This window comes from Basfia succiniciproducens, assembly GCF_011455875.1.
In the GTDB taxonomy this organism is placed as follows: Bacteria; Pseudomonadota; Gammaproteobacteria; order Enterobacterales; family Pasteurellaceae; genus Basfia; species Basfia succiniciproducens.
Window position 1 is genome coordinate 1,153,429 of record NZ_CP015031.1, and the last position, 57,671, is coordinate 1,211,099.

Consider the following 57,671-nt stretch of genomic DNA (forward strand, 5'->3'; position numbering starts at 1 on the left):
CCCACCGAGTTTGGGCTTTTCCGCATTGTAGGATTTGAATTTCCGGATACTAAAAAAGAACATGTGGCACTGGTAATGGGCGATATTAGCAATAGTGAAGAAAACCCCGTGTTAGCCCGTATTCATTCCGAATGCTTAACCGGCGATGCATTACACAGTTTAAAATGCGATTGCGGTTTTCAACTGAGCACAGCATTACGTCAAATCAGCGAAGCGGGGCGCGGCGTATTGATTTACCATCGCGAAGAAGGGCGAGGAATCGGCTTAATCAACAAAATCCGGGCATATTCATTGCAAGATAACGGAATGGATACTATCGAAGCAAATCTGGCACTGGGCTTTGCCGCCGACGAACGGAATTTCAAAGTTTGCGCGGATATTTTTGAATTATTAGGTATCTGCAAGGTTCGCCTGTTAACAAACAACCCCGCCAAAATCGACACCATGAAAAAAGCGGGCATCAACGTAGTTGAACGAATTCCGCTAAATGTCGGCGAAAACCGCTACAACACCGGATATCTGGACACCAAAGCAAAAAAAATGGGGCATTACATCGTACACGACAATGAAAAACATTATTTAGATTGCCCGTATTGCCAATCTGAAATCCCCAATAAGAAATAAATATAAAGCCCTGATAACGGGGCTTTGTTTTAAGCATAAATAATCACATTCAATATTTAACAATCTTTTCTGTCATTGAGTCAGTTAATTATTAAGTTGAAACTTCTAACTTTACTAACCGCCCATAAATCCGTACAATAACCGCGTTTTTCGAAGGTATTTTGCCATAATCCATTTACACTTGACGAGTGATTAACTCGTCTGATAAATATGAATCATTTAAAATCTTTCTTTACCGCTCTTGTTGCGGGCTTTATTTTAACGGCTTGTTCGTCGCTTGATATTAGCGACACGCGCCCGGCTGATGTTAAAACTATCGATAAATCCGATATACAATGGCAGCAACATCTCAAACAAATCAAACAAATTCAGCATTACAGCAGCCAAGGGCAAATCGGTTATATCAGTAGTAAAGAACGCTTTTCCAGCCGTTTCGAATGGAATTACTCCGCGCCCACCGATTACACACTGAAACTTTATTCAACTATCAGTTCCACCAGTCTGGTAATGCAAATGCATAATACGGGCATGACCATTTCAGACAACAAAGGCAACCGGCGTTCCGAAGCGGATGCGAAAGCCTTAGTACGTGAAATCGTCGGTATGGATGTGCCGCTTGAGCAATTTGCTTACTGGCTGAAAGGTCAGCCCGATGAAAAAGCCGATTATCAGGTAGGCGAAAATCATTATTTGGCGAGTTTTACTTATCCGTTAGACGGTACGGTTTGGTCCGCGGATTATTTAAACTATCACGAAGAAAAACAGCCGGCATTGCCTAAAGATATTTTGCTGAAAAATGCCGACCAAACGCTGAAAATTCGTGTGGATAACTGGACATTCTAACCGGCTATGAAAACTCATCAATTTTCTACCGCACTTTTTTCCGATTATAAGCAAGGGGATAGCTTTAATTTCCCTTGCCCTGCGAAATTAAATCTATTCTTATATATCAACGGGCGGCGCGCCGACGGTTACCATGAACTGCAAACCTTATTCCAGTTTTTAGATTATGGCGATTGGCTCTCAATTAAAGTCCGCAATGACGGTAAAATCCGTCTCACCCCTGAAATTCCCGATTTAAAAACCGAAGATAATTTAATTTATCGGGCGGCAAAATTATTACAACAAAAAACGGCTTGCCGGTTAGGTGCGGATCTGCATTTAGACAAAGTGTTGCCTATGGGCGGCGGCGTTGGCGGCGGTTCATCCAATGCGGCAACGGCATTGGTTGCGTTAAACTATCTCTGGAAAACCGGCTTATCTGTTAACGAGCTTGCCGAATTAGGCTTAAAACTCGGTGCGGACGTACCTATTTTCGTCCACGGTAAAGCCGCTTTTGCCGAAGGTGTCGGTGAAAAAATCACCTATTGTGAGCCTCCTGAAAAATGGTATGCGGTAATTAAACCGAATGTATCTATTTCCACCGCCAAAGTTTTTTCCGAACCTGATTTAACCCGTGACACCAAGAAAAAACCGCTTGAGCAATTACTACAACAAGAATATACAAACGATTGCGAAAAAGTTGTGAGAAAACTTTATCCGGAGGTTGAAGAACTGCTCCGCTGGTTGGTAAAATACGCACCATCAAGATTGACGGGGAGCGGTGCTTGCGTATTTGCTGAATTTGCTGATGAACAATCGGCGCAAACCGTATTTAATTTAAAATCTAAACAGTTTTCCGGTTTTGTTGCGCAAGGATTAAACGTTTCTCCATTACATAAAATGTTGGAACAATTAAACCGACAGAATCACGGTTAATTTTAATTAACTCTAATTTCAAACCCTTAATTACAATCTAAACCTGAGGTTATTAAATAAAATGCCTGACATTAAACTCTTCGCTGGTAATGCTACGCCAGAACTAGCAAAACGAATTTCCGAACGCCTGTATATTTCATTAGGTGATGCTACCGTAGGTCGTTTTAGCGATGGCGAAATTCAAGTTCAGATCAATGAAAACGTGCGTGGTAGCGACGTGTTCATTATCCAATCAACTTGTGCACCAACCAATGACAATTTAATGGAATTGATTGTAATGGTTGATGCCTTACGTCGTGCGTCAGCCGGTCGTATTACAGCGGTTATTCCTTATTTCGGTTATGCGCGCCAAGACCGCCGCGTACGTTCCGCCCGTGTGCCGATTACCGCTAAAGTGGTGGCAGATTTCTTATCAAGCGTAGGTGTTGACCGCGTATTAACCTGCGACCTGCACGCAGAACAAATTCAAGGTTTCTTTGACGTACCGGTAGACAACGTGTTCGGTTCGCCTGTTTTAATTAACGACATTTTGAAAAAAACCGATTTAGAAAACCCAATCGTCGTATCACCGGATATCGGCGGTGTAGTTCGTGCCCGCGCAGTTGCCAAATTATTGAACGATACGGATATGGCGATTATCGACAAACGTCGTCCTAAAGCAAACGTATCGCAAGTTATGCACATTATCGGTGATGTTTCCGACCGTGACTGTATCTTAGTCGATGATATGATCGATACCGGCGGCACCTTAGTAAAAGCGGCAGAAGCCTTAAAAGAACGCGGTGCGAAACGCGTATTTGCTTATGCAACCCATGCCGTATTCTCCGGTTCCGCAGCGCAAAACATTGCCAACCCGGCATTAGACGAAGTGGTTGTAACGGATACTATCCCGCTTTCCGCCGAAATCAAAGCCTTAGGCAAAGTGCGTTCATTAACTCTTTCGGCAATGCTTGCGGAAGCTATTCGCCGCATCAGCAATGAAGAATCAATTTCTGCCATGTTTGACGCTTAATTAAACCGGATTATAAAAAACAAAGGGCGCTATATAGCGCCCTTATTGTTACTTGATTATTTTGTATTTTCAGCAATATCGATTTATTACATAATATTATTCGAAGTTTCCGTAAAGGCGCCATACCAGACATCCTTTTAAAAATCAGGAAAAATCGACCGCACTTTTGCCTTAAATATTAAAGCTGCTCCAGCATGCCGATGATCATAGCGGAAGACTGTTTTGCTGCAATCGGGAGAAATTCTTCAAAAGACATGCCGGCTTGCCCGTCACCCGCATCGGAAATCGCGCGGACGACCACAAAAGGCACCCGGAACACATGACATACCTGCGCAATCGCAGCCGCCTCCATTTCAACGGCGGTCACATTAGGGAAATCCGCTTTAATTTGCGCTAAACGTTCGCCGCCGGCAATAAAACTATCACCTGAACAAATTAACCCGCGTTTTACATTATGCCCTTGCGCCTGCGCCACCTGTTTTGCAAGCGCGGTCAGTTTTTCGTCAGAAATAAAGGTTGCCGGGCAGGCGGGCAACTGTCCTTTTGCATAACCGAAAGCCGTGACATCCGCATCGTGATAAGCGGTTTCGGTAGAAATAACAATATCACCGACTTTTAAGCCGTCCCCTACCCCGCCGGCAGATCCGGTGTTTAACACGACATCCGGTTTGGCTAATTGTAATAATGCCGTTGTGCCGATAGCCGCCGCCACTTTACCGATACCCGATTGCAATAACGCTACTTGTTTGCAGTTGATTAGCCCTTCATAAATAGTGCAACCTGCTACTTGGGTGACAGTTTGGTTTCGCATTAAATTTGCAAGAATTTCAATCTCTTGCTTCATAGCGCCGACAATGCCGATTTTCATAAATTTTCCTTATTTTGAATGTGTTGCGGTGGAAACGGCCGAAAGCTCGTGAACTAAAAAATCAAGCACCGCAAAAGTATAATCATCATTATATAACGTACTGTTTGTCAGCACGTATTTTCCGCCGATTACCACAAAGGGATAGGTAAATACACCGTATTTTTCCGTACGATAAATAGCTTCGCTTACCTGCCGGCGAATTTCTGCCGATTGATAAATATCGGTAAACAGCTTTTCATCCACATTTTGCTGCTTTAAATAAGCAAGCAGATTTTCAAATTTTGTTAACTCGTGATAACGTTCAATATCAGTAGTCTCAAACAGCAATAACTCTGCAATATCCTCGTGATTCATCCGTTTTAAACTGTAATAAACCTGCGCGCTGAAGGTGGTTTCTTTGGTCGCTATAGGGTATTCTTCCACCACCACTTTATTGGGATTAATTTTGCTATAAAGCTCCAGAATATCCAGCGTATTCACACAAACCCTGCAATCATAATCAAAAAACGATTGAATCAGAATTTTGCCGTCCCGGCGGTTTTCCGTGTGTATAGGCGTGCTGTAAGAAAAATAATCCTGCCCGTCCTGAAACTCATTTTTCGCCGCTCTATTTCCCGGACTTGCGATTGTTTGAGCCGCATGAGTACCGGCGGTATTCTTCTGAGCGAATACCGCCGGCGCTAAACAGACTAAAAATAAATAACAGCAGAATTTTATTTTCATACTAAACACAAAATTTAATAAAAAATTACCGCACTTTTCGGCTAACTGCGCGGTTGAATATAATCAACCAGCAGTTGAACGTCTCGATTGCCGCGAAATTCGTTTATCTCCAGTTTATAAGCCAATACTGCTGTGCGAATCGAAAGGTCGGGATAATAACGGGTATCAATGTTAAATGCAATAGCATCGAACAATGGCCCGCCGTTTACCGGCTCAACCAGCATTTTCAAATGTTTCTCACCCACCAATCGTTGCTGTAAAATACGAAACTCGCCGTCAAATATAGGTTCGGGAAACGCCTGTCCCCAAGGTCCCGCCTGTTTTAACAACTCGGCGGTATTCATATTCATCATTGTTTGCGGCAAATCGCCGTCGGTCCAAACTATGCCTTGCAGCATATCTTTGTCCAGCCAATCCGTCACCACCTGATTAAAACTGCGCTGAAAATCCGCAAATAATTCTTCTTTAATTGTTAACCCCGCCGCCATAGCATGACCGCCGAATTTCACAATCATATCGGGGTACAACGTATTTATGCGCTCAAGCGCATCACGCATATGCAAGCCCTCAATAGAACGGGCGGAACCTTTTAACAACCCGTTCTGATCCTGCGCAAACGCCACCACAGGGCGATGAAACTGATCTTTAATGCGGGAAGCCAAAATGCCCAATACGCCCTGGTGCCAGTCCGCCTGATAAAGAGCAATGCCCGTCGGTAATTCGGTTTTAAGTGCGGTCAGATTTCGGCAAATTTCAAGGGCTTCCGCTTTCATACCCTGTTCGATTTCTTTACGGGTTTGGTTTAAGCCGTCCAGTTCTAACGCTAAGGCGCGGGCTTGTTCCATAGAATCCGCCAACAGCAGTTCGACACCTACGGACATATTATCCAACCGCCCCGCCGCGTTTAAGCGCGGTGCAATCGAATAGCCGAGATCACCGGCGGATAATTGCGAAATATCTTTATTTGCCACTTCAATCAATGCCCGAATACCGTAACGGCAGCGTTCGGCTCTAATACGGGCTAAGCCTTGATGAGCCAGAATCCGGTTATTTTGATCCAAGGGCACAACATCCGCAATGGTACCGAGCGCTACCAAATCTAAAAGTTCGGTAAAATTAGGCTGCGTTTTTTCATTAAATTCGCCCGACTCGCGCAATTTTGCACGCAACGCCAGCATTAAATAAAACGCGACCCCCACTCCAGCCAAAGCTTTCGAAGGAAAATGACAATCCGCTAAATTCGGATTCACAATTGCATCCGCAGCAGGCAATATTTCCGGCGGTAAATGATGATCGGTAATCAGCACCCGTACGCCATGCCCTTTCAAAAACGCCACACCGTCGAGAGAAGAAACGCCGTTATCCACTGTAATCAACAGTTCGACGCCTTTTGCTAACGCCATTTCCGCCACAGCAACACTTAGCCCGTAACCCTGCTCAAAACGGTTCGGCACAAGATAATCCACATCGGTAAAGCCCAACTGGCGAAGCGCGCTCACGGTCAACGCCGTACTGGTTGCGCCGTCCGCATCGAAATCCCCGACAATAATCACTTTTTGCTGTTTTTCACGGGCGATTATCAATAGTTGAACAGCTTGGTCAATACCTTGTAACTGATTAGGCGCCAGCATAGAATGCAAAGTGCGGTCTAATTGTTGGGAATTTTTTATATGGCGGGAACGGTACAGGCGATCCAATAAGGGATCGGCGCAAACAGCCGAACCATGTGGAATCGTACGACGTTGGATAAGCTTATTCACAGGATAAATACAATCTAAAATAACGGAAATACATTTAATCAAACCGCAGCTAATCAACCGAATACTACGGAGATTTTCACTAAGCCGGTCCTAAAATAATTGGTGGGCTAATAAGCCCATCCGAATAATATGTCTGGATTATTTTACGCTTTCTAAAGCGGATAATAATTCTTTCGGTGGTAAATAGCCGCCGATTAATTCACCGCTTTGGGTCACAATACTCGGCGTACCGCGAACACCGAATTGAACGCCCAATTCATAATGTTTTTTCGTGATATTCACCGCTTTTAATTCTTTCGGCGGATTGCCTTTTTCCGCTTCGTCTAATGCAAATGCGGGATCTTTAGCGGTAAAAATCGCTTCCATTTCTTTTGCCGTTTTCGTTCCTAAACCGCCGCGCGGAAAAGCTAAATAACGAATGGTAATACCTAAATCGTTATATTCCTTGATTTCACTATGTAATTTTTGACAATAGCCACAAGTAATATCCATAAAAACGGTCACCACGTGTTTTTCATTTTTTGCCGGATAGACAATCATTTCGTTTTTATAGCTTTCTAATGTCGCTAACAAAGCTTTGCCGGTTACATCCACCGGCCCTTTATCCGTTAATTCGAATAATTTACCTTGCAACACATATTTACCGTCTTCGGTGGCATAAAGAACGCCTTCGTTCGTTACTACGGTTTTAATACCTGAAATAGGTGAGTCTTTCACTTCAATATTGGTTGCGCCTAATTTTTTTAATTGAGTTGTAATTTGCGCATTATCAGCCGTAGCTGCCATTGAAATAGCCATTAATGAAAGTGCGGTTACAAATTTCTTCATTTTTCTGTTCCTAAATCAGTAGATAAAGTACAAATTATAAAAAGATTACCAAATTGTGCAAGGAGATAATAAGGATTTGTTGAAAAAATATGCTATATACAATTAGCCTTCGAGAAGACCTACCAAATTAACGCAAAATAACCTATAATTGCAGTTTATTTTGACAACTCAAAAACAAGAAAATGTTTGAAATTAATCCTGTAAAAAATAAAATTGCAGACTTAACCTCCCGCACTGACGTGCTGAGGGGGTATCTTTGACTTTGATGCGAAAGTAGAACGCCTGGAAGAAGTCAATGCCGAATTGGAACAACCTGACGTATGGAACGAACCGGAAAAAGCGCAGGCTTTAGGAAAAGAGCGTTCCGCATTGGAAACCGTTGTGAACACCATTAAAAAGCTCGAGCAGGGGCTGGAAGACGTTGACGGACTATTGGAATTAGCCGTTGAAGGAGAAGATGAAGAAACCTTTAACGAAGCCGTTACCGAATTAGACGAATTGGAACAGCAGTTGGCTAAATTGGAATTCCGCCGGATGTTCAGCGGCGAGCACGATGCCTGCGACTGTTATATCGATCTGCAAGCGGGTTCCGGCGGCACGGAAGCGCAGGACTGGACGGAAATGCTGTTACGTATGTATTTGCGTTGGGCGGAAAGCAAAGGCTTTAAAACCGAATTGATGGAAGTCTCCGACGGCGATGTAGCCGGTTTAAAATCCGCTACGGTGAAAGTATCAGGCGAATATGCGTTCGGCTGGCTACGCACCGAAACGGGCATTCACCGTTTAGTGCGCAAAAGCCCGTTTGACAGCAATAACCGTCGTCACACCTCTTTTGCCGCCGCCTTTATTTATCCTGAAATTGACGATGATATTGATATTGAGATCAATCCGGCAGATTTGCGTATCGACGTATATCGAGCCTCCGGAGCCGGCGGGCAACACGTAAACCGGACGGAAAGTGCGGTACGGATTACCCATATTCCAAGCGGTATTGTAGTGCAATGTCAAAACGATCGTTCTCAGCATAAAAATAAAGATCAATGTATGAAGCAATTGAAAGCGAAACTTTACGAAATGGAATTGCAAAAGAAAAACGCAGATAAACAGGCGTTGGAAGATTCAAAATCGGATATCGGCTGGGGCAGCCAGATTCGTTCCTATGTGCTTGATGATTCCCGCATCAAAGATCTGCGTACAGGCGTAGAAAACCGCAATACCCAAGCGGTATTGGACGGCGATCTAGATCGTTTTATCGAAGCCAGTTTGAAAGCGGGATTGTAATCGTACTACTCCATATTAAATTCAATCAAATATTAAAAAAAATAAAGGGTGGACAAGCATACCCATCCGACGAAATTACAAGGTAACCAAAAATGTCAGAACAACAAAATGCAGAATTAGATTTTCACGGTGAAATGGCGGTACGTCGCGAAAAATTAGCGGCCTTACGTGCAAAAGGTAACGCCTTTCCGAACACATTTCGCCGTGATGCATTAGCTCAGGATTTACATAATCAATACGATGAAACGGACGGCGAACAATTAAAAGAAAAAGATCTGCATGTTGCCGTTGCCGGTCGCATTATGACCCGTCGTACCATGGGAAAAGCGACTTTTATAACCATTCAGGATATGAGCGGTAAAATCCAGCTTTATGTGGCTCGCGATAACCTTCCTGAAGGCGTCTACGGGGAAGATGTAAAAAGCTGGGATTTAGGCGATATTGTCGGGATCAAAGGTACTTTATTTAAAACCAAAACCAACGAATTAACCGTAAAAGCTCATGAAGTGCAATTATTAACCAAAGCGCTTCGTCCGTTGCCGGATAAATTCCACGGTTTGAGCGATCAGGAAACCCGTTATCGCCAACGTTATTTAGATTTAATTTCTAACGAAGAATCCCGTCGTACTTTTGTGATCCGCTCAAAAGTTATCGCCGGTATCCGCGAATACTTCATCGGTAAAGGCTTCATCGAAGTAGAAACACCGATGCTGCAGGTAATTCCGGGCGGCGCGGCGGCGCGTCCGTTCGTAACTCACCACAACGCTCTGGATATCGATATGTACCTGCGTATCGCCCCCGAACTTTACTTAAAACGCTTAGTGGTGGGCGGCTTTGAACGGGTATTCGAATTAAACCGTAACTTCCGCAACGAAGGGGTTTCCGTGCGCCACAACCCGGAATTCACTATGATCGAATACTATCAGGCATACGCGGATTACCACGATTTAATGGATAACACCGAAGAATTGTTACGTAAATTAGCCCTTGATATTTTAGGTACCACCATTGTGCCTTACGGCGAATATGAATTCGATTTCGGCAAACCGTTCGAACGTATCACCATGCATGATGCGGTGATTAAATACGGCGCGGAAAAAGGTATTGTAAAAGAAGATTTATACGATTTAGACCGTGCCAAAGCGGCAGCCGCCAAATTAGGCATTGAAATCCAAAAATCCTGGGGCTTAGGTTCAATCGTCAATGCCATTTTTGAAGAAGTGGCGGAACATCACCTGATTCAACCGACATTCTTAATGGCTCACCCTGCGGAAATTTCGCCGTTGGCGCGCCGTAATGACGAAAACCCGGAAGTAACCGATCGTTTTGAATTATTCATCGGCGGCCGTGAAATCGGTAACGGTTTCTCGGAATTGAACGACGCCGAAGACCAAGCTGAACGTTTCGACGCCCAAGTAGCGGCGAAAGACGCAGGCGACGATGAAGCCATGTTTAAAGATGACGACTTCGTCACCGCACTGGAACACGGCTTACCGCCGACTGCGGGCGAAGGTTTGGGGATCGACCGTTTAGCAATGCTGTTCGCCAACGCTCCGTCAATCCGCGATGTGATTCTATTCCCGGCAATGAAACACAAAGGGTAAAAAATTAACGAAAAATCGACCGCACTTTTTTATGCAAAGTGCGGTTCTTTTTTAAGGAAATTTTATGCACGAAATGTCCCTTACCCAAAACATTATGGAAATTGTGGAAGAACAATGCCACCGCAATAACGTGAATAAAGTTACGGATATTTGGTTGGAAATCGGTCCGCTTTCCTGTGTGGAACCTGATGCCATTGAATTTTGTTTTGAGGTATGCCGCAAAAATACGGTAATGGAAAATTGCAAGCTCCATTTTGTCCCCGTGCTGGCGCTGGCCTATTGCTGGCATTGCGAAAAAACGGTGGAAATCAAAAGCCATCATGACGCCTGTCCCCAATGCGGCGGTATTCACTTACAAAAGCAAGGCGGCGATGATTTGCGAATTAAGGAAATTGCGGTGGAATAATTTCAACGGGCGTTACGCCGCTTCCAAATGCTGTCCATCGCTATTAAAGCTGATTCCTCTCTGACTTCTAAAATCTATTGATAAACGCTTAAATTCCAATATGATTAGGGTCTGCTTATCTTTTATAAACAGACCCCGGCTAAATAATAAATGAAGGCATTTCCACATGAACACCGAAAAACACTCCGTTATCGAACTACGTATTAAAGGCAAAGTACAAGGAGTAGGATTTCGTCCTTTCGTTTGGCTATTGGCAAATCAATACGGGCTAAAAGGTGATGTGAACAATGATGGTCAGGGCGTATTGATCCGCTTTATTGAACCTGATTGTGTCTCTCTGCAACAGTTTTTGCGGGATTTACAGAATAAACTGCCGCCTCTTGCGCAAATTACGGAAATTCAAGAGACAACAAAAATCGGCGAAAATTTACCGCACTTTTCAGACTTTACCATTCGAGAAAGTGAAAATAACGCCGTAGATACGCAAATTGTGCCGGATGCCGCCACTTGCCCCGCTTGTTTGAAAGAGTTATTTGCGCCCCATAACCGCCGTTTTCATTACCCTTTCACAAACTGTACGCATTGCGGCCCCCGTTTCACCATTATTAAATCCATCCCTTATGATCGCCCGAATACCTCAATGGCAAACTTTCCTTTTTGCCCGGAATGCGAGCGGGAATATAAAAACCCGGCGGATCGCCGTTTTCACGCGCAACCGAACGCCTGCCCCGTTTGCGGCCCGCATATTTGGCTGCAGAATCAACATACCAAAATAGCAGATCACGAAGCGGCATTAATACAAACCCTGCATTTGCTGAATGAAGGTAAAATTATTGCCATTAAAGGTATCGGCGGATTCCATCTGGCTTGCGACGCCACCAATCGGCAAACCGTACAATTATTGCGCTCTCGTAAACGCCGCCCCACTAAACCGCTTGCAATTATGGTGCCCGATTTGCGGTTTTTAACGGCACTCAGCCGGGCGGAAACCGAACTTTTAACCTCAAGTGCGGCACCTATTGTATTACTGTCAAAACATAAAGTACCGGCGGTTGATGAACTTATTGCCCCGCATTTAAATGAAATCGGCGTTATGTTGCCAAGCAATCCGTTGCAACATTTATTATTAAAGGCGATAAACAAGCCGCTGGTTATGACATCCGCCAATCCGAGCGGGCAACCGCCGGTGTTGGATAATGAAAGTGCGGTTAAATTTTTGCAAAATTTGGCGGATTTTTATCTTTGCCATAATCGGGATATTTTACAACGCGCGGACGACAGCCTTGTGCGCATTGCCTTTGACGGTTTAGAAACGTTACGTCGCGCCCGCGGTTATGTACCGGACGAAATTTCACTAAATATCTCAAACAACAAAAATATTCTCGCCTTAGGTTCGGATCTAAAAAACACATTCTGCCTGCTTAAAAGAAATAAAGCCGTGGTCAGCCAGCATATCGGCGATACCGCCGACGAAAAAGTGCGGTCTCAATTAGAGGAAAATCTGGCGTTATTTCAGCATATTTATCAATTTAAAGCCGATTTAATCGCGGTTGATTCCCATACCGGCTATTTCAGTTCGGCAACGGGCAGACAAATTGCGCAATGCCAACAGATTCCCGTTATGGAAATTCTTCACCACCACGCCCATATTAGGGCGGTAATGGCAGAACATAATTGCAATGAAAAGGTGATCGGCATTGCCTTAGACGGCATCGGAATGGGTGAAAATCAACAGCTTTGGGGCGGTGAATGTTTACTGATAAACCGGACGGAAGTTAAACATCTCGGCGGGTTGCCGGCTGTAGCTCTTCCCGGCGGCGACCTTGCGGCAACCCAACCTTGGCGCAACTGGCTCGCGCATATTCATCAATTTGTGGAAAACTGGCAAGAACTTGCGGCTAAAAGCTGCGAAAAATATAATTGGCAGCCACTAAGCCGCGCAATAGAACAAAAAATCAACTGCCCGACAATTTCTTCCGCCGGCAGATTATTTGATGCGGTAGCCTACTCCCTTAACATCGCGCCGGAAAACCTGAGCTGGGAAGGCGAAGCCGCCTGCCGGTTAGAAGCGCTCGCAGGTCAATCGCAATTTACTGAAAAAAGTGCGGTCAAAATTCGACAAATTTTACCGGAATTTGCCGATGAACTTATTTGGACGAATGATAAAAATAATAAAACATTTCTAAATCTGGCCAAATTCTGGCAATCATGGCGCAATTATAAAGAGCAGAAAGCCGATAAAGCCTTTGCTTTCCATCTCGCGCTTGCGGCCGGATTTGCCGAATTAGCCCGTCAACAGGCAAACAAATATCAATGCCGTACCATTGTGCTTTCAGGCGGTGTAATGCATAACCGGCTTTTACGCCGGTTATTAAAAGAAAATCTGCAAGAATTTAATGTGCTAAGCGCCCATCAGTTCCCGATGGGCGACGGCGGATTAAGCCTCGGGCAAGCCGCAATCGCAGCGGATTTTACTTAACCCGAGCTTCCGGCCGTTGCTTATCAAAAGTATCGTTTTGCAGTTACCGACATAAATAAACTAAAACCCTTTAATAACCGGAATTAGTTTATGAAAAGTAAGAAATCCGGGCAATAAAAAAGACCGCTAAAAAGCGGTCTCTTGAATTTGGTGCCAGTGGTCGGACTCGAACCGACACGCTTTTAAGGGCGGCGGATTTTGAATCCGCTGCGTCTACCGATTTCGCCACACTGGCTTCACTGATAAATACGTGAACAGAGCGTATTATACGGAGTTCTTCGGTTGTTGCAAGAATAAATTGTTAATTTGTTTTTAGTTGATTTAATTTTCAACAATTCCTAAAAATTTACAAAAAAAGACCGCACTTTTGTTAACGTGCGCTCTTTTTTCATGGGGTTTTAATCCCGTTTACGGCTTAGTAACCACCAGGTAATCACTAAGAATAAAAGGCTCGGCATTAATGCGCCGATGATAGGCGCCACATTATACACCAGACTTAACGGGCCGAAAATTTCATTGATTACGTAAAATAAGAAGCCGAAACAAATCCCGGTAACGATTCTTGCACCCGCGGTAACGCTACGTAACGGACCGAAAATAAAGGATAACGCCAACATCATCATCACGCCCACTGAAATCGGCTGGAATAATTTGCGCCAGTAGGTCAGCTCGAATTTTTTGCTGTCCTGTCCGGTTTCTTTCAGGAAAGAAATATAGCTGGATAGTCCGGAAATAGACAACGAAGTCGGTTTAACCGTGAAAATTCCTAATTTATCCGGCGTTAACGAGGTTTTCCAGGGACGGTTTAAATAGTTTTTCGTTTTAATTTCATCCGCCGAAATCTGCGATTCATTAACCTGTTTTAACACCCAGCTTCCGTTTTCATAACTTGCTTTATTGGCATGGCTAACCCGTTGCAACTGGCGGTTGTCATTAAAACTGTAAATATAAATGTTATTTAAATTAGCGTCTTCCGTTGCTCGTTTAATATAGATGAAATCATTGCCGTCTTTTGCCCAAATACCGTTTTTCACCGATAGCATAGAACCGCCGGAAATCGCTTTTGAACGCATATCCCGTGCAAACTGTTCCGTTTGCGGAATGCCCCATTCGCCGATAACCATAGTTAATAAAACCAACGGCAAAGCGGTTTTCATCACGGCAAAGCCGATTTTCATACGGGAAAAGCCCGCCGACTGCATAACCACCAATTCGCTGCGACTGGCAAGATTACCCAATGCGATGAGCGCCCCCAATAATGCCGCCATCGGGAAAAAAGTTTCGATATCTTTCGGCATTGTCAGCACGGTATAAAGGAAAGCCTGCATACTATCATAGCTGCCTTTACCTACACTGCGGAACTGTTCGACAAATTTAATAATGCCTGAAAGTCCGACTAAGGTTAATAAAGTAGCAAAAATCGCCCCTAAAATGCTTTTGCCGATATATCTATCTAATGTATTCATCATTTTTCAGTCTCCTTAAATCGCCGATTTTTTTGAGAACAGATGACGAATTTTATACATAAAGGCGCTATTCCAACTGTTTAGCATAATTCCCAAGAGTAAGAAAAAGAGATTAACCAACGGCATCAGCAATCCGGCATCTAATTTGCCGGCACCGCCTGCCGATTTTAATGAACTCTGCAATAAGAAATAAATTAAGTAAAGCAATAATGCCGGCAAAATTTTGGCAAAACGTCCTTGTCGAGGATTTACCTTACTTAACGGAACCGCTAGCAACGCCATTAAAGGAACGGCTAAAATCAAACTGATACGCCAGTTTAATTCGGCTTTCGCCGCCGGTGTTTTCAGCGTTAACAATTTCGCAAGCGGTAATTCTGTTGTTTCATTTTCATCGGAATCCACATTACGATGTCCTAAATAAGCCTGATATTCGGTGAAATTGGTAATACGAAAATCAGGCAACGCAGCGGAACCTTCCACTCGTTGACTATTTTGCAGACTTAAAATCTGATCGCCATTCGGTAAAGATTGTAATTCACCGTTCTCCGCAACAATAACCGACGGTTTAGAATTTCCTTTTTCTTTCGTTTGGAATAAATAGATATTGCTGATTTTGTTATCTTTAATATTATCTATAAACAGTACGAAATCGCTATCATTGGAGGTCATAAATTGACCGGCCGATAATGCGGACATATTCGGATTAGCTCTTGCATCCTCTACAATCTGTCCTTGTTTTTGAATAGCCCAAGGGGAAACCCACAACACATTGTAAGCCGCCAGTGCCGCCGTTAACACGGAAAGCCCCAGCGCCACCTTAACAAGAATACGTTGCCCCACGCCACAGGCTCGCATAACCGAAATTTCACTTTCCGCATATAAACGACCGAATGTTAATAAAATCGCGATAAACAAGCATAAAGGAAGCATTAATTGCGCCATCGCAGGCATACCTAAGCCTAATAGCGATAATACCAGGTCTGCCGGTACATTCCCGTTCGCTGCCGAACCTAAAACTCGGACTAGCTGTTGGGAGAAAAAAATCAGAAGTAAAATAAATAAAATAGCCACTTGGCTCTTAAATACTTCTTTTGTTAAATATCTCGTTAAAATCACATTATTGCCTATATTTTTTCTTGCAATTTAAATAAAACCGGTTAATTTAGGTAGCTCAAACGTTTTAGCCGCCCATTTTTCAGCGTGCCATATAATAACGTATTTTCGACTTTAAAACAGTAAAAAAATTAGGAAGGAACGAATGAAATATTCGGTAAAACAGACCGCACTTGAACAGGAAAACAAAAGTCTTTTTATTGCAATTTTTGAGAATCAGGAACTCTCACCTGCCGCATTAAAGCTCGATCTTAAACTAAAGGGCGAAATTACCGAAGCGGTAAAAAACGGTGAAGTCAGCGGTAAAATCGGGCGAATTTTAGTACTCCGCCACGGTGCTCAACGTATTATTTTAGTAGGTTGCGGCAAGCAAAATGAAGTTACCGAACGTCAATATAAACAAATTATTCAAAAAGCCGTTAAAACCGCCAAAGAAACTATTGCAACAACAATTATTAACGCCTTAACCGAAGTAAAAATCAAAGATCGCGATCTTTACTGGAATGTTCGTTTTGCGGTAGAAACTATTGAGGAAGATAATTATATTTTTGAGCAATTTAAACGTAAGAAATCTGAAAATAACAGCAAATTAGCCGAAATTACCTTCTACACGGAAGAAAATCATGAACAAGCAGAACTTGCCATTCGACATGCAACGGCAATTTCTTCAGGTGTAAAAGCGGCAAAAGATATTGCAAACTGTCCGCCGAATATCTGTAATCCGGCCTATTTGGCGGAACAGGCAAATCAGCTGGCCCACCGCTCATCGCTAATCAAAACTACGGTTATCGGCGAAAAAGAGATGAAAAAATTAGGCATGAACGCTTATCTTGCGGTTTCTTGCGGTTCAAAAAATGAGGCGAAACTGTCTGTTATGGAATACCGTAACCATGAAAATCCGAATGCTAAACCTATCGTTCTGGTGGGCAAAGGGCTGACCTTTGATGCCGGTGGTATTTCATTAAAACCCGCGGCGGATATGGATGAAATGAAATATGACATGTGCGGTGCCGCTTCCGTTTACGGGGTAATGAACGCTATTGCCGAATTACAATTGCCGTTAAATGTTATCGGTGTGATGGCGGGTTGCGAAAATTTGCCGGACGGTAATGCTTATCGTCCCGGCGATATTCTGACGACTATGAGCGGTTTAACAGTTGAGGTGTTAAATACCGATGCGGAAGGTCGCTTAGTTTTATGTGATACCTTAACCTATGTGGAACGCTTCGAACCTGAACTGGTTATTGATGTTGCCACCTTAACAGGTGCCTGTGTAGTAGCTTTGGGGCAACACAACAGCGGGTTGGTTTCAACGGATGACAATTTAGCGCAAGATCTCGAACGGGCAGCGAAACTTGCCAATGATAAGGCCTGGCGTTTGCCGTTAAGTGAAGAATATCAAGAACAATTAAAATCTAAATTTGCCGATTTGGCAAATTTAGGCGGTCGCTGGGGAGGCGCTATCACTGCCGGCGCATTTCTTTCCAACTTCACTAAAAACTACCCTTGGGCGCATTTAGATATTGCCGGAACAGCCTGGTTACAAGGTCAAAATAAAGGTGCCACCGGCCGCCCGGTTTCATTGTTGGTTCAGTTTTTGCTGAATCAGGTGAAATAATTTAAGTGAAATTTAGAGGTTAGGAATCCCCCTCAGTCACTGCGTGACAGCTCCCCCGGCTTCGTGGGGGAGCGAACATTTTTTGCGTATTTCGATAGCGATAACATTATTTCAGTCCGTTCCCTCCCCCACAAAGTTGGGGGAGGGACCTGAAAGCCGGTGGGGAAAATTCCTTGCCCCCTCAGTCACTACGTGACAGCTCCCCCGGCCTCGTGGGGGAGCGAACATTTTTTGCGTATTTCGATAACGATAACATTATTTCAGTCCGTTCCCTCCTCCACAAAGTTGGGGGAGGTGCCTGAAAGCCGGTGGGGAAAATTCCTTGCCCCCTCAGTCACTGCGTGACAGCTCCCCCGGCCTCGTGGGGGAGCGAACATTTTTTGCGTATTTCGATAACGATAACATTATTTCAGTCCGTTCCCTCCCCCACAAAGTTGGGGGAGGTGCCTGAAAGCCGGTGGGGAAAATTCCTTGCCCCCTCAGTCACTGCGTGACAGCTCCCCCGGCCTCGTGGGGGAGCGAACATTTTTGCGTATTTCGATAACGATAACATTATTTCAGTCCGTTCCCTCCCCCACAAAGTTGGGGGGAGGTGCCTGAAAGGCGGAGGGGGTGGGATTTCAAGACATGAGCCACTTTACATGTTATGCGACGGCTATCCCACTAAAAAAACGGAAATTTCCACCGCACTTTTGCCGCTAATACATACCTTCACGCTCTTCCCGAGTACTGATGAAGATATTTTTCACCTGGGTATAGGCATCCAGCATCATTTTATGAGTTTCACGACCGATACCTGAAGTCTTATAACCACCGAACGGCGCGCCCGCTGGCAGGCGGTTGTAACAGTTCACCCACACACGGCCGGTTTCCAGCGCGCGAGCAACACGTAACGCACGGTTGATATTGTGGGTCCATACGGCACCGCCAAGCCCGTATTCGCTATCGTTCGCCATGTGAATCACATCCGCTTCCTCTTTAAATTTAATAACCACGGCAACCGGACCGAAAATTTCTTCCTGTGCCACCCGTTTAGTATTATCCGGCGCCAGAATTAATGTCGGTTGGAAAAACTCGCCTTTTGCCAAGGCAGGATCCGTCGCTTTTTCGCCGCCGATAATGATCTCACAACCTTCTTCTCTGGCAATATCCACGTATTTGCTGATCACCTTAATTTGGTTGGAATTTACCTGTGCGCCCATCTGAGTGTCGTCTTCCCAAGGTAAGCCGACTTTCACTTTCTTGAATTCTTCTTTTAGCGCGGCAATAAATTTATCGTAAATATTTTCCTGTACGAAAATCCGCGATCCGGCGCAACATACCTGCCCCTGATTAAACAGAATACCTTTTTGCGCCCCTTCCAGCGCTTTATCAAAAGGCATATCGTCAAAGAAAATATTGGCTGATTTACCGCCTAATTCCAAGGTGGACGGAATTAACATCTCGGCCGCCGCCACCCCGATTTTACGCCCGATCTCAGTAGAACCCGTAAACGCCAGTTTATTAAAACCAGTATGGTGCAGCATATATTCGCCGGACTTAGAACCTTTACCGGTAATCACGTTAAACACACCCTTCGGCAATAAATGGTTAATTTTCTGTGCCAGAGAAAGCAAACTCAAAGAGGTGGAAGAAGAAGGGTGAATCACCACCGTGCATCCTGCCGCCAATGCGGGTGCAATTTTCCATGCTGCCATCAAGAACGGGAAATTCCAGGGAATAATCTGCCCTACCACACCGATCGGTTCACGTAAAATCAACGACAAATCTTCGTCGTCCAATTGATTGGCGCTGCCTTCTTCGGAACGAATTACCGCTGCAAAATAACGGAAGTGATCCGCCGCCAGCGGAATATCCGCAGCCCGGGTTTCACGAATCGGTTTACCGTTATCCAGGGTTTCCTGCAAAGCAAATAATTCCGTATTTTCATCAATCACATCGGCTATTTTATTTAAAATTGCCGCCCGTTCCGCCGCAGTAGTGTGTTTCCAGGTTTTAAAAGCTTCCTGCGCAGCAGTTACCGCCGCATCTACATCCGCATCCGTTGCGTCAATAAAAGTCGCCAGTTCCGCCCCGTTTGCAGGGTTATGCGCAGTTAAAGTTTTGCCTTCGGAACCATCAGTCCATTCGCCGTTAATCAATAAACCGTAATGTTTATCAAATACATTGAGATCTTTTGTCATATTCGCTCTCCTATTACTAACGTTGCGGTAAAAAACTGTTACGTTTACCTTGCTCTCAACACCGGCGGTGTTTACCGCTTGATTAAGGTTTAGCTATTTGAACATAAAATCATCTATAAAAATGAGAGGTGTATCACAATTTTATCAATTTATTTACATTTTTTTAACAAAAAAGTGCGGTTAAAACATTTTGATTTTCAACCGCACTTTTTGATTCTTAAAACCGTTTTTAACCGAGCAGCCGTTGTACCAGTGCAGTATAAATGTTCACGCCGTTCATCAATTGGTCTTCATCGAAATCAAACTCCGCCTCATGATGGCCGGCCGTACGGTCTGCGCCAAGGACAAAATAGATCGCTTTGCCACCTTGTTCTTGTACCCGTCTGCCTAAAACCGTTGCATCTTCACTGGCGTTAAAGGCATAATTTGCATTAGCGCTATGCACTTTAGGGTGGGCAAGAACGATGTCTTCCACCAGCCCTACCAGTTCGGTATCGTTAATCATATCCACCGCTTCGCCCATGATTTCCGTTTCATACTCCACATCAAAGCTGACGGCGATACCGTTGGCAATCCTCATGACCTGATCAACCATATACTGATTGACGGCTTTGTTTTCACCACGTACTTCAAGCTGAATTTCCGCTTTACTCGGAATAACGTTCCGCCCTTCGCCCGCCTTCAGCACGCCTACATTAATCCGCGTCATTCCTTCGCCGTGACGGCTGATTCCGTGTAGCTGGGTAACAGCGTGAGCGGCGGCAAGCAGAGCATTGCGTCCTAAATGCGGAGCGGCTCCCGCATGTGCCGGTTTGCCTTGGTAACGGATATCGATCTTAGTGGTGGAAAGGAAATTTGTCGGATTGGAAATCACCGTACCGCTATCCGCACAAAAGCCGATATGCGAAGCGGAGAAATAATCGGCATCGTCAATTACGCCGCTTGCCGCAATCGCCGCCGCGCCGCGCACGCCTTCTTCCGCCGGTTGAAACACAATTTTCACTTTGCCGCTGAGTTTATCCTTATTTTGCGACAGCCACAGCGCAGTACCTAAGCCGATAGTGATATGTCCGTCGTGTCCGCAGGCATGCATAAAGCCATCGTTAAGGGAAGTAAAACCCTCTTTATTCGGAATATGTTCCGGTGCTTTGGTTTCCATCACATTCACGCAGTCGATATCGAAACGCAAGGCCAGGGTTTTCCCCGGCTTCCCCGAATCCAATACCGCCACACAGCCGGTGTAGCCGTCCATTTTTTCCAGCCATTTTTGTTTAGCGCCGTATGCAACGGCATTTGCCAACCCTTTTTCCACAACGGCTTGTTGACGACCGCGTACAAAATCACGGTTAATGATTTGATTACCGAGAAGAATCTCAAATCCCATTTGTTCTAAATAATCGGCAATACGAGAAGTTGTCCAAAACTCTGCCCAGCCCGTTTCCGGAAAACGATGAAATTCTCTGCGCCATTGTACGAGCTGTTGTTGAGTCAATTCCATAGTATGCTCCTTCTTGATATTGATAAATATACGGTGTTCTTACCATATGCGATGTTCGGGTAAGCGTATATTCACCGTAAGACGGAAATTATATCTGGGGCACATTCTTGATTGTATTTTTGTATCGGCTGTTTTTACCCGAGAATCCGTCCCGCTTCAAATTGAGGACCGCCCTAAAAGTGCGGTCGTTTTTTCACCTGTTTTTTACAGCATAAACAGAGCAAGAAATAAGATTGCCAAAACCATTCCCAACGCGGTACGTTTGATCATTTCCATCGGGCTGACCATTGCCAGGCCCGCACAGACGATGGTGACACCTGCAATCGGCGAGGCGGTACGTCCGATCGCGCCCGAAATTGCCGCCGCCATACCGAGATTAACATAAGTATAACCGAGTTCGACCGCATGCGGTGTAACGGCGGAGTTGAAGGCGATTGCCGCCGCATCGCCGGAACCGGTGATGATCCCCATCAGGAACGGTCCGATAGTCGCACCCCAGCGCACAAATTCGTTGGAATGTTTGAGGAACCCGATGGCAGAGTCAATAGCGCCGGTGGATTTTAACCCGGCCACAAACACGCCCGCCGCAATAATGATACCGAGTACGTTGGCATAAGAATTACCCATTCCATTAAAGAATTCTTCGGTGATTTTCACCGGAGAAATACGGGTGACCAAAATGCCGTAAATCGCCCCGATTAACATTGCCTGCGGTACGCCCATTTGGGTCCAGCCTAACCAGGACACCTGTTGCAACGATGTACCGCCAATAACCAGAATCACCAACGGCACCAAAGGCGCTAAAGCAAACAGAACATTAACTTTAACGAATTTATCTTCCGCTTCTTTCTGTTCTCTTAAATAAGCTTGACGGTGTTCATCGCCGTAATCTTTAAAAAACAGCGCCAACAATGTCAGCATAACCGCACCGATAGCGCCCGCAACCATAGTATAAGGGGCATGAGTCAGGTTAACTTCAGTAATCGTTAGTTTCGACATTTCACTGATCATCGCCGAGTGAGAAGAACCGGGGCTCATCATGGAACCGAAAGTCCCCGCCAGAATGGCCGCCCCGGCTGTCGCCGGACGGACGCCGGCACTTTTCAGTATCGGAATCAACGTTGCTCCCACCGCCGCCGCGCATCCGGCCGCAGAAGGAATCGCGATATTAATAAAGAAAGTGATCACCGTCGCTACCGGGATCAAAAAGAATTTTAATCCTCCCAGTGGTTTGGTCAGCAAATGTACTAAATGAGTATCGCATTGAGTATATTTCATTACATAGGCAAAACCCATACTAGAACAGATTGCCATAATCAGTCCGCCGGAAGTCATACTTTTGGCGAATGCGTCCAATGCGCCCATCGGATTAAACGTAAGGAGCGACATCAACAACCCGACCCCGATCAGTACGGTTCGGGTTTCATATTTTTTAATCAGCAAATAAATGGTCGCAATAATGCCGGCAACGGCAATAACAGGTTTCAATTCATCCATAATAATTTTCCCTTAATATCTGAATGTCGAATTAACGGGTAACTCGGTGAGTTGTATATTCTCACTGAAACGTAACACCGCCGCTACTCCAAAATCGTAGCTTGTCTGCCTTCGATATGCAACGCCGTACTTTCAGGATGTACGTGTACAAGTGCGGTCGGATTAACGATTAAAAATTCCGCCAAATGTTCCTCACGACTTTCGCCATTGTGTCTCAACATTTTGCCGGAGATGATTTCCATATTTAACGGTGATAAAACCGCTTGCACGGTTTCTTAATATTATAAGAACGACGTATGTCGGCATAAAAAACAAAAACAATTTTTTACCCCGATAAGCGGATAAGAATTGTTGTAACCAAGGAATACAATGGATTAAATAACCGCTTTCCTTGTATTTTTAACCGCTGATGAGTAACATATTTTTCATTATAATTTTCTCCGATTCAAACATTATTATGCAATCGAATGTTTGAAAGAGAAAAATAAAGATCCGAGTTCTGTGGTCTAGCTCACAAAATAAATGAAAAAGGAGAAGCTATGTCCGTTAATATGAAGCGAATTCAAACTATTATTGAAAAATTGGCGTCAATTTCCTCCGTACCGGGCGAATTAACCCGCTTAGCATTCAGTGCGGAAGACGAAGCGGCACATAATTACCTGATTGAGCTGTGCAAACCCTATGATCTCTCCATTCGCCGCGATCAAGTCGGCAATTTATTTATCCGTAAATCGGGAATTGAAGACCATTTGCCCGCAGTAACGTTCGGTTCCCATATCGATACTGTCGTCAATGCGGGAAAATTTGATGGTCCTTTGGGTTCTGTAGGCGGGCTGGAAATTCTGTTTCAATTGTGCGAACAGGGCGTACAAACCCGCTATCCGTTAGAACTGATCATTTTCACCTGCGAAGAATCCAGCCGTTTTAATTATGCCACCCTTGGCAGCAAGCTCATGTGTGGAATTGCTAATCGGGAAAGTTTAAGCAGGCTGCGTGATAAACAAGGAAACAGCTTAGAAGAAGCCATGGCGACTATCGGTTTGGACTTTACCGAAGTTGATCAGGTCAAACGCAATGCGGAAGAATTTAAATGCTTTTTTGAATTACACATCGAACAGGGGCCACGCCTGGCAAACGAACGGAAAACCATCGGTGTAGTAACGGGAATTGCCGCGCCGATTCGCTGTATAGTAAAAATTCAAGGGCAGGCGGATCATTCCGGCGCGACCGCAATGCACTACCGCCGCGATGCGCTGTTAGGCGGTGCGGAATTGGCGTTGGCCATTGAACGGGCGGCAATCGATGCCGGACATTCTACCGTAGCAACGGTCAGTAATCTCAATGCCAAACCGGGCGTAATGAATGTTGTGCCGGGCTATTGCGAACTGCTGGTAGATATTCGCGGCATTCATAGCGAAGCCAGAGAATCGGTTTTCACCGTATTACAACAACAAATCGAACAAGTTACCGCCAAGCGGGGATTATCTATCGAATTACAACTGATTTCCAAAGATCAACCGATTCTATTGCCCGATCAAATGGTGCAACAAATCAGCCGAGCGGCGCAGGATTTAGGCTATGCCTATGAAATTATGCCGAGCGGCGCAGGCCACGATGCCATGCATATGGCGACTTTCTGCCCGACCGGCATGATATTCGTTCCGTCAAAAAACGGCATCAGTCATAACCCGCTGGAATTTACCTCATGGGAAGAGATTGAAGCCGGCATTAAAGTATTGCAGCTTGTAGTATTGGAACAGGCGGAAAAAGTTTAATAAAACAAAAAAAGTGCGGTAAAAAATGCTTATTTTTCGACCGCACTTTTGATGAAATTTTATTCAGAATTAAAGATTCTCAATACTCAAATATTGCGCTCTGAGTTTCTCTAAACCTTCTTGATAATCCTGCATTTTTTCGCGCTCTTTGGCAATCACCGCTTCCGGCGCTTTGGCGACGAAAGCTTCATTACCGAGTTTACCTTCAATACGTTTCACCTCGCCAATCAATTTCTCGATTTCTTTATTTAAGCGGGCGAGTTCCGTATCCTTATTAATGAAACCGGCCATTGGCACCAGCAATTCCGCACTACCCACCAGTTTAGCTACGGAAAGCGGCGCTTCCTCGTCTTGCGCCAACACTTTCACACTGTCTAATTTCGCCATAATCTGCATTAAAGTGCGGTTGTTTTCCAACGTTTTTTGTTCCGTATCGGGAAGATTGCGTAACAATAAATCCAAACCTTTGCTCGGCGCAATGTTAGATTCCGCGCGAATATTACGCACCGCCGTAATCACTTCTTTAATCCAGCTGATTTGCGCGACCGCCTCATCATTAACTAAAGCCTCGTCAAACGCCGGGAACGGTTGAGTCATAATGGTTTCACCTTCCACGCCGGCAAAATCTTTCACTTTTTGCCAGATTTCTTCGGTGATAAACGGAATCAACGGATGAGCTAAACGCAATAATTTTTCTAATACATTCACCAAAGTGAAACTTGCCGCACGTATTTGCGCGTCCGTACCATTGGCAAATACCGGTTTGGTTAATTCCAAATACCAGTCGCAGAATTGGTTCCAGGTGAATTCGTAAAGTTCCGTCGCCGCTAAATCGAAACGGTATTGATCCAACGCATTACGGAAATTTTGCACCGTCTTATTGAATTCCGCCTGGATCCATTTATCCGCCAACGACAATTCGCGCTCGCCAGTACTGAGATCCAATTTATCGTTGGTTAACACAAAACGGCTGGCATTCCACAATTTGTTGCAGAAATTGCGGTAACCTTCCAAACGTTTCATATCCCAGTTGATATCGCGACCGGTTGAAGCCAGCGCCGATAAGGTAAAACGCAACGCGTCCGTACCATGTGGCTGAATACCTTCGGGAAACTCTTTTTTGGTGGCTTTGGCGATTTTTTCCGCTAACTGCGGCTGCATCATATTGCCCGTACGTTTTGCCAATAAGGATTCAAGGTCGATACCGTCGATCATATCCAACGGATCGATAACGTTACCTTTGGATTTCGACATTTTTTGTCCTTGCTCATCGCGGATCAAACCGGTAACGTATACGGTTTTGAACGGTACTTGCGGTTTGCCGTTTTCATCTTTGATGAAGTGCATGGTCATCATAATCATGCGAGCCACCCAGAAGAAAATAATGTCGAAACCGGTAATTAACACATTGGTCGGATGGAACATCGCCAATTCTTTGGTTTGTTGCGGCCAGCCGAGGGTTGAGAACGTCCATAACGCCGATGAAAACCACGTATCTAACACGTCTTCATCTTGGCGCAACGCCACGCTTGAATTCAAACCGTTTTTCGACCGCACATCTTCCTCGCTGCGACCTACATATACATTACCTTGTTCGTCATACCACGCTGGAATGCGGTGCCCCCACCAAAGTTGGCGGGAAATACACCAGTCCTGAATGTCGCGCATCCAGGAATAATAAAGATTTTCATATTGCTTCGGCACGAATTGAATTTCGCCCTCTTCCACCGCTTTAATTGCCGTTTCCGCCAACGGTTTGACCGACACATACCATTGGTCTGTCAACATCGGCTCAATCGGCACGCCGCCGCGATCGCCGTAAGGCACTTTTAAATCATGAGGTTGGATTTTTTCCAATAAACCTAAGCTGTCGAAATCCGCTACCACTTTTTTACGGGCGGCAAAACGTTCTAAACCGCGGTAATCTTGCGGAATCTCCGCTTCATAAGTGGTTAGCGGTTGACCGTCCGTACCGATAATTTCCGCTTCTTCGCGAATATCCGCATTAAAGGTCATCACATTCACCATCGGTAAATTATGACGTTTACCCACTTCATAGTCGTTAAAATCGTGAGCCGGAGTGATTTTCACCACGCCGGTACCGAATTCGCGATCCACATATTCGTCGGCGACAATAGGAATTTCACGGTTAGCAAGCGGCAGAATCACTGTTTTGCCGATAAGCGATTGATAACGTTCGTCTTCCGGATGAACGGCAACGGCGGTATCCCCCAACACGGTTTCAGGACGTGTGGTCGCCACTACCAAATAATCCAAGCCTTCCGCGGTTTTCGCACCCTTTGCCAACGGATAGCGGAAATGCCATAAACTGCCTTTGGATTCCTTGTTTTCCACTTCAAGGTCGGAAATCGCGGTATGTAACTTCGGATCCCAGTTCACTAAGCGTTTACCGCGATAAATTAAGCCTTCTTCATGCAAACGTACGAATACCTCTTTCACCGCTTCGGATAATCCTTCGTCCATAGTAAAACGTTCGCGTTCCCAGTCGATGGAATTCCCTAAACGGCGCATTTGCTGACTGATTGTACCGCCCGAATAAGCTTTCCAATCCCAGATTTTTTCAATAAATGCCTCACGACCGTAATCGTGGCGCGTTTTATTTTCTTCCGCCGCAATTTTACGTTCCACCACCATTTGGGTGGCGATACCCGCATGGTCGGTTCCCGCCTGCCATAAAGTGTTGTCGCCTTGCATACGATGATAACGAATCAAAGTATCCATTAAAGTTTGTTGAAACGCATGCCCCATATGCAACGACCCCGTTACGTTCGGCGGCGGAATGGCAATAGAATAACTCGGACGCCCCGCATCATAAGAGGGTTTAAAATACCCTTTCTGTTCCCAGTGGTTATAAAGTGCCTGTTCTACGGCCGACGCATCGAAACGGTCCGCCATTTGTAGTTTTTGTGTCATTATATTTTCTCTATCGGTAGGGTGGGATTTATCCCACCGGGTATTAGGTATGATATGACGGCATAATTCCCGACATCATCATTGTATTATCAAATCTCCCGAGTGCGGTCAAAATTTCAAAAGTTTTAGGCTTTTTCCATCACCATTTCAAAACCGAGCTGGCGATAAAGTTTGTAGCGTTCGCGCGCCACAGCCTTCCGCTCTTCTTCCGCGGGGACGAAGTCGATCACATGATTAAAACTTTGTGCATAATCGGGTACGTTATTTTGCAATGAAATCAATAAATCGCGGCGTTGCGCGTTACGCTTGCCCTGCCATGAAATTTCAATCGGCGTCGCATAATTGGTGATTTCGCCGGAAAGATTATGTGGCACGAACTGTTCCGCATCGCGTTGCCATAGCGCCTCATCCAAATTTAAGGCTTGCTCTTCCGTTTCACAGGCAATTAACACCTTTTTACCCAAACGCCAAGCATCCGCAGCTAAATTACAAGCTAACGCTTCCGTCGCAGAAAGCGCGTTATCGGCTTGTGTCTTTTCGATTAAATAAAATTGGGCTTGTTTCGGCATTTTGAATTCATTTTTTTCAGTAAAAAAGATAGCCGGAGAATTCTAGCGAAAAATGCTTAAAAGATAAAGTTTTTTGCTTGTATAAGCATTAGTTTCGCACTAGACTTACCAACTGATTTTTTTCAAGCTATTTATAAGAATTAAAACCATGCATCTTTCCGACTTTTATTTTGATTTACCTGACGAGCTGATTGCTCGTTATCCCAAACCGGAACGCAGTTCAAGCCGTCTGCTACGGCTTAGCGGCGAAAACGGCGATATTTCTCACCGCACTTTTTCCGATGTTTATGATTTAATCAACGAAGGGGATTTATTAATTTTTAACAATACCCGGGTAATTCCCGCTCGCATGTACGGGCGCAAAGCCAGCGGCGGAAAAATTGAAGTGTTGATTGAGCGGGTGCTGACCGAAAGCCGCTTTTTAGCGCATGTCCGCTCTTCCAAAGCGCCTAAAGCCGGCACCGAACTGATTTTAGGCGAAGATAAACTGGGCGAAGGCAAGGGCGTAAAAGCGGTGATGATTGGTCGCCAAGACGCCTTATTTGAGTTAGAAATTACCGAAAAATCCACCGCACTTTTGGATATATTACAAAAAATCGGACATATGCCGTTGCCGCCTTATATCGACCGCCCCGATGAAGATGCGGACCAGGAACGTTATCAAACGGTTTACAGCAAAATCCCGGGCGCGGTAGCGGCGCCAACCGCCGGGCTGCATTTTGACGAAGAATTATTGGCAAAATTAAAAGCGAAGGGGGTTAATTTTGCTTTTGTGACTCTGCATGTGGGCGCGGGGACTTTCCAGCCGGTGCGCGTGAATAATATTGAAGAACACCATATGCACGCGGAATATGTGGAAGTACCGCAGCAGGTGGTGGATGCTATTGTCGCTACCAAAGCCGCAGGCAAACGGGTTATTGCGGTGGGTACCACATCCGTGCGTTCGGTGGAAAGCGCAGCGCTTGCGGCACAAGAAAAAGGTTCCGCACAAATTATTGAGCCGTTTTTCTCCGATACCTCAATTTTTATCTATCCGGGCAAACAGTTCCGCGTGGTGGATTGTCTGATTACCAATTTCCACCTGCCGGAAAGCACGTTGATTATGTTGGTTTCCGCCTTTGCCGGCTATAAAAATACAATGAATGCTTATAAAAGTGCGGTGGAAAACCGCTATAGGTTTTTCAGTTACGGCGATGCCATGTTTATTACTAAAAATAATCATGTAAAGGGACTTGATTAATTTTTACCTTAGGGACTGTTTATTCGAAAAGGAAAACAATATTTATGAAATTCAAACTAAAAACCACCAGCGGTGCGGCCCGTCGCGGCGAATTAACCTTCAGTCGCCCGCAAGGGGAATTTAGCGTACAAACTCCGGCATTTATGCCGGTCGGAACTTACGGCACGGTGAAAGGTATGACGCCGGAAGAAGTACGCGCCACCGGAGCGGAAATCCTGCTCGGTAACACCTTCCATTTATGGCTACGTCCGGGACAGGAAGTGATGCGTAAACATGGTGACTTACATGATTTTATGCAATGGCACCGCCCGATTTTAACGGACTCCGGCGGTTTCCAGGTGTTCAGCTTGGGGAAATTACGCAAAATCACGGAAGAAGGGGTGAAATTCCAAAATCCGATTAACGGCGAACGTATTTTCCTTTCACCTGAAAAATCTATGGAAATTCAGTATGATTTGGGTTCGGACATTGTGATGATCTTCGACGAATGCACGCCTTATCCCGCAACTTTTGATTATGCCAAGAAATCAATGGAAATGTCTTTACGCTGGGCAAAACGCAGCCGTGACCGTTTCGATGAATTAGGTAATAAAAACGCATTATTCGGTATCGTGCAAGGCGGTACCTTTGAAGAATTGCGTAAAGTTTCCGCCGAAAACCTGGTCAATATCGGTTTTGACGGTTACGCGGTAGGCGGTTTGGCAGTGGGCGAGCCGAAAGAAGAAATGCACCGCATTTTGGAATTCACGACGCCGTTATTGCCGGCGGATAAACCGCGCTATTTGATGGGTGTCGGCAAACCGGAAGATTTAGTGGAAGGGGTGCGTCGCGGTATTGATATGTTCGACTGCGTGATGCCTACCCGCAACGCACGTAACGGACATTTATTCGTCACCGACGGTATTGTGAAGATCCGTAACGCTAAATATAAAGACGACACCAGTCCGTTAGATCCGCATTGCGACTGCTACACCTGTCAACATTACACTAAATCTTATCTATACCATTTGGATAAATGCGGTGAAATTTTGGGCGCGCGTTTGAATACCATTCATAATTTACGTTATTACCAACGTTTAATGGAACAAATCCGCACGGCTATCGAACAAGATCGTTTTGATGATTTTGTACAAGAATTCTATGCTCGAATGGATAAACCCGTACCGCCGTTGCAGAAAACTTAATTTTATATAATCCAAAGGAGCGTATCCTATACGCTCTTTCTCGATCTTTTTGGGCGTAATGATACGCCCTACAGGAAATGTTATGATCAACATCCAACCATCCGCCCTCATGCAATCCGCCACTTGGGCACAACCCATCGAAATGCTGTTTGCCTGTCACGGTCGGGTAAAAAATTTCTGTCGTCAACTGGGTATGTTGCCGGATTATTTGGCTGAAAACGGCGTAAATCAAGCGGTTAAAAATGACGTTAAACAAATCATTACCTACTTTAATGTCGCCGCTCCTCTGCACCATAAGGATGAAGAATCGGATTTTTTCCCCGCTCTTTTGCACTATGTACCTGAAGCGAAAACCGATATTCTGAAGCTTGAAGCGGAACATATCGGCATTCACGGAATTTGGGAACAATTAGGCGTTCAATTGCAGGAACTGATTGATGAAAAACGCACGACTATTGAGCAAAACCTGCTGGATGACTATCGCGCCGCCTATGAACGCCATATTGCCTTAGAAGAACCTTTATTCGAATTAGGACAAAAGCATATTCCGGCGGAACAATTAACCGCCATGGGAAAAATTATGGCGGAACGGCGCAAAGTGAAAAATTCTTAAAAAAACGACCGCACTTTATGCAATATCGATTGGATTTAACCGGCTATATTTGCCCGCTTCCGCTGTTAATGGCAAGACAAGTACTTGATAAATTGGAAAAAGGCGCCATATTAACATTGTTTTTGAATCATACGAGTGCCGTAACTGATTTTGTTTCGCTCTGTGAGCAACAGGGGTATCAGCTTATTTCTACTGAAAATTCAGCCGACAAATTTATTCTGACTATCAAGAAATAAAGTGCGTTAAATTTTTCAAGAGATTTACAATATCATTTTCACATTCCATTGATTTTATGGTATTTTAGCCACCGTTTTCTTTAAATATCAACTCAACTTTATAAGGAATATAAAATGGACGCACAACAAGGCAGCCCAATGTCAATGCTTATTATTTTTGCAATTTTCGGTTTGATCTTCTACTTTATGATCTATCGTCCGCAAGCAAAACGTAATAAAGAACATCGTCAATTAATGTCACAATTGGCGAAAGGTACCGAAGTGTTAACTTCCGGCGGTTTGGTCGGCAAAATTACTAAAGTAACGGCAGACAGCGATATGGTTGTTATTGCATTAAACGAAACTAATGAAGTAACTATCAAACGTGATTTTATTGTTGCCGTATTACCGAAAGGCTCAATTAAATCTCTTTAATTTTTTATTATTCCTCAAGGGGAAAGTTAAGCTATGTTAAATCGCTACCCTTTATGGAAGAATCTAATGGTGATCCTTGTGATCGCCATTGGCGTTTTATACGCGCTTCCAAATATTTACGGTGAGGATCCGGCGGTCCAAATTTCGGGTACCAGAGGACAAACCGCCACCGAAACAACTCTAACCGATGTACAGACATTATTAACATCAAATCAACTGGAACCTAAATCTATCAAATTAGAAGAAGGTTCGATTCTTGCTCGTTTTCACAATACCGACGACCAGTTACTTGCTAAAGATAAAATTACTGAAAAATTAGGTCAGTCTTATTCCGTTGCGCTCAATCTTGCTCCTTCAACACCTGCTTGGTTAAGCAGCATCGGCGGCAACCCGATGAAATGGGGGCTTGATTTACGCGGCGGGGTTCGTTTTCTGATGGAAGTGGATATGAATACGGCACTGTCTAAACGTCAGGAACAATTACAGGACAGTTTACGCACGGAATTACGCAAAGAAAAAATCCAGTATTCCGCAATTAAAAATACGGATAACTTCGGTACCGGTGTAACCTTAGTAAAACCGGAACAATTATCCGATGCCGGCCGTTTTTTACGTAAACAGCACCCGAATTTAAATATTACCGAGTCCGCCGATAACACATTAAATCTGGCTTTATCGGAACAGGCACTAACCGAAGCGCGTGAAAATGCTGTAGAACAAAACCTGGGCATTTTACGTAAACGGGTGGAAGAACTTGGTGTTTCCGAAGCGGTTATTCAACGCCAGGGTGCGGAACGTATCGTTGTTGAATTGCCGGGGATTCAGGATACCGCCCGGGCAAAAGAAATTTTAGGAGCGACCGCCACCTTAGAGTTCCGCCTTGTGAACCAAAATGTCAGTCCTGAAGCTATGGCGCGTAATATTGTGCCGACGGATACCGAAGTCAAATTTATGCGTGACGGTCAGCCGGTAGCGTTATTTAAACGCGCGGTACTCGGCGGCGAACATATTACCAATGCAAGTTCCGGGCTTGATCAACAAACCTCCCGTCCTCAGGTTAGCGTAACCTTAGACAGCGAAGGCGGCGAGATTATGGCTGATACAACCCGCTTAAACATCAAAAAACCGATGGCTACTTTATATGTTGAATATAAAGACAGCGGTAAAAAAGATGAAAACGGTAAAGTTATCCTAGAAAAACATGAAGAAGTGATTAACGTGGCAACCATTCAGGGTCGTTTCGGCAGTCAGTTCCAAATTACGGGAATCGACAGCCCCGCCGAAGCACAAAATCTTTCCGTGCTATTACGTTCCGGTGCTTTAACCGCACCGATTCAGATTGTTGAAGAACGTACGGTCGGCCCGTCTTTAGGTGCGCAAAACGTGGCGCAAGGCTTAAATGCGGGGCTTTGGGGGTTGGCGATAGTGATCGTTTTCTGTCTGGTTTTCTACAAAGTTTTCGGTTTAGTGGCAAGTTTAGCCTTATGTGCAAACATGGTGCTTGTGGTCGGGTTAATGTCATTGCTTCCGGGCGCGACGCTGACCATGCCTGGTATTGCGGGTATTATCCTGTCCGTTGGGATGTCGGTGGACGCCAACGTACTGATTTTTGAGCGGATCAAAGAAGAACTGCGCAACGGCCGTCCTATCCAACAAGCCATTAACGAAGGTTATAACGGAGCCTGGACATCCATTTTCGATGCCAACCTCACTACCATTTTAACCTCTATCGTCCTTTATGCGGTAGGTACCGGCCCGGTTAAAGGCTTTGCCGTAACCCTTGCATTAGGTGTGGCAATCTCAATGTTTACCGCTATTACCGGCACGCGTATGCTGATAAACTGGATTTACGGCGGTAAACGTGTTGAGAAATTATCAATTTAGGAAATAGCCATGACTGTAACGACAAATACAAAACAAAAACACGAGTATAAAGGAATCGGGCTACCGTTTAGCCTGGTTCACTTTATGAAATATCGTAAATTCGGTTATTTATTCTCAATTATAGTGATTGCACTGAGCTTATTTTCCATTTTTACGAAAGGCTTTAACTGGGGATTGGACTTCACCGGCGGCGTGATTATTGATACCCACTTCTCCCAACCGGCGGATCTTGAACATGTACGCAGTACCTTAAAAACCGGCGGTATTGAAAGTGCGCTGGTGCAAACGACGGGTAGTGCAAATGATGTTGCCATTCGTTTGCCCGCTTCAGCCAGCGATGCCAATATCGGTAATAATATTAAAAATATGATGACCTCATTGGATAAAGATATCCAAATCCGCAGTGTTGAATTCGTCGGACCAAATGTGGGCGAAGAACTGACCCAGGGTGCAATTTATGCTACTCTTGCCACTTTAATTTTATTATTGGCTTACGTAGGAATGCGTTTTGAATGGCGCCTGGGTTTAGGCGGGATCTTGGGGCTCGCCCACGATGTTATCGTGACTATCGGATTGTTCTCCTTCCTGCAGATTGAAATCGACTTAACCTTTGTGGCGGCGATTTTAACGGTAGTCGGTTACTCGTTAAACGACAGTATTGTGGTATTCGACCGTGTGCGGGAAAACTTCCGCAAAATCCGCCGCTTAAGCTCGGAAGAAGTCATCAATATTTCTTTAACACAAACCTTATCAAGAACATTAATGACCTCGGTCACAACCTTGTTCGTGGTATTTTCGTTATTGTTTTTCGGCGGTCCGTCAATTTACAGTTTCTCCCTGGCGCTGTTAATCGGTATCGGTTTTGGTACTTATTCGTCCATCTTCGTTGCCATTGCCCTTGCCTTCGATTTCGGTTTAGACCGTGAACACATGGTTGTAAAAGTTGTGGAAAAAGAAGACTTCCAGGAAGGCTTATAAGCAAAAATCACGAAAAATCTACCGCACTTTTTCCAAAAAGTGCGGTCTAATTTAACGGAATTTCATAAGACCCGATACTACATCGGGTTTTATTTTTATATTAGGGCCGTTTATCTTTTATAAGCGGATCCTACTGTCTGACAAATCAAGCAAATAGGGCTCTTATGAACTTTTCTCGCTACGCACTCGCGCTATTCTCTTTCGGCGCCGTTATGCCGGTCATTGCGGCGGAACAATCTTTGTCACAACAACGTGAAATCTATCAAAAAATCAACCAATTACTCAGCATCTCACAAAGCGAAAACACGCAAAATATCGCCAAAGCGTTGCTTGATGAAATGAAAGACTATCCGCTTTATCCCTATGCCGAATACAAGCTTATCAGCAGTAATTTGGCTAATACGGATTTCGCCCAAATTGAAGCCTACCTACAACGCCGGAAGGATTTCCCGCTTGCTAAAAATCTGACTAAACAATGGGTTATACAACACCAAAGTAATCAGGACTGGCAAGGTATTTTAGCCAATCAAGACAAACTGCCTAAAGATATTGTCAGCCAATGCGCACTGTTACAGGCAAAATCGCCAATCTCACCGGTGATCGATACGAATAATCAGAATGCGCTGAAAAGTGCGGTCAATTCCGCCCAAATTTTAACTGAAAAAGCCGAACATCCGTTACCGCAGGCGGAGCTGGAAAAATTATGGTTAACAGGAAACAGCTTGCCAAAAGCTTGTGATCCAATCTTAAACCAATGGAATCAAACGGGCGGTCTAACGGCAGATCTGATTCGCCGGCGCGCCGTTTTGGCGCTTGAGCAAGGTAATTCAGGCTTGTTGACCCATTTATCCGCGCAAACTCAGGATACCGGCTTACAAAACTGGCTTAAAACACTGGCTGCAATACAAAAAGCCCCGCAAAAACTGAAAGATCCGGCAAATCCCTTTAACCCGGATAAATTAGAACCTAATACGCAAAACAAACGTATTGCAAAAGCCTTGTTTCCTTCTTTTGTCAGAACGATTAAAGATAATGAAGTCGGCGATCCGCAAAGGTTGCTTGCACAGTTTGACGGTTGGGCAAAACGCTTTAATTTAACCGCGGAAGAAACAACCGATTGGGAAATTGCGGTCATCAGCCAATTATTTGACAGTCCGAACACCCTTTTACAGCAATGGCGAGATACGGAATTAAAAAATCTGAAAGCGGACAAATTAACCGAGCGCCGAATCCGCATGGCAATCCGCAATAAAGAAGATATTAAGCCTTGGCTTACATTGCTTTCCGATAAGGCTAAAAATGCTGACGAATGGAAATATTGGACGGCCAAAACCTTACAGCGTTCAACGGATAAAGCGGAACAAAATCAGGCTAATGCCTTATTGTCTTCCCTATTAAATCAACGGGGATTTTATCCGATGCTGGCGACACAGGAGCTGGGAAGAACATACCAAATTAATTTACGGAATGAAGAAAATCTAGCAAAACCGACGGCTTCATCCAAACCGGAAAATCCAGCTCCGGCTAAACCTTCCGCGCAAGAGTTAACGGCGCAAAAATACGCTGCGGAATTAAGTCGCATTGAAGAACTGCGTATTTTGGCAGATACCAATAACATGAATACGGAATGGCGGAGTTTATTCGCCCGCGCAAATTTTGACGAGCAAATCGCCCTCACCGAATATGCGCGGGATAAGCAATGGTTTGATCTGCAGGTCGAAGGCACCATTTTAGCAAAAGCCTGGAATCATATCTCGCTGCGTTTGCCGAACGCTTATCCGCAATGGTTTGATTTGTTATTAAAAAACAAAAAAATCGACCGCACTTTTGCTATGGCGATTGCCCGTCAGGAAAGCGCCTGGAAACCTTATGTGACGTCTTCCGCCGATGCCCGGGGTTTAATGCAGTTATTACCAAGCACGGCGAAACTAACGGCACAAAAAGCCGGCTTGCCTTACAGTAATGCCAATCAATTATATGACCCCTTCAATAATATTATGTTGGGAACTGCTCATTTGCAGGAATTACAGGATAAATACGGCAATAACCGCATCTTAATTTCCGCCGCTTACAACGCGGGCGGCAGTCGGGTTGATCAATGGTTAGCCAAATCCGCCGGCAAACTAACCATGGCGGAATTTGTCGCTTCAATTCCATTTTATGAAACCCGCGGTTATGTACAAAACGTCCTTGCTTATGATGCTTATTATCAATTATTGCAAAATAAAAAAGCACAAATCTTTGCCAATGAGGAATACAATAGATTATACTAGTTTAATAGTATGATAGAGAAAGCAAGGAGTTTTTATGTACATTAGCCGTAATATGGAACAATGGACAAAATTTATCGAAACCTTACGGATTGCCTTTAATGACGGGAAAGAACAGGATCTACTCACTCTTCTTTTGACGCCGGACGAGCGGGACGCTATTGGTCTACGCTTACAAATTGTGGCACAATTATTAGATAAAAAAATTCCGCAACGTGAAATTCAGCAAAATTTAAATACCAGTGCCGCCACCATTACACGCGGCTCAAATATGCTAAAATTAATGTCTCCTGATTTTATGGAATGGGTGAAAAAGCATACTAATGAGACTGAAAACACTTAAGTTTCCGTTTGTTAACAAAAAAAACACCCGCACTTTTAAGAAAAAGTGCGGTCGTTTTTTATCTTACTTTATCGGCCTGACCGTTGCCCTTACCTTTCTTTTCCGGTTCGTGCCTATTCCCTTTTCCGCTTATATGGCGGAACAAAAACTTGCCCATATAATACAATTGGATTTTGATTATAAAGTCAATTACGATTGGATAAGCCTTGAAGACATCTCTCCCTATATGCAGCTGGCTGTCATTGCAGCGGAAGATCAAAATTTTCCTAATCACGGCGGATTTGACTGGAACGCCATTAAAAGTGCGATAAAATACAATGAAAAATCTTCCCGCATACGGGGCGCTTCCACCATTTCCCAACAAACGGCAAAAAATATGTTTCTTTGGCACGGGCAAAGCTGGATCCGCAAAGGCATCGAAGTGCCGGTAACCTTCATGCTCGAAACCCTGTGGTCAAAAAAAAGAATTCTTGAAGTTTATTTAAATATTGCCGAATTCGGTAACGGTATTTTCGGCGTTGAAGCGGCAAGCCGCTATTATTTTAAAAAACCGGCCAAGCGCTTAACCCAATCGGAAGCCGCATTATTAGCCGCAGTACTACCGAACCCGATTATTTATAAAGCAAACAGACCGAGCCTGTTGGTCAGAAAAAAGCAGGCATGGATTATTCGCCAAATGAATTCGTTGGGCTTAAATTATCTGAAAAAATTATAAAAATCATTATTTCGGCTAAATTGAGCCTGTGATAAATAATTATCCATAACATAAGGAGAACAATTATGGCAATTTTAATAACCGGTGCTTCGGCGGGATTTGGTAAAGCGGCTTGTATAACCTTGGTCAAAGCGGGTTATAAAGTTATCGGTGCGGCGCGCCGTTTAGAAAAATTAACCGAATTAAAACAACAACTTGGTGAGAATTTTTATCCTCTACAAATGGATGTATCGCAAACTGCCGAAATTGACAGCGCACTTGCAAGCCTTCCCGCAGACTGGGCGGAAATTGAGCTTTTAGTCAATAATGCGGGGCTCGCTCTCGGGCTTGAACCTGCTTATAAAGTCAATTTTGACGACTGGCTCACCATGATTAATACCAATATTATCGGACTGACTTATCTCACCCGCCAAATTCTGCCGCAAATGGTAGAACGCAATAAGGGGCATATCATCAACCTCGGCTCTATTGCCGGCACTTATCCGTATCCGGGCGGTAACGTATACGGCGCAACCAAAGCATTCGTTAAACAATTCAGTTTAAATTTACGTGCCGATCTAGCGGGCACCGCCGTGCGCGTGAGCAACATTGAACCCGGGTTATGCGGCGGTACGGAATTTTCCAACGTGCGTTTTAAAGGTGACGATGAAAAGGCGGCGAACGTTTATAAAAATACGTTGTCTATCCAACCTGAAGATATTGCCAATACTATCCTTTGGATTTATCAGCAACCCGCACATGTGAACATCAACCGCATTGAAATCATGCCGATCAGCCAAAGCAGCGGCGCATTGAATGTTGTTAGAGAATAGCATAGCGTTTCTCTGACTGACTAGGATGTAAAGGGATTAATTGCATTCATTCAAAAATTATAAGGAAATTATGAAAAACCTGAAGCGCCTTTTAGGGGCAAGTTACCCTATTATTATTTTTTTACCGGTTAACCTCGTCGTCTTATCATTAAGCCGATTGGGGTTATCCCTTTGGCAATCAGAGCGGGTTGATGCGACTCAAGGCTGGGCGGAATTATTTCTTCAAGGAATGAGGGTTGATTTAGCAAGTCTTTGCTGGTTGTTCTTCCCGCTTATTTTGCTCGGTACGTTATTTAGCGGTAACAATAAATTCGGCAAAATAATTCAGTGGATTATCAAACTCGGATTAACGGTTTTCAGTACATTCTTCGTCTTTATGGAACTGGCGACGCCGGCTTTCATCAAAACTTACGATTACCGTCCTAACCGTCTTTTCGTCGAATATCTGAACACCCCCAAAGAAGTATTCACCATGCTGGTTCACGGACATTTGGCGGCATTAATTTCTACCGTAATTTTGACCGCACTTTTTGCCGTCATTTTTTGGAAATTCGCACAAAAACTAAGCCGGGATCTTTATTTTTCTAAGTGGAAATATCGTCCTGTGTTATTTTTAATCCTGGGGCTCCTTGCATTTATCGGCGCACGTTCTTCTTTCGAACACCGTAGTCTGAATCCTTCTATGGTGGCATTTTCCAATGATGCTTTAGTGAATTCTCTCGTTCTGAATTCCGGCTATTCCGTTCTTTTTGCCGTTCAGCAAATGAAAGACGAAAGCAACTCTTCTGAAATTTACGGGAAAATGCCGTTAGAAGAAGTGGTAAACACATTAAAAGGGCTCAATCCCCGCCCGGAGACCGCTTATATTTCCGCAGAATTACCTACACTAACCCATAATCAGGCGAGCTATCAAGGCAAGCCTAAAAATCTGGTTATTCTGTTACAGGAAAGTCTGGGTGCACAGTTTATCGGTACCTTAGGCGGCAAACCGCTTTCGCCAAATATTGACGAACTGGCTAAAGAAGGATGGTTATTTGATAATCTGTATGCCACCGGCACTCGTTCCGTCCGGGGGATTGAAGCAATCATTACAGGTTTTACCCCGACACCGGCACGTGCGGTAGTAAAACTGCAGGGAAGCCAGGATAATTTCTTTACTATTGCCGACTTACTCAAACAGCAAGGTTATGACACATCATTTATTTACGGCGGAGAGAAACACTTTGATAATATGGCGAGTTTTTTCTATGGCAACGGGTTTACACGTATTATTGATCAAGCGGATTATTCTAATCCTACATTTTCCGGTACTTGGGGAGTTAGTGACGAAGATCTGTTAAATAAAGCGAACGAAACCTTCGAAAGCCTGCATCAACAGGGAAAACCGTTTTTTAGTCTGGTATTCAGCTCAAGCAATCATGATCCTTTTGAATTTCCGGAAGGTAAAATCCAGCTTTATGAACAGCCTCAGGCGACACGCAATAATGCGGCGAAATATGCCGATTACGCACTAGGCGAATTTTTCAAAAAAGCGAAACAGGCAAACTATTGGAAAGACACGGTGTTTATCATCATCGCAGACCACGACTCCCGGGTTAACGGGCAACAACTGGTACCTATTAAGCATTTTCATATTCCGGCTCTCGTTTTAGGGGCTGATATCGAACCTAAACGGGATCACCGATTAATCAGCCAGATCGACATACCGCCTACATTACTTTCATTAATCGGTATCAGCGGAGATTATCCGATGATAGGCTTTGATCTTACCAAAGCTGAAAATCCAAACAGGGCATTAATGCAATTTGATAAAAATCTTGCTTATATGCGTGATAACCGAGTTGCGATTTTGCAGCCGAATAAACCTGCGACAGGCTTTATTTACGATGAAAGAACAGGCGACCTAACCGCAGCAAGCCTCCCTGAGAATATGGCAAAAGAAGCGTTAGCATATGCACTTTGGGGCAGTTACGCCTATAAAAACAAACTGTATAAAAGCGATTATCTGTTAAAAAAATAGTTGCTTATTAATCAGTTAAAAGTGCGGTGAAAACTAGACAAGATTTTAGCTCAACTTTACATATTACAAAAAGCCCTCAACAGGGCTTTTATGTTAATTTGTATGATTTAGTGTAGGACTGAAAATAATTCTATCGGCTTTCTGAATGTAATAAACAGACCCTAATATAGTGAATTTTATTCAATATAAAAATAATTTATGGTTTTGCTAAGAAAAAGAATCTTTGATGAGAATAATGGCGGAACGGACGGGACTCGAACCCGCGACCCCCTGCGTGACAGGCAGGTATTCTAACCAGCTGAACTACCGCTCCGTATTAGAATAATTGGCGGAATGGACGGGACTCGAACCCGCGACCCCCTGCGTGACAGGCAGGTATTCTAACCAGCTGAACTACCACTCCGCACAGGTGAGGCAAATAATAATGGTGAAAGGAGAATCCGTCAACTACTTTTTACAAAGAAATGTTTACTTGCTTAAATCGTAAACGAATTAAACCCCGCTAATTTTCAAATATACAACTACAAACGCTAATGCTGCGTTTCTTCATTAGAATCCGAACCAAGGCGTTTTTCCCACAGGCAATTATCCTTGCTTTTTTTATTAATTAATTTGATGTATTCAAGGTGTGCCTGTAATTCCTCGTCCGTAGGTTGCAACAGGGATAAATGATGCGCTACTTTATCCGCATTTTGCGCCAAAATCTGTGCTTTAGCCGAATGAATATCGGCAAGTTCGGGCTCATTGTCGTCAAATAAACTTGTCTGGCCGCCCGTCATCACTAAATAAACATCACCCAGAATCTCAGCATCCAGCAATGCGCCGTGAAGAACACGTTTGGTATTATCAATACCAAGACGGTCACAAAGGGCGTCTAAACTGTTACGTTTGCCGGGATACATTTGACGGGCAAGCTGTAACGTATCGGTAACCGAGCAAATATCCGCCGTTTTAACGTCAATATGGTGTTTGCGAAATTCATAATCCATAAATCCCACGTCGAAGGGCGCGTTATGAATCAATAATTCGGCACCTTTGATAAAATCAATGAATTCCTGCGCGACTTCGGTGAAAACCGGTTTGTCCTCCAGCATTTCATCGGTAATACCATGTACTTTAATCGCCTCAGGGTCCACCAGTCGATCCGGTTTGATATAAAGATGCAGTTTTCTGCCCGTATATCGACGATTAATCATTTCCACAGCGCCAATCTCAATGATGCAATGCCCTTCATAATGGGCGCCGAATTGGTTCATACCTGTGGTTTCCGTATCCAGCAATATTTGGCGATTTAAATCAATTTCAACTTTCATTTTCTTAAACTGTCTATTTATGGGGTTTTAGGTTATTATTCTGCGATGATTTTACAGATTGTATCAAATTATGCGTAAACAAATTGAAATTTTTACAGACGGATCTTGCCTGGGCAATCCCGGTGCCGGCGGCATTGGTGTCGTACTGCGCTATAAGCAGCATGAAAAAACCCTCTCGCAGGGATATTTTAAAACCACCAATAACCGAATGGAACTGCGCGCCGTGATAGAAGCGCTGAATCTATTAAAAGAGCCTTGCGCCGTTACATTGCACAGCGACAGCCAATATATGAAAAACGGCATAACTCAATGGATTTTTAACTGGAAAAAGAAAAATTGGAAAGCCAGTAACGGCAAACCGGTTAAAAATCAGGATTTGTGGATGGCGCTTGATAATGCCGTCCAGGCGCATACAATTGACTGGCGTTGGGTAAAAGGCCATTCCGGGCACCGAGAAAACGAACTATGCGACCAACTGGCAAAGCAAGGGGCGGAAAACCCAACCTTGGAAGACATCGGCTATCAGCCGGACTAAAACAAGATTAAACAAAAAGTGCGGTGAAAAATCACAAAATTTTCACCGCACTTTTAATTTTTTAAGGTTTTGTTATTAATCGTCCGCTTTTTTCAATAACTCGGCATGGGCTTTTTTCTGCGCTTTCATTTTTTCTTTAATTTCGCGACGTTCTTTTGAAAGATCCGCATTGCGAATCATGTAATCGTCCACACGGCCTTCATAGTCATCACGCATGTTTTCAATAATCGCGCGGATATCTTCAACGCTCATATCATTGGTAATATATTGACTTAAGTTGTCTAACAGAAGCACACGTTTTTGGTTATCGCGAATTTTACGGTCATTATCGCCGATATCACGCAATAATTTATTTCTTAAACGGTATAAACGTACATATTCTAAAACGTCTTGGAATGATTGTTTGTTTACATTTTCCATAATCCTACTCTCTATAATTTAGGTTAAAGACTTAAAATCTCGTCACAATGTAGCCTGTTTTCTTCCCCTCGTCAAAGAGTTATATGGCTTTTTGTAAGTCAGATCAAATTTTTTCGGGAATTCATTAAAATTCGTTGCTTAGAATAGTGCAAGGTGATAAAAATAAGGGCACTATTTTTCAATTCTCATAACCAAATCAATTAGGAAGCAAAATCATGTCAAACGTATTTAATTTCAGTGCAGGACCTGCAATGATGCCGCCTGCCGTTCTGAAAAAAGCACAGGAAGAATTATTAAACTGGCAAGGTCAGGGAACGTCGGTGATGGAAATAAGCCATCGCGGCAAATATTTTATGGAATTAATTACGCAGGCAGACAAAGATTTCCGTGAGTTATACAATATCCCCGAAAACTATAAAATATTATTCTTGCAAGGCGGGGCGCGCGGTCAATTTGCCGCCATTCCGATGAATTTAGCCAATAATAAAGGCAAAGCCCTCTATCTGAATACCGGTCATTGGTCTGCCACCGCGGCGAAAGAAGCCCGTAACTTTACAGAAGTGGACGAACTCAATATTACCGAACAAATTAACGGTTTAACCCGAGTCAATCGTTTGGATTTCAGTGATATCGCCGAACAATACGACTACGTACATTATTGTCCGAACGAAACTATTACCGGCGTTGAAATTAATGAAATCCCAAATGTCGGCAATGCCGTTTTAGTGGCGGATATGTCGTCAAATATTATGGCGCGCAAGCTGGATATCAGTAAATTCGGTATTATTTATGCGGGCGCACAAAAAAATTTAGGTCCGGCCGGTATTGTAATCGTTATTGTGCGCGAAGATTTAATCGGTCATGCGCGCAAAGCCACACCCTCAATCTGGAATTATGAAGTTCAGGCAAATGCGGATTCTATGATTAACACCCCGCCGACTTTTGCTTGGTATTTATGCTCGTTAGTCTTTAAAGATTTACTGGCAAACGGCGGTATTGATACCGTTGAAAAACGCAATGCTCAAAAAGCCGCATTGCTGTACGACTATTTAGATCAAACCGCTTTCTATCACAACACCATTGCTAAAGAAAACCGTTCCGTCATGAATGTAACCTTCACAACGGGCGATGACCAATTAAATGCAAAATTTGTTGCGCAAGCCACCGAAGCGGGCTTGCAGGCGCTAAAAGGGCATAAAGTATTCGGCGGTATGCGCGCCTCAATTTATAACGCGATGCCGGTTGAAGGTGTTGAAGCCTTAATTGCATTTATGAAAAAATTCGAAGCGGAAAACGCTTAATCTTCATATATCCTAAAGGCGGGCTTGGTAGTCCGCCCGAATTTCAAAACAACCATTCCGAATAACCATAAAAGTGCGGTAGAAAATATGACATTTTTACAACAAGCCAACACTGGCGTGCAAGCTCTTTCTCCTTATCAAGCGGGCAAACCTATTGAAGAATTGGAACGTGAACTTGGCATTTCAAATATCATCAAACTAGCCTCTAACGAAAACCCGTTCGGTTTTCCGGAAAGCGCTAAAAAAGCCATTCAAAACCAACTGGATAACCTAACCCGCTATCCGGATTCAAACGGTTTTTCCTTAAAAGCCGCCATTGCTGAAAAATTTAATCTGCAACCGGAACAAATCACCTTGGGTAACGGTTCCAACGATCTAATCGAACTGATTGCCCACACTTTCGCCGCAGAAGGTGACGAAATTATTTTTTCCCAATATGCCTTTATTGTGTATCCCTTGATTACTAAAGCCATCAACGCCAAAGCACGCGAAATCCCGGCAAAAAATTGGGGTCATGATTTAGAGGCCTTTTTAGCGGCTATTAATGAAAAAACAAAATTAATTTTTATTGCCAACCCGAATAACCCTACCGGTAACTTTTTAACCGAAGCGGAAATCGACTCGTTTTTAGCCAAAGTGCCGCCGCATATTGTTGTAGCGTTAGATGAAGCCTATACCGAATTTACCGCAAAAGAAGAACGGGTAAATTCACTGGCGTTATTAAAAAAATACCCGAATTTAGTGGTATCCCGGAGCTTATCCAAAGCTTACGGGCTGGCAGGTTTGCGTATCGGTTTTGCCGTATCAAACCCGGAGATTGCCGGCTTGTTTAACCGGGTACGTCAGCCGTTTAATGTCAATAGTCTTGCCCTGGCTGCGGCGGAAGCGGTATTAAACGATGATGATTTCGTAGAAAAAGCGGCTGAAAACAACCGCCGAGAGCTAAAACGTTATGAAGAATTTTGCAAGAAATACGGTTTGCAATATATTCCGTCCAAAGGCAATTTCATTACCATTGATTTCCAACAACCCGCCGCACCGGTTTATGACGCTTTATTGCATGAAGGCGTGATCGTGCGCCCAATCGCCGGCTACGGCATGCCGAATCACTTGCGCATCAGTATCGGATTGCCTGAAGAAAACCAGCGTTTGTTTGATGCGCTAATTAAAATTTTAAATCTGAAGTAATACAAGGGGTATTTACCCCTGTTAAAACCCATAAACAAGGCAAACAGAATATTTAATGGAAAAACTCACTCTTACTCCTATTTCTCACGTAGAAGGTACTGTCAATTTACCGGGCTCAAAAAGCCTGTCAAACCGTGCTCTGCTTTTAGCCGCATTGGCAAAAGGCACAACCCGGGTCACCAATCTGTTGGACAGCGACGACGTCCGCCATATGTTAAACGCCTTAAAACAATTAGGTATAAATTACAGCCTTTCCGAAGACAAATCCGTTTGTGAAGTTCAGGGTTTAGGTAAAGCTTTTGAATGGCAAAACGGTTTAGCACTGTTTTTAGGCAATGCGGGTACGGCAATGCGCCCCTTAACTGCGGCGCTTTGCCTTGCTAATGCCGATTCGGTACCGGCGGAAATTATCCTGACCGGTGAGCCGCGCATGAAAGAGCGCCCCATAAAGCATTTAGTTGACGCCCTGTTACAAGCCGGCGCCGATGTGCAGTATCTTGAACAGGAAGGCTATCCGCCGCTTGCTATCCGTAATACGGGCTTAAAAGGCGGTAAAGTAAAAATCGACGGCTCCGTTTCTTCGCAATTTTTGACCGCACTTTTAATGGCGGCGCCTATGGCGGAACGGGATACCGAAATTGAAATTATCGGCGAACTTGTATCAAAACCCTATATTGATATTACGCTGAACATGATGAAAATTTTTGCAGTAGATGTAGATAATCAGAATTATCAGCGTTTTGTCGTTAAAGGAAATCAACAATATCAATCACCGAATAACTTCCTGGTAGAAGGCGATGCCTCATCGGCGTCTTATTTCCTGGCGGCCGGGGCGATTAAAGGCAAAGTCAGAGTTACCGGTGTCGGCAAAAACAGCATTCAGGGCGACCGCTTATTTGCTGAAGTCTTGGAAAAAATGGGGGCTAAAATCACCTGGGGCGAAGATTATATCGAAGCCGAACGAGGTGAATTGAACGGTATTGACATGGATATGAACCATATTCCTGACGCCGCCATGACGATTGCCACTACCGCCCTTTTCGCCCAAGGCGAAACGATAATCCGCAATATTTACAACTGGCGGGTAAAAGAAACGGATCGTTTGAGCGCCATGGCAACGGAATTGCGTAAAGTAGGCGCCGAAGTTGAAGAAGGTGAAGATTTTATTCGAATTCAACCTCCGGCGTCGGATCAGTTCAAGCATGCGGAAATCGAGACTTATAATGATCACCGTATGGCGATGTGTTTTGCTTTAGTCGCGCTTTCAAACACCGCGGTTACTATTTGCGATCCAAAATGTACGGCAAAAACATTCCCGACCTTTTTCGATGAGTTTTCCGCCATTGCAACGGTATAAAAACAGGGCGTATGATGAAAAAATGGCTTTTAACCGCGATTAGCGGCGTATTCTTAACCGCTTGTGGCTCAAGTTCAAAAAGTGGAAACGACTTAAAATACATTGCTTATCAAGATCTAGACGGCAAAACGCAGCAAGTTGCTTTTTTAAAAACGTTATCAACAGAGAACAACGCTGATCCGAAAACCTCAATTAGCGGAGAAGCATTACAAAAAGCCAAATTCGGCAATTTGGATACCCATCAAAAAATAGGCGATATTTATACTATTTACGATGCGCAAGCAAACCCGATGAATGTAATTTTTGTTATTCCAAGCCGGGGAAAATCCTTTAGCCCGCACAAAGCGGATGATATGGCGCAGCTTGCGAAAGAAAAATCCTTTGATTTTTACGAATTCGGTAAAGCACGTATCGCCCATAGCCAATTCTCCGCTAAATCCGCTATTTGCCGGGATTATAAAGCGAAATCCGGCGTAGATGTGAAAATCGCTACCACCTATTACCTGGATTCCGGCGGGGAAAACTACTTGGCAACACTCGTCGGTGCCCAAGCCAGCCGAAAAAACGGAGAAATCCGAAAATTCACCTATTCGCCGAGCTTTAATATTGATAATAAAAAATTGCAGGAACAAATTCAGCGGGAAGTTAGCTCTCACGGCGAAAAAGTGGCAAAAAGCAATGTGATTGAAAAACTAAGCGTATTGGAAAACATTGTTTGCCGATAATCGCCTTGTCGCTACCATGTGCAACCCTCTGAAGTCACGCCGTAGCCTACGATTTCCGCATAAATATAACATTATTTTCGCGCCCACCTTTACGGAAGGAGCTGTTGCGTAGCGACTGAGTGTAGTGGTCAACTAATTTAACAGTCTCCGATAAGTTGTTTTTGCTAAAATCGGAGATAGACCTTGATTATAGCTATGTGGGCGAATGTGATTATAATACATCACATATTCTCTCACATCATTTACAGCACTTTCAAAATCACTATAACCACCTTTCAGCATCCATTCATATTTAAAACTTCGAAACCAACGCTCCACCGGCGCATTGTCCCAACAGTTACCACGACGGCTCATACTTTGTGTAAGCCCATGTTTCTTAACTGAATCAGTAAAGATTTCACTGCCATAAATACTACCTTGGTCTGAATGGAACAACATTCGCTCCGTGCGTTCAATATTCAGCATCGCATGATTCAGTGCATCTTTAACCAGCTCACTATCATGATAGCGACTTAGCTTCCAACCGACGACTTGACGATTTAATAAATTAATTACCACTGCTAAATAGCACCATATCCCATTGATTTTTATATAGGTCGTGTCACCACATAGCACGGTCGTTTGGCTATCAGGCGTAAATTCTCGACTTAGTATATTCTCAAAAACTTGACTGTTTCCTTTACTAGGATTGCGCCATTTTTGCGGTTGCTTACTAAATAATCCTTGCTTATTCATTAACTTACGAATTAAATACAACCCCACAAAAATACCTTTCTCTTTCAAATGCGATTGAATCGTTCGTTTGCCTGCTGAACTTCGGCTTGCATCAAAAATTGCCTTGATTTCAACGGCTAAAGCTGTGTGTTTCGCTGGCTTTTTGGCTGTGCGCAAATGGGCGTAGTAAGCACTTTCAGACACGCTAAATAGCTCACATAACCGGTTGATTCCTCGCGATTTTAACGTCGTAATGACTTGGTATTTTTGTTTTCGAGTGACATTAAAATCGCTGTAGCCTTTTTTAAAATGGCCTTATCTTCTTCAAGTTCTTTAATACGATTTTCAAGTTCTCGAATTCGTTGTTGTTCTGGGCTAATTGGCTTTGAACCAGCTAAAACGTAACCTTGTTGCTCCGCTTGAACTTGACTTATCCAGCGACGAAGTGCTGTTTCACCCACACCTAACTCTCGGCAAGCTTGAGAAACTGAATATCCTCGTTCAGTCACTAATTTTACTGCTTCAGCTTTATATTCTGCGCTAAATGTTCTTCTCATAATATTTCCTCATTTGTGATGTTATTTTATCACTTATTGAGGACTGCGGAATTAGTCTACCACTACAGAGGGGGGTATTTTCCCACTCCGCCTTTCAGGCACCTCCCCCGACTTCGCGGGGGAGGGAAAGTAACGTTTCGCACCTTCGCCGCTTGGCGCTATCATGTCACAACCCTCTGAAGTCACGCCGTAGCCTAGGGTTTCCGCATAAATGTAACATTATTTTCGCTCCCACCTTTACGGGGGGAGCTGTTGCGTAGCGACTGAGGGGGTATTTTCCCCCTCCGCCTTTCAGGCACCTCCCCCGACTTCGCGGGGGAGGGAAGTAACGTTTCGTAACTTTGCCGCTTGGCGCTATCATGTCACAACCCTCTGAAGTCACGCCGTAGCCTAGGGTTTCCGCATAAATGTAACATTATTTTCGCTCCCACCTTTATGGGGGGAGCTGTCGCGTAGCGACTGAGGGGGGTATTTTCCCACTCCGCCTTTCAGGCCCATCTCCCGACTTCGCGGGGGAGGGCACTACTGTCATAATTATAAATGATGAACTGTTAGCCTATTTTTATTTACTGATTAACAATATTGAGAGGAACCCGACTGAATTTTAAAAACATCAGAATAAACCAAATAATACTTACCGCACCGAGAACCGCCCCCACATAACCGATATTTGCCAAACCTAAATGTTGCATAACCTGATTACCAATTAAGGCGCCGCCGCCGATACCGATATTATAAATGCCCGAATAAATGGCTGTTGCCACATCAGTAGCGTCCGGAGCCAGTTGCAGTACCTTCATCTGCATGGCCAGACTGAGTGCCGAAATTGCAACGCCCCAAATGAAAACCAATGCGAATATCGCACCGGATATGCCACTAACCCCGTATAAACAAATCAATGCCAAAGTTAAAATAGCTACGGAACTCAGTAAAAACTTAATTGGCGCAATACGATAAAGCCGGCTGAACAAAACACTGGCAAACACGCCGGACACACCGAAAATCAACAACACGGCAGTTGCCGTATTAGCCGAAACCCGGCTGATTTGAATCATAAAAGGTTCAATATAACTATAAGCGGTAAAATGCGCAGAAATCACTAAAATAGTGAAAATATACAGTGTAATCAGCATTGGCCGGCGAGCAAGTACCGGTAAACTTTTTAATGAACCGGCGTTTTGACTCGGAATTTTTGGCAATAAGCGAACAATTAAAATTAAAATCAGCGCGGCAAAAACACCAATTAAAGTGAATGTTGTACGCCAGCCGAATGCCTGACCGATAATCCGCCCTAAAGGCAGCCCCAATACCATTGCCAGGGAGGATCCTAACGCTAATAGACCTAAAGCTTGGGTTTTCTTATTTTTCGGTGCAATACGAATAGTTAAGGCGGCTGTAATCGACCAAAAAATAGAATGCGTTAACGCTACGCCGGCACGAGCGATCAACAGCACTTCATAATTCCAAGCAAATGCGGAAAGAATATGACTCGCAATAAATAAAATAAACAGACTGATTAATAAACGGCGACGTTCCAGCTTTGCCGTCATCAGCATGCACGGTAAAGAACATAAGGAAACAATCCAGGCATAGATAGTAATCATCAGCCCTGTGTTTGAGACCGGCATTTGGAAACTATCGGCTATATCACTAAGTAATGCCACCGGCACAAATTCCGTGGTATTAAATACGAATGCGGCAAACGCCATAACAATCACACGGAAATATTCAACACGATTAACCAGTTTTCTATTTAGCATTTAATTAAATTTGTCCTTAATAAAATTTCTTAATTGATGACGAAAGTCTTTATTGATTTCTATTTTATATTGCGGTGAAGTGCAATCATCAAAAAAACGAATTGGTAACGTTAGCTGCTTATATTGCGCATCATTCACACCGATATTTACCATGGCATCACATTTCATAGTTTGCAAATCCGCATATCCTCTGCCCTTTAGAATCAAATCTTCGGTCTGCAGTAACATATTATCAATGTGCAAATTCCGCCCTCGCCAACGAAATTGAGCATTATACTGAATAAACCCCGTTTCTAAATTCTTTAACTTGCCTTCATCATAATTAATAGGAAGGTATTGTCCGATTAACGATAATAAATTCACGCCTTTCAATTTGCCGTTTAATACATTAAGGCTGAAATCCCCGACGGTCGGCTGCTCTTCACTCAAATACAATTCGGCGGTAACATCACTTTTGCCTGAAAGCAAAACCGGCAATTTTAAAATACCTAACAGGGTTTCCAACGGGAAAAATTCGGTTTTAAAGCGTATTATGCTGTTTTGAGGATTAACAGACCGAACATCAATCATTGAATTACAATAATTACAAATTGATGAGGTTAAATTCACTAAATAACCCTGCGGGTTAACACCGGACGCCAGCCACTCGCCCTGAACCCGACCTAAATCTTCATTATTTAGTTTGAGATTTTCTGCGGAAAATTCGTAATTTTCTACCGCACTTTGTTGTGTTGTCAGATAAATTTTATCGGCGGTTAAGGTAAATTGTTTATTATCGGAATAAGCCAATTCATTTAAATCCACACTTGCATTGGTGTCTTTCAATGCGATTCCCTGCGTTAATAACTTAAAGGTCGTGGCAAAATGCAAATTATCATTACTACGGTTTTTCGCCGTTAAATTCAGCTCATATAACCATTGATTATTTCCGCCGTCTAATACTTCTTTGGTTTTTAAAAAATGCAACAAATACTCAAGACGATTGAGATAGAGTGCGGCGGGTTTTAAGGAAAAATTGAGCGAATACAACACCGGCGGAGATTGAGGTTCTGAGCGAATTTCACCGTCGTTAAAACGCATATTACTGATTTTAAAATCACCCAACAGCAATGAGGCGCCGGAAAATTCCGCCGCCACCTGCTCAAAAGCAACGAGGCGGGACGATTCGGGAACAAGATAACGCACTTTATTGGCGGTTAATGTCGGATGCGGTAAAAAACTGAAATCAAGGCTATTCACCTTGATTCCTTGCTTTTGCAGTAAAGTAAGTAATTGAGTTTCAGCCTTATTTTTCTGCCCGTAAAGAAAAGCCAATAAGGCAAAAATCCCTACTAATACGGCGACACTCAATTTCTTCGACATAACAAACCTACTCGTCTTGATTTATACGGCTTGCGACCGCACTTTGCTGATTTTTATATTTTGCGTCCCGCCGACGATTATAAGGGCGGGCGGCATGATTGCTTAAAATCTCAAAACTCAATGCGCCGATAATCATATTCGGACGCAACGCTAAAGGTAATTTCCCGGAATTGTAAAATTCCAATACGATTCTACCCTCCCAACCCGGGTCAATACGATGTGCCGTTACATGAACCATCAACCCCAAACGCGCTAAAGAAGAACGACCGTCTAACCAGCCGATAATATTATCCGGTAATCTCACACTTTCCAAAGTAGTCGCCAACGCTAATACGCCCGGATGCAAAAAGAAGGGTTCGTCATCCCGAATAATGATTTCATCGCTCATTACCCGATCCAATTGCGCACTCACTTCTTCTCTCGGGCCGCTTACATCAATATAAGGTGCCGAATAATCGCGAAAAACCCGAAATGAATTACCTAAACGCAAATCAATAGTCGCACCGTTTATTTTTTCATTACCCGGGCGAGGCGTAATTTCAATAATACCTTCATCCAGATAACGTTCAATGTCCGTGTCGCATAATCTCATATCAATATCCTTTTACTTGCGGCCTAACAAATGTAGAATTTGTGCTTTTAACATATTGATTGCAATACGGTTTTTACCGCCGCGCGGAATAATAATATCCGCATATTGTTTAGAGGGTTCAATAAATTGCAAAAACATCGGTCGCACGGTTTTGCGGTATTGTTCAATGACGGATTCCAAAGAACGACCGCGTTCTTCCATATCCCGTTTTAAGCGACGAATAAAACAAATATCCAACGGCGCGTCAACGAATAAGGACAGGCTTAATTCATTACGTACACGTTCATCGGTTAACAGCAAAATCCCTTCTAAAATAATGACTTTTTTAGGAGTAAAATGCGTCACTTCTTTCATGCGGGTGTGTTCTACATAGCTGTATTGGGGAATATCCACGGATTTACCGGCTTTTAATGCGCGCAAATGTTCAAGCAGCAAATCTCTATCCATTGAATTCGGATGGTCGTAATTGGTTTGGGTACGGGTAGCAAAATCTAAGTGACTTTGATCTTTATAATAACAATCTTCGGAAATAATACTGATATCGTCGCTACCCACCTGATCTCGCAACTCGCGATGCACCGTAGAGGCAATTAAACTTTTACCCGATGCGGAAGCACCGGCAATGGCAATAATAATGCAAGATGAATTTGCTGAATCTGACATGGAAAATTCCTAAAACACGATAAAAATTAGTGCAAATTATAAAGAAAATTTCGTTTTATTTACAGTTATTTAAAGCTTTTCCTCAGATAAACGCTACGAATATCGGAATTTGTGAACCATCTCACGGTATGATGCTCCCGAATGGAGTAAAATTCCTCTTGTTAAATAACATGATAGCCTCATGTTGTATTTCTCCTATCTAATTATAAAGAGGCCTAACAATGAAAATTAAAAAAATTTCTCTTGCTATTTCCACCGCACTTTTAGGTGCCGGTTTAATGTTTAGCGCACAAGCAAATGCCAAAGGTCGCCTTGTGGTGTATTGCAGCGCTACAAATGAAATGTGCGAAGCGGTAACCAAATCATTCGAAAAACAATATGATGTGAAAACCGCATTTATCCGTAACGGTTCCGGCAGTACCTTTGCAAAAATAGAAGCGGAAAAAAACAACCCGCAAGCGGACGTTTGGTACGGAGGTACTTTTGACCCGCAGGCACAAGCCGCCGAAATGGGATTGTTAACCCCTTACCGTTCAAAAAATATTGATGACGTTATGCCTCGCTTCCAGGATCCGGCAAAAATTAAAGGCAACTATGCCTCTGCAATTTACATGGGGATCTTAGGTTTTGGCGTGAATACCGAACGTTTGAAAAAATTAGGCATTAATGAAGTGCCGAAATGCTGGAAAGACTTAGCGGATCCGCGTCTTAAAGGCGAAATTCAAATTGCCGACCCGCAAAGTTCAGGTACGGCTTATACGGCAATCGCCACTTTCGTTCAACTTTGGGGCGAAGATCAAACCTTTGAATTCTTCAAAAAATTACATCCGAATATTTCACAATACACCAAATCCGGTATTACGCCGTCTAACAGTACCGCTCGCGGCGAAGCGACCGTCGGTATCGGTTTCTTACATGATTACGCAGTTCAAAAAGCCGCCGGTGCACCGATTGAGATGATCGTGCCTTGCGAAGGTACAGGCTATGAATTAGGCGGTTTAAGTATTATTAAAGGTGCCCGTAACATGGATAATGCGAAACTATTCGTTGACTACGTATTATCTAAAGAAGGTCAGGAAGTTGCCTGGAGAAAAGGTAACTCTCACCAAACCTTAACCAATATCAAAGCGGAACAATCACCAACCGCCTTTGATCCGACAAAATTAAATTTAATTAATTACGACTTCGAAAAATACGGCGCAAGCGACGAACGCAAACGCTTAATCGAAAAATGGGTCCAAGAAGTGAAACTCGCCAAATAAATAATTACAAAATATTTTATTTTCTGACCGCACTTTTATCTAAAGTGCGGTTTAATTTCCCTTTATTTTAAAAGGAAACCCTATGAAAATCTCAAAAATTGCGTTATCGCTTTCTACGGTGTTATTAGGAAGTTTGATGTTCAGTCAAAATGTAGCCGCCGATACCGGGCGTTTAGTGGTTTATTGTTCCGCCCAAAATACGATGTGTGAGCAGGAAACCTTGGCTTTCGAGAAAAAAACAGGCATAAAAACCAGTTTTATCCGTGGCGGTACAGGTTCTATTTTAGCTAAAATTGATGCTGAAAAAGCCAATCCGCAAGGCGATGTGTGGTATGGCGGTACGCTTGATCCCCATAGCCAAGCCGGCGAAATGGGCCTGCTCGTACCCTATAAATCACCGAATTTACAATATATTCCCAATGAGCTGAAAGACCCCGCCAAAGTGAAAGGCAATTATTCATCAGCTATTTATTTAGGGGTATTAGGCTTTGGCGTGAATACCGAACGTTTGGCAAAACTCAAAATCCCGGTGCCGAAATGCTGGAAAGACTTAACCGATCCGCGTTTAAAAAATGAAATCCAAGCGGCAGATCCGCAAAGTTCCGGCACCGCCTACACCGCGTTGGCTACTTTCATACAACTTTGGGGAGAAGAGCAAGCTTATGTGTACTTGAAAGAATTACACAAAAACGTGTCGCAATACACCAAGTCAGGTAACACTGCAACACGTAACACCGCGCGCGGCGAAGCGTCAATAGGTATCGGTTTCTTACATGAACATTCTCTGGAAAAAGAGAAAGGCGCGCCTGTTGAACTTATCGTACCTTGCGAAGGTACAGGTTATGAAATTGGCGGCGTAAGCATTATTAAAGGTGCGCGTAACCTTGAAAATGCGAAGAAATTCGTGGATTGGGCATTATCTAAAGAAGCGCAGGAACTTTCCTGGCAAAAAGGTGAAACTCACCAGATTTTAACCAATAGCCAGGCAAAACAATCGCCTTATGCACTGGATTTTAAATCCATCAATTTAATCAACTATGATTTTGATAAATACGGCTCAAGTGACTTGCGTAAACGTTTGATTACCAAATGGGTGGATGACGTGAAATTGGCAAAATAAGCCTGATTTCGACCGCACTTTACACTATCTCGGGCGTAGCAATGCGCCCCATTATTACCCTAAAAATTGCGAGAGGTTGTATGAATTCCGCAAAAATTCCTTTTATACAGACGGCAAATTTCTGGATATTGTTATCCGCACTTGCCTTTTTAATTCTGCCTTCTCAGGCACTTGACTACGGTTTGTTGGAAAGTACCGCCGACGAATTTTACGATGCTATGGGCTGGTCTTCCCTTAACCTGACCATTTTATGGTTTCTGCCGTTACTCGGTTTTTTGCTTACGCCGCGACTCGGTTTATCCGCTACCGCGCAAGCTAAAGCCGAATTAGGCTTAGTGGCTTTCACCACATTATTCGCTTTTGTCAGCGCCACCGTTTATAAAGTGTCCATGGGTTATTCGGTGATCATTCTGTTAGCGTCGCTGACCGCGCTTGCCACCTTTGCTCTGGCAAAACTGAAAATAATGCAGGGCGATAAATTTATTATCGCCTCACTGTTAGCCATTATCCTGTTGATTTTCTTCTTTATTGTGTACCCGACCGTAGCGATTTTAATCTCCATGTTCTACGACGGCGACACCTTCACACCGCAGCAAGTGTTACGCATTTTAAGTCAAAGCTACATTATCCGCGTTATCACCAACTCGCTTGCGTTATCCGGCTTTGTTGGAGTTGTTTCCACCATTTTCGGCTTGGCATTTGCGCTTTACACCACCCGAATTGCAAAACGTACCGCATTTATCGGTAAAATTTTCTCGATTTTACCTATCGTTACACCGCCGTTTGTTGTCGGTTTAGGGGTAACTTTAATGCTTGGTCGCTCAGGTTATGTAACGGAATTTTTATCCGATAATTTCGGTTTTACCAACCAAAACTGGCTCTACGGTTTTAACGGTATCGCTATTGCGCAAATTCTCGCTTTTGCACCGATTTCATTTATGATTTTAGACGGCGCATTGAAATCCATTCATCCGTCTATTGAAGAAGCGTCTTACACCTTGCGTGCAAACCGTTATCAAACTTTCTATAACATCATTTTCCCGCTGCTCCGCCCTGCTCTGGCAAATTCGTTTTTAATCGTATTTGTACAATCGCTTGCAGACTTCAGTAACCCATTGGTTTTAGGCGGCAGCTTCGACGTAATCGCGACCCAAATCTATTTCTATATTGCAGGTTCACAGCTTGATTACGCATCGGCAAGTACATTAGGTTCAATGTTGCTGATCTTCTCATTGCTGATTTTCATCGTACAGTATATGTGGATAGGTAACCGTTCTTATGTGACGGTTTCGGGCAAATCTTACCGCGGCGACGTACAGGATCTGCCGGGCGGTTTAAAATGGACTATTATCGGTATGCTCGCATTCTGGGTAATTTTCAACCTGGCGCTGTACGGTAGTATTTTCTACGGTAGTTTCACCGTGAACTGGGGGGTGGATTACACCTTAACTACTCGCAACTATCAGCTTATGTTCGGACAAGGCTTTAGCGACGGTGCATGGCCATCATTGCTGAACACCATGCTTTACGCCGGTATTGCCGCACCGTTAACCGCACTTTTCGGCTTGCTGATTGCGTACATCGTGGTACGCAAAGATTTCCAAGGAAAAAAAACATTAGAATTTTTGACCATGCTCTGTTTTGCCGTGCCGGGTACGGTTGCCGGGGTATCCTACATTCTAGCCTTTAACAACGCCCCGATGTACATTACCGGTACCGGCGTCATTATCATTATTTCTATGGTAATGCGCGATTTGCCAATCGGTATGCGCGCCGCTATCGCAGGTTTAGGGCAACTGGATAAATCTCTTGACGAGGCCTCTCTCTCACTGAAAGGCAGTTCCTTTAAAACCATTTGGTATATCGTTTTCCCATTGTTGAAACCGGCGTTGTTATCCGCATTAGTAACCAGTTTCGTGCGTGCCATGACAACCGTAAGCGCAATTATCTTCTTGGTAACGGCGGATACCCGCGTTGCAACCGCCTATATTCTGAATCGCGTAGAAGACGGTGAATACGGTGTCGCTATCGCTTACGGTTCAGTCCTCATCATCGTGATGATGGCTATCATCCTGTTCTTCGACTGGATTGTGGGCG

The 57,671-nt window shown here is 43.9% G+C and carries 49 protein-coding genes, 3 tRNA genes and 1 pseudogene (2 of these 53 only partly in view); 30 read left to right on the top strand and 23 right to left on the bottom strand.

The window, feature by feature from the left end; translation table 11 throughout:
- The 4 genes from ribA to A4G13_RS05155 form a co-directional block, all read left to right on the top strand.
- Nucleotides 1-624 carry the 3' portion of a GTP cyclohydrolase II gene (gene ribA, locus A4G13_RS05140; protein ID WP_011200706.1) on the top strand. It extends 36 nt beyond the left edge of the window, so only the last 624 of its 660 coding nucleotides appear in the window; its start codon lies beyond the left edge, outside the window; it ends in the stop codon at nucleotides 622-624.
- 210 nt (nucleotides 625-834) lie between these two features.
- Nucleotides 835-1,467 (top strand): lipoprotein insertase outer membrane protein LolB, encoded by a 633-nt coding sequence (lolB, locus tag A4G13_RS05145; protein ID WP_090654819.1) that lies wholly within the window; start codon nucleotides 835-837, stop codon nucleotides 1,465-1,467.
- A 6-nt stretch (nucleotides 1,468-1,473) separates the two neighbouring features.
- Nucleotides 1,474-2,382, top strand: a complete 909-nt coding sequence (ispE, locus tag A4G13_RS05150; RefSeq protein ID WP_090654815.1) for a 4-(cytidine 5'-diphospho)-2-C-methyl-D-erythritol kinase — start codon at nucleotides 1,474-1,476, stop codon at nucleotides 2,380-2,382.
- A 61-nt stretch (nucleotides 2,383-2,443) separates the two neighbouring features.
- Nucleotides 2,444-3,394, top strand: coding sequence for a ribose-phosphate pyrophosphokinase (locus A4G13_RS05155; RefSeq protein ID WP_011200709.1), 951 nt, complete (start codon nucleotides 2,444-2,446; stop codon nucleotides 3,392-3,394).
- Nucleotides 3,395-3,572: 178 nt separating this feature from the next.
- On the opposite strand, the gene A4G13_RS05160 is transcribed toward A4G13_RS05155, so the two are convergent.
- The 4 genes from A4G13_RS05160 to dsbC all read right to left on the bottom strand — a co-directional run bounded on the left by A4G13_RS05160 (nucleotide 3,573) and on the right by dsbC (nucleotide 7,573).
- On the bottom strand, nucleotides 3,573-4,262 hold the full coding sequence (locus A4G13_RS05160) for a 5'-methylthioadenosine/adenosylhomocysteine nucleosidase (RefSeq protein ID WP_090654812.1): 690 nt from the start codon (nucleotides 4,260-4,262) through the stop codon (nucleotides 3,573-3,575).
- 9 nt (nucleotides 4,263-4,271) lie between these two features.
- A complete protein-coding gene (locus tag A4G13_RS05165; protein ID WP_243739724.1) occupies nucleotides 4,272-4,985 on the bottom strand; it encodes a thiol:disulfide interchange protein DsbA/DsbL in 714 nt (237 codons plus the stop codon).
- 41 nt (nucleotides 4,986-5,026) lie between these two features.
- On the bottom strand, nucleotides 5,027-6,745 hold the full coding sequence (recJ, locus tag A4G13_RS05170) for a single-stranded-DNA-specific exonuclease RecJ (RefSeq protein ID WP_090655041.1): 1,719 nt from the start codon (nucleotides 6,743-6,745) through the stop codon (nucleotides 5,027-5,029).
- Between the two features lie 138 nt (nucleotides 6,746-6,883).
- Complete coding sequence (gene dsbC / locus A4G13_RS05175; protein ID WP_090654807.1) at nucleotides 6,884-7,573, bottom strand: bifunctional protein-disulfide isomerase/oxidoreductase DsbC; 690 nt, start codon at nucleotides 7,571-7,573, stop codon at nucleotides 6,884-6,886.
- Between the two features lie 182 nt (nucleotides 7,574-7,755).
- Between dsbC and prfB the strand changes: the two genes are divergently transcribed.
- The 4 genes from prfB to hypF all read left to right on the top strand — a co-directional run bounded on the left by prfB (nucleotide 7,756) and on the right by hypF (nucleotide 13,343).
- Nucleotides 7,756-8,854, top strand: a protein-coding gene (gene prfB / locus A4G13_RS05180; protein ID WP_142999798.1) for a peptide chain release factor 2 whose coding sequence is annotated in 2 segments (ribosomal slippage) — nucleotides 7,756-7,830 and nucleotides 7,832-8,854 — 1,098 coding nt in all. Because the reading frame shifts where the segments join, the coding sequence is not laid out codon by codon here.
- A 92-nt stretch (nucleotides 8,855-8,946) separates the two neighbouring features.
- Nucleotides 8,947-10,458: a lysine--tRNA ligase gene (lysS, locus tag A4G13_RS05185; protein WP_011200716.1), complete on the top strand. Its 1,512-nt coding sequence runs from the start codon at nucleotides 8,947-8,949 to the stop codon at nucleotides 10,456-10,458.
- Nucleotides 10,459-10,522: 64 nt separating this feature from the next.
- Nucleotides 10,523-10,864, top strand: coding sequence for a hydrogenase maturation nickel metallochaperone HypA (hypA, locus tag A4G13_RS05190; RefSeq protein ID WP_090654801.1), 342 nt, complete (start codon nucleotides 10,523-10,525; stop codon nucleotides 10,862-10,864).
- 166 nt (nucleotides 10,865-11,030) lie between these two features.
- Nucleotides 11,031-13,343 (top strand): carbamoyltransferase HypF, encoded by a 2,313-nt coding sequence (hypF, locus tag A4G13_RS05195; RefSeq protein ID WP_090654798.1) that lies wholly within the window; start codon nucleotides 11,031-11,033, stop codon nucleotides 13,341-13,343.
- Between the two features lie 148 nt (nucleotides 13,344-13,491).
- Here hypF and A4G13_RS05200 read toward each other — a convergent pair.
- The 3 genes from A4G13_RS05200 to lptF form a co-directional block, all read right to left on the bottom strand.
- Nucleotides 13,492-13,578, bottom strand: a tRNA-Leu gene (locus tag A4G13_RS05200).
- A gap of 163 nt (nucleotides 13,579-13,741) precedes the next feature.
- Complete coding sequence (lptG, locus tag A4G13_RS05205; protein ID WP_090654795.1) at nucleotides 13,742-14,812, bottom strand: LPS export ABC transporter permease LptG; 1,071 nt, start codon at nucleotides 14,810-14,812, stop codon at nucleotides 13,742-13,744.
- Nucleotides 14,813-14,824: 12 nt separating this feature from the next.
- On the bottom strand, nucleotides 14,825-15,925 hold the full coding sequence (lptF, locus tag A4G13_RS05210; protein WP_207945312.1) for an LPS export ABC transporter permease LptF: 1,101 nt from the start codon (nucleotides 15,923-15,925) through the stop codon (nucleotides 14,825-14,827).
- A 142-nt stretch (nucleotides 15,926-16,067) separates the two neighbouring features.
- Here lptF and A4G13_RS05215 point away from each other — a divergent pair, with 142 nt between their 5' ends.
- The gene (locus A4G13_RS05215; RefSeq protein ID WP_090654790.1) at nucleotides 16,068-17,540 is read left to right on the top strand and encodes a leucyl aminopeptidase; all 1,473 of its coding nucleotides are present in this window, start codon (nucleotides 16,068-16,070) and stop codon (nucleotides 17,538-17,540) included.
- A gap of 698 nt (nucleotides 17,541-18,238) precedes the next feature.
- Here the strand turns inward: A4G13_RS05215 and A4G13_RS05220 are convergent.
- The 4 genes and pseudogenes from A4G13_RS05220 to A4G13_RS05235 form a co-directional block, all read right to left on the bottom strand.
- Nucleotides 18,239-19,723: an aldehyde dehydrogenase family protein gene (locus A4G13_RS05220; protein WP_011200723.1), complete on the bottom strand. Its 1,485-nt coding sequence runs from the start codon at nucleotides 19,721-19,723 to the stop codon at nucleotides 18,239-18,241.
- A 229-nt stretch (nucleotides 19,724-19,952) separates the two neighbouring features.
- On the bottom strand, nucleotides 19,953-21,221 hold the full coding sequence (locus A4G13_RS05225; protein WP_090656585.1) for a M20 family metallo-hydrolase: 1,269 nt from the start codon (nucleotides 21,219-21,221) through the stop codon (nucleotides 19,953-19,955).
- A gap of 204 nt (nucleotides 21,222-21,425) precedes the next feature.
- Nucleotides 21,426-22,718, bottom strand: coding sequence for a C4-dicarboxylate transporter DcuC (dcuC, locus tag A4G13_RS05230; protein ID WP_090656587.1), 1,293 nt, complete (start codon nucleotides 22,716-22,718; stop codon nucleotides 21,426-21,428).
- Nucleotides 22,719-22,730: 12 nt separating this feature from the next.
- Nucleotides 22,731-23,093 (bottom strand): annotated as a pseudogene (locus A4G13_RS05235) (type 1 glutamine amidotransferase family protein).
- Nucleotides 23,094-23,257: 164 nt separating this feature from the next.
- Here A4G13_RS05235 and A4G13_RS05240 point away from each other — a divergent pair.
- Nucleotides 23,258-24,493, top strand: a complete 1,236-nt coding sequence (locus tag A4G13_RS05240; RefSeq protein ID WP_090656590.1) for a Zn-dependent hydrolase — start codon at nucleotides 23,258-23,260, stop codon at nucleotides 24,491-24,493.
- A gap of 69 nt (nucleotides 24,494-24,562) precedes the next feature.
- Here the strand turns inward: A4G13_RS05240 and A4G13_RS05245 are convergent, their stop codons facing one another.
- Together A4G13_RS05245 and A4G13_RS05250 are read right to left on the bottom strand one after the other, a co-directional pair.
- Nucleotides 24,563-27,427, bottom strand: a complete 2,865-nt coding sequence (locus A4G13_RS05245) for a valine--tRNA ligase (RefSeq protein ID WP_090656593.1) — start codon at nucleotides 27,425-27,427, stop codon at nucleotides 24,563-24,565.
- 125 nt (nucleotides 27,428-27,552) lie between these two features.
- Nucleotides 27,553-27,996, bottom strand: a complete 444-nt coding sequence (locus A4G13_RS05250; protein ID WP_011200729.1) for a DNA polymerase III subunit chi — start codon at nucleotides 27,994-27,996, stop codon at nucleotides 27,553-27,555.
- A gap of 148 nt (nucleotides 27,997-28,144) precedes the next feature.
- Here A4G13_RS05250 and queA point away from each other — a divergent pair, with 148 nt between their 5' ends.
- The 12 genes from queA (at nucleotide 28,145) to A4G13_RS05310 (ending at nucleotide 40,705) form a co-directional block, all read left to right on the top strand.
- Nucleotides 28,145-29,236: a tRNA preQ1(34) S-adenosylmethionine ribosyltransferase-isomerase QueA gene (gene queA / locus A4G13_RS05255; RefSeq protein WP_090656596.1), complete on the top strand. Its 1,092-nt coding sequence runs from the start codon at nucleotides 28,145-28,147 to the stop codon at nucleotides 29,234-29,236.
- 44 nt (nucleotides 29,237-29,280) lie between these two features.
- Nucleotides 29,281-30,420 (top strand): tRNA guanosine(34) transglycosylase Tgt, encoded by a 1,140-nt coding sequence (tgt, locus tag A4G13_RS05260; RefSeq protein ID WP_090656599.1) that lies wholly within the window; start codon nucleotides 29,281-29,283, stop codon nucleotides 30,418-30,420.
- A gap of 82 nt (nucleotides 30,421-30,502) precedes the next feature.
- Entirely contained in the window at nucleotides 30,503-31,033 is a 531-nt protein-coding gene (locus A4G13_RS05265) for a hemerythrin domain-containing protein (protein ID WP_090656602.1), read from the top strand.
- Between the two features lie 17 nt (nucleotides 31,034-31,050).
- Complete coding sequence (locus A4G13_RS05270; RefSeq protein ID WP_011200733.1) at nucleotides 31,051-31,269, top strand: sulfurtransferase TusA family protein; 219 nt, start codon at nucleotides 31,051-31,053, stop codon at nucleotides 31,267-31,269.
- Between the two features lie 114 nt (nucleotides 31,270-31,383).
- Nucleotides 31,384-31,683 (top strand): preprotein translocase subunit YajC, encoded by a 300-nt coding sequence (gene yajC / locus A4G13_RS05275; protein ID WP_090656604.1) that lies wholly within the window; start codon nucleotides 31,384-31,386, stop codon nucleotides 31,681-31,683.
- A 33-nt stretch (nucleotides 31,684-31,716) separates the two neighbouring features.
- Nucleotides 31,717-33,567: a protein translocase subunit SecD gene (gene secD, locus A4G13_RS05280; RefSeq protein ID WP_090656610.1), complete on the top strand. Its 1,851-nt coding sequence runs from the start codon at nucleotides 31,717-31,719 to the stop codon at nucleotides 33,565-33,567.
- Between the two features lie 9 nt (nucleotides 33,568-33,576).
- Complete coding sequence (secF, locus tag A4G13_RS05285; protein ID WP_090656613.1) at nucleotides 33,577-34,545, top strand: protein translocase subunit SecF; 969 nt, start codon at nucleotides 33,577-33,579, stop codon at nucleotides 34,543-34,545.
- 164 nt (nucleotides 34,546-34,709) lie between these two features.
- Nucleotides 34,710-36,818, top strand: coding sequence for a transglycosylase SLT domain-containing protein (locus A4G13_RS05290; RefSeq protein WP_090656616.1), 2,109 nt, complete (start codon nucleotides 34,710-34,712; stop codon nucleotides 36,816-36,818).
- Between the two features lie 34 nt (nucleotides 36,819-36,852).
- Entirely contained in the window at nucleotides 36,853-37,158 is a 306-nt protein-coding gene (gene trpR, locus A4G13_RS05295; protein ID WP_011200738.1) for a trp operon repressor, read from the top strand.
- The gene (mtgA, locus tag A4G13_RS05300; RefSeq protein WP_011200739.1) at nucleotides 37,139-37,873 is read left to right on the top strand and encodes a monofunctional biosynthetic peptidoglycan transglycosylase; all 735 of its coding nucleotides are present in this window, start codon (nucleotides 37,139-37,141) and stop codon (nucleotides 37,871-37,873) included. The genes trpR and mtgA overlap by 20 nt, the downstream gene beginning before the upstream one ends.
- A 62-nt stretch (nucleotides 37,874-37,935) precedes the next feature.
- Nucleotides 37,936-38,685, top strand: a complete 750-nt coding sequence (locus A4G13_RS05305) for an SDR family oxidoreductase (RefSeq protein WP_207945331.1) — start codon at nucleotides 37,936-37,938, stop codon at nucleotides 38,683-38,685.
- A 70-nt stretch (nucleotides 38,686-38,755) separates the two neighbouring features.
- Complete coding sequence (locus A4G13_RS05310; RefSeq protein ID WP_090656619.1) at nucleotides 38,756-40,705, top strand: LTA synthase family protein; 1,950 nt, start codon at nucleotides 38,756-38,758, stop codon at nucleotides 40,703-40,705.
- A gap of 236 nt (nucleotides 40,706-40,941) precedes the next feature.
- Here A4G13_RS05310 and A4G13_RS05315 read toward each other — a convergent pair.
- The 3 genes from A4G13_RS05315 to dnaQ all read right to left on the bottom strand — a co-directional run bounded on the left by A4G13_RS05315 (nucleotide 40,942) and on the right by dnaQ (nucleotide 42,018).
- Nucleotides 40,942-41,018 (bottom strand) — tRNA-Asp (locus A4G13_RS05315).
- A gap of 13 nt (nucleotides 41,019-41,031) precedes the next feature.
- A tRNA-Asp gene (locus A4G13_RS05320) sits at nucleotides 41,032-41,108 on the bottom strand.
- Between the two features lie 127 nt (nucleotides 41,109-41,235).
- Entirely contained in the window at nucleotides 41,236-42,018 is a 783-nt protein-coding gene (gene dnaQ, locus A4G13_RS05325; protein WP_090656622.1) for a DNA polymerase III subunit epsilon, read from the bottom strand.
- Between the two features lie 70 nt (nucleotides 42,019-42,088).
- On the opposite strand from dnaQ, the gene rnhA reads away from it, so the two are divergent.
- The gene (rnhA, locus tag A4G13_RS05330; RefSeq protein ID WP_041640216.1) at nucleotides 42,089-42,553 is read left to right on the top strand and encodes a ribonuclease HI; all 465 of its coding nucleotides are present in this window, start codon (nucleotides 42,089-42,091) and stop codon (nucleotides 42,551-42,553) included.
- Nucleotides 42,554-42,628: 75 nt separating this feature from the next.
- Here the strand turns inward: rnhA and A4G13_RS05335 are convergent, their stop codons facing one another.
- Nucleotides 42,629-42,973: a DUF496 family protein gene (locus A4G13_RS05335; RefSeq protein WP_011200744.1), complete on the bottom strand. Its 345-nt coding sequence runs from the start codon at nucleotides 42,971-42,973 to the stop codon at nucleotides 42,629-42,631.
- 215 nt (nucleotides 42,974-43,188) lie between these two features.
- Between A4G13_RS05335 and serC the strand changes: the two genes are divergently transcribed.
- The 4 genes from serC to A4G13_RS05355 all read left to right on the top strand — a co-directional run bounded on the left by serC (nucleotide 43,189) and on the right by A4G13_RS05355 (nucleotide 47,544).
- Entirely contained in the window at nucleotides 43,189-44,274 is a 1,086-nt protein-coding gene (gene serC, locus A4G13_RS05340; protein ID WP_090656625.1) for a 3-phosphoserine/phosphohydroxythreonine transaminase, read from the top strand.
- An 87-nt stretch (nucleotides 44,275-44,361) separates the two neighbouring features.
- Nucleotides 44,362-45,462, top strand: a complete 1,101-nt coding sequence (gene hisC, locus A4G13_RS05345; protein ID WP_090656634.1) for a histidinol-phosphate transaminase — start codon at nucleotides 44,362-44,364, stop codon at nucleotides 45,460-45,462.
- Nucleotides 45,463-45,517: 55 nt separating this feature from the next.
- Nucleotides 45,518-46,819 (top strand): 3-phosphoshikimate 1-carboxyvinyltransferase, encoded by a 1,302-nt coding sequence (aroA, locus tag A4G13_RS05350; RefSeq protein ID WP_090656628.1) that lies wholly within the window; start codon nucleotides 45,518-45,520, stop codon nucleotides 46,817-46,819.
- Between the two features lie 11 nt (nucleotides 46,820-46,830).
- Nucleotides 46,831-47,544 (top strand): DUF8095 domain-containing protein, encoded by a 714-nt coding sequence (locus A4G13_RS05355; protein ID WP_011200748.1) that lies wholly within the window; start codon nucleotides 46,831-46,833, stop codon nucleotides 47,542-47,544.
- A 132-nt stretch (nucleotides 47,545-47,676) separates the two neighbouring features.
- Here A4G13_RS05355 and A4G13_RS05360 read toward each other — a convergent pair whose 3' ends face one another.
- From A4G13_RS05360 to udk, 6 genes are all read right to left on the bottom strand, one after another.
- Nucleotides 47,677-48,513 (bottom strand): IS3 family transposase, encoded by an 837-nt coding sequence (locus A4G13_RS05360; RefSeq protein WP_165898047.1) that lies wholly within the window; start codon nucleotides 48,511-48,513, stop codon nucleotides 47,677-47,679.
- Entirely contained in the window at nucleotides 48,501-48,815 is a 315-nt protein-coding gene (locus A4G13_RS05365) for a transposase (protein ID WP_165898014.1), read from the bottom strand. The genes A4G13_RS05360 and A4G13_RS05365 overlap by 13 nt, the downstream gene beginning before the upstream one ends.
- A gap of 566 nt (nucleotides 48,816-49,381) precedes the next feature.
- Nucleotides 49,382-50,575 (bottom strand): sugar transporter, encoded by a 1,194-nt coding sequence (locus A4G13_RS05370; protein WP_090655251.1) that lies wholly within the window; start codon nucleotides 50,573-50,575, stop codon nucleotides 49,382-49,384.
- Nucleotides 50,576-51,937 carry a hypothetical protein gene (locus A4G13_RS05375; RefSeq protein WP_090655247.1) on the bottom strand — a complete coding sequence of 454 codons (1,362 nt, stop codon included), beginning with the start codon at nucleotides 51,935-51,937 and terminating at the stop codon, nucleotides 50,576-50,578.
- Nucleotides 51,938-51,944: 7 nt separating this feature from the next.
- Nucleotides 51,945-52,529: a dCTP deaminase gene (gene dcd / locus A4G13_RS05380; RefSeq protein WP_011200752.1), complete on the bottom strand. Its 585-nt coding sequence runs from the start codon at nucleotides 52,527-52,529 to the stop codon at nucleotides 51,945-51,947.
- Between the two features lie 12 nt (nucleotides 52,530-52,541).
- The gene (gene udk / locus A4G13_RS05385) at nucleotides 52,542-53,192 is read right to left on the bottom strand and encodes a uridine kinase (RefSeq protein ID WP_011200753.1); all 651 of its coding nucleotides are present in this window, start codon (nucleotides 53,190-53,192) and stop codon (nucleotides 52,542-52,544) included.
- A 221-nt stretch (nucleotides 53,193-53,413) separates the two neighbouring features.
- Between udk and A4G13_RS05390 the strand changes: the two genes are divergently transcribed.
- The 3 genes from A4G13_RS05390 to A4G13_RS05400 form a co-directional block, all read left to right on the top strand.
- Nucleotides 53,414-54,454: an ABC transporter substrate-binding protein gene (locus A4G13_RS05390; protein ID WP_011200754.1), complete on the top strand. Its 1,041-nt coding sequence runs from the start codon at nucleotides 53,414-53,416 to the stop codon at nucleotides 54,452-54,454.
- Nucleotides 54,455-54,536: 82 nt separating this feature from the next.
- Nucleotides 54,537-55,574, top strand: a complete 1,038-nt coding sequence (locus A4G13_RS05395; protein WP_090655245.1) for an ABC transporter substrate-binding protein — start codon at nucleotides 54,537-54,539, stop codon at nucleotides 55,572-55,574.
- A gap of 80 nt (nucleotides 55,575-55,654) precedes the next feature.
- A protein-coding gene (locus tag A4G13_RS05400; protein WP_090655263.1) for an ABC transporter permease crosses the window boundary here: on the top strand, nucleotides 55,655-57,671 show its 5' portion. 41 nt of this gene lie beyond the right edge of the window; only the first 2,017 of its 2,058 coding nucleotides appear in the window; its start codon is at nucleotides 55,655-55,657; its stop codon lies off the right edge, out of view.

Coding starts and splice junctions, on each gene's coding strand:
- lolB (WP_090654819.1), top strand. CDS start 835: ATGAATCATTTAAAATCTTTCTTTACCGCTCTTGTTGCGGGCTTTATT.
- ispE (WP_090654815.1), top strand. CDS start 1,474: ATGAAAACTCATCAATTTTCTACCGCACTTTTTTCCGATTATAAGCAA.
- A4G13_RS05155 (WP_011200709.1), top strand. CDS start 2,444: ATGCCTGACATTAAACTCTTCGCTGGTAATGCTACGCCAGAACTAGCA.
- A4G13_RS05160 (WP_090654812.1), bottom strand. CDS start 4,262: ATGAAAATCGGCATTGTCGGCGCTATGAAGCAAGAGATTGAAATTCTT.
- A4G13_RS05165 (WP_243739724.1), bottom strand. CDS start 4,985: ATGAAAATAAAATTCTGCTGTTATTTATTTTTAGTCTGTTTAGCGCCG.
- dsbC (WP_090654807.1), bottom strand. CDS start 7,573: ATGAAGAAATTTGTAACCGCACTTTCATTAATGGCTATTTCAATGGCA.
- lysS (WP_011200716.1), top strand. CDS start 8,947: ATGTCAGAACAACAAAATGCAGAATTAGATTTTCACGGTGAAATGGCG.
- hypA (WP_090654801.1), top strand. CDS start 10,523: ATGCACGAAATGTCCCTTACCCAAAACATTATGGAAATTGTGGAAGAA.
- hypF (WP_090654798.1), top strand. CDS start 11,031: ATGAACACCGAAAAACACTCCGTTATCGAACTACGTATTAAAGGCAAA.
- lptG (WP_090654795.1), bottom strand. CDS start 14,812: ATGATGAATACATTAGATAGATATATCGGCAAAAGCATTTTAGGGGCG.
- A4G13_RS05215 (WP_090654790.1), top strand. CDS start 16,068: ATGAAATATTCGGTAAAACAGACCGCACTTGAACAGGAAAACAAAAGT.
- A4G13_RS05220 (WP_011200723.1), bottom strand. CDS start 19,723: ATGACAAAAGATCTCAATGTATTTGATAAACATTACGGTTTATTGATT.
- A4G13_RS05225 (WP_090656585.1), bottom strand. CDS start 21,221: ATGGAATTGACTCAACAACAGCTCGTACAATGGCGCAGAGAATTTCAT.
- dcuC (WP_090656587.1), bottom strand. CDS start 22,718: ATGGATGAATTGAAACCTGTTATTGCCGTTGCCGGCATTATTGCGACC.
- A4G13_RS05240 (WP_090656590.1), top strand. CDS start 23,258: ATGTCCGTTAATATGAAGCGAATTCAAACTATTATTGAAAAATTGGCG.
- A4G13_RS05245 (WP_090656593.1), bottom strand. CDS start 27,427: ATGACACAAAAACTACAAATGGCGGACCGTTTCGATGCGTCGGCCGTA.
- A4G13_RS05250 (WP_011200729.1), bottom strand. CDS start 27,996: ATGCCGAAACAAGCCCAATTTTATTTAATCGAAAAGACACAAGCCGAT.
- queA (WP_090656596.1), top strand. CDS start 28,145: ATGCATCTTTCCGACTTTTATTTTGATTTACCTGACGAGCTGATTGCT.
- tgt (WP_090656599.1), top strand. CDS start 29,281: ATGAAATTCAAACTAAAAACCACCAGCGGTGCGGCCCGTCGCGGCGAA.
- A4G13_RS05265 (WP_090656602.1), top strand. CDS start 30,503: ATGATCAACATCCAACCATCCGCCCTCATGCAATCCGCCACTTGGGCA.
- A4G13_RS05270 (WP_011200733.1), top strand. CDS start 31,051: ATGCAATATCGATTGGATTTAACCGGCTATATTTGCCCGCTTCCGCTG.
- yajC (WP_090656604.1), top strand. CDS start 31,384: ATGGACGCACAACAAGGCAGCCCAATGTCAATGCTTATTATTTTTGCA.
- secD (WP_090656610.1), top strand. CDS start 31,717: ATGTTAAATCGCTACCCTTTATGGAAGAATCTAATGGTGATCCTTGTG.
- secF (WP_090656613.1), top strand. CDS start 33,577: ATGACTGTAACGACAAATACAAAACAAAAACACGAGTATAAAGGAATC.
- A4G13_RS05290 (WP_090656616.1), top strand. CDS start 34,710: ATGAACTTTTCTCGCTACGCACTCGCGCTATTCTCTTTCGGCGCCGTT.
- trpR (WP_011200738.1), top strand. CDS start 36,853: ATGTACATTAGCCGTAATATGGAACAATGGACAAAATTTATCGAAACC.
- mtgA (WP_011200739.1), top strand. CDS start 37,139: ATGAGACTGAAAACACTTAAGTTTCCGTTTGTTAACAAAAAAAACACC.
- A4G13_RS05310 (WP_090656619.1), top strand. CDS start 38,756: ATGAAAAACCTGAAGCGCCTTTTAGGGGCAAGTTACCCTATTATTATT.
- dnaQ (WP_090656622.1), bottom strand. CDS start 42,018: ATGAAAGTTGAAATTGATTTAAATCGCCAAATATTGCTGGATACGGAA.
- rnhA (WP_041640216.1), top strand. CDS start 42,089: ATGCGTAAACAAATTGAAATTTTTACAGACGGATCTTGCCTGGGCAAT.
- A4G13_RS05335 (WP_011200744.1), bottom strand. CDS start 42,973: ATGGAAAATGTAAACAAACAATCATTCCAAGACGTTTTAGAATATGTA.
- serC (WP_090656625.1), top strand. CDS start 43,189: ATGTCAAACGTATTTAATTTCAGTGCAGGACCTGCAATGATGCCGCCT.
- hisC (WP_090656634.1), top strand. CDS start 44,362: ATGACATTTTTACAACAAGCCAACACTGGCGTGCAAGCTCTTTCTCCT.
- aroA (WP_090656628.1), top strand. CDS start 45,518: ATGGAAAAACTCACTCTTACTCCTATTTCTCACGTAGAAGGTACTGTC.
- A4G13_RS05355 (WP_011200748.1), top strand. CDS start 46,831: ATGATGAAAAAATGGCTTTTAACCGCGATTAGCGGCGTATTCTTAACC.
- A4G13_RS05365 (WP_165898014.1), bottom strand. CDS start 48,815: ATGAGAAGAACATTTAGCGCAGAATATAAAGCTGAAGCAGTAAAATTA.
- A4G13_RS05370 (WP_090655251.1), bottom strand. CDS start 50,575: ATGCTAAATAGAAAACTGGTTAATCGTGTTGAATATTTCCGTGTGATT.
- A4G13_RS05375 (WP_090655247.1), bottom strand. CDS start 51,937: ATGTCGAAGAAATTGAGTGTCGCCGTATTAGTAGGGATTTTTGCCTTA.
- dcd (WP_011200752.1), bottom strand. CDS start 52,529: ATGAGATTATGCGACACGGACATTGAACGTTATCTGGATGAAGGTATT.
- udk (WP_011200753.1), bottom strand. CDS start 53,192: ATGTCAGATTCAGCAAATTCATCTTGCATTATTATTGCCATTGCCGGT.
- A4G13_RS05390 (WP_011200754.1), top strand. CDS start 53,414: ATGAAAATTAAAAAAATTTCTCTTGCTATTTCCACCGCACTTTTAGGT.
- A4G13_RS05395 (WP_090655245.1), top strand. CDS start 54,537: ATGAAAATCTCAAAAATTGCGTTATCGCTTTCTACGGTGTTATTAGGA.